Annotated in this window: 53 protein-coding genes (1 of these 53 running past the window's edge); 6 read left to right on the top strand and 47 right to left on the bottom strand. The window is 60.6% G+C overall.

The annotated features are described in order from the left end of the window. The 43 genes from J1D76_RS19960 to J1D76_RS19750 form a co-directional block, all read right to left on the bottom strand. Positions 1 to 148: the 5' portion of a flagellar hook-length control protein FliK gene (locus J1D76_RS19960; protein ID WP_421140054.1), read on the bottom strand. It extends 1,208 nt beyond the left edge of the window; 148 of the gene's 1,356 nt are visible here — the first part of the coding sequence; it begins with the start codon at positions 146 to 148; the stop codon falls past the left edge of the window. Positions 149 to 249: 101 nt separating this feature from the next. Then, complete coding sequence (locus J1D76_RS19955) at positions 250 to 600, bottom strand: Hpt domain-containing protein (RefSeq protein ID WP_421140052.1); 351 nt, start codon at positions 598 to 600, stop codon at positions 250 to 252. Between the two features lie 30 nt (positions 601 to 630). Further along, entirely contained in the window at positions 631 to 2,337 is a 1,707-nt protein-coding gene (locus J1D76_RS19950; protein ID WP_421140113.1) for a SpoIIE family protein phosphatase, read from the bottom strand. A gap of 5 nt (positions 2,338 to 2,342) precedes the next feature. Continuing rightward, positions 2,343 to 2,642 (bottom strand): STAS domain-containing protein, encoded by a 300-nt coding sequence (locus tag J1D76_RS19945; protein WP_421140051.1) that lies wholly within the window; start codon positions 2,640 to 2,642, stop codon positions 2,343 to 2,345. A gap of 126 nt (positions 2,643 to 2,768) precedes the next feature. Continuing rightward, on the bottom strand, positions 2,769 to 3,218 hold the full coding sequence (gene fliJ / locus J1D76_RS19940) for a flagellar export protein FliJ (RefSeq protein ID WP_046037707.1): 450 nt from the start codon (positions 3,216 to 3,218) through the stop codon (positions 2,769 to 2,771). Positions 3,219 to 3,224: 6 nt separating this feature from the next. Continuing rightward, a complete protein-coding gene (fliI, locus tag J1D76_RS19935) occupies positions 3,225 to 4,583 on the bottom strand; it encodes a flagellar protein export ATPase FliI (protein WP_008052871.1) in 1,359 nt (452 codons plus the stop codon). Then, positions 4,573 to 5,370, bottom strand: coding sequence for a flagellar assembly protein FliH (fliH, locus tag J1D76_RS19930; protein WP_421140050.1), 798 nt, complete (start codon positions 5,368 to 5,370; stop codon positions 4,573 to 4,575). Before fliH ends, fliI begins: the two co-directional genes overlap by 11 nt. Before the next feature lie 4 nt (positions 5,371 to 5,374). Further along, a complete protein-coding gene (gene fliG, locus J1D76_RS19925; RefSeq protein ID WP_007983391.1) occupies positions 5,375 to 6,394 on the bottom strand; it encodes a flagellar motor switch protein FliG in 1,020 nt (339 codons plus the stop codon). Further along, a complete protein-coding gene (gene fliF / locus J1D76_RS19920) occupies positions 6,387 to 8,174 on the bottom strand; it encodes a flagellar basal-body MS-ring/collar protein FliF (RefSeq protein ID WP_421140049.1) in 1,788 nt (595 codons plus the stop codon). Before fliF ends, fliG begins: the two co-directional genes overlap by 8 nt. A gap of 16 nt (positions 8,175 to 8,190) precedes the next feature. After that, complete coding sequence (gene fliE / locus J1D76_RS19915) at positions 8,191 to 8,517, bottom strand: flagellar hook-basal body complex protein FliE (protein WP_421140048.1); 327 nt, start codon at positions 8,515 to 8,517, stop codon at positions 8,191 to 8,193. Positions 8,518 to 8,725: 208 nt separating this feature from the next. Continuing rightward, positions 8,726 to 10,111 carry a sigma-54-dependent transcriptional regulator gene (locus J1D76_RS19910; RefSeq protein WP_421140046.1) on the bottom strand — a complete coding sequence of 462 codons (1,386 nt, stop codon included), beginning with the start codon at positions 10,109 to 10,111 and terminating at the stop codon, positions 8,726 to 8,728. Between the two features lie 5 nt (positions 10,112 to 10,116). Beyond that, positions 10,117 to 11,310, bottom strand: a complete 1,194-nt coding sequence (locus J1D76_RS19905) for a sensor histidine kinase (RefSeq protein WP_421140112.1) — start codon at positions 11,308 to 11,310, stop codon at positions 10,117 to 10,119. 128 nt (positions 11,311 to 11,438) lie between these two features. Further along, positions 11,439 to 12,917 carry a sigma-54 dependent transcriptional regulator gene (locus J1D76_RS19900; protein WP_421140045.1) on the bottom strand — a complete coding sequence of 493 codons (1,479 nt, stop codon included), beginning with the start codon at positions 12,915 to 12,917 and terminating at the stop codon, positions 11,439 to 11,441. Between the two features lie 172 nt (positions 12,918 to 13,089). Further along, the gene (locus J1D76_RS19895) at positions 13,090 to 13,386 is read right to left on the bottom strand and encodes a flagellar protein FliT (protein ID WP_421140044.1); all 297 of its coding nucleotides are present in this window, start codon (positions 13,384 to 13,386) and stop codon (positions 13,090 to 13,092) included. A 10-nt stretch (positions 13,387 to 13,396) separates the two neighbouring features. Continuing rightward, on the bottom strand, positions 13,397 to 13,792 hold the full coding sequence (gene fliS, locus J1D76_RS19890; protein ID WP_421140042.1) for a flagellar export chaperone FliS: 396 nt from the start codon (positions 13,790 to 13,792) through the stop codon (positions 13,397 to 13,399). Positions 13,793 to 13,921: 129 nt separating this feature from the next. After that, complete coding sequence (fliD, locus tag J1D76_RS19885) at positions 13,922 to 15,358, bottom strand: flagellar filament capping protein FliD (RefSeq protein WP_421140041.1); 1,437 nt, start codon at positions 15,356 to 15,358, stop codon at positions 13,922 to 13,924. A gap of 82 nt (positions 15,359 to 15,440) precedes the next feature. Further along, entirely contained in the window at positions 15,441 to 15,794 is a 354-nt protein-coding gene (locus tag J1D76_RS19880) for a flagellar protein FlaG (protein ID WP_421140040.1), read from the bottom strand. A gap of 72 nt (positions 15,795 to 15,866) precedes the next feature. Beyond that, positions 15,867 to 16,718: a flagellin domain-containing protein gene (locus J1D76_RS19875; protein ID WP_421140038.1), complete on the bottom strand. Its 852-nt coding sequence runs from the start codon at positions 16,716 to 16,718 to the stop codon at positions 15,867 to 15,869. Between the two features lie 244 nt (positions 16,719 to 16,962). After that, the gene (locus J1D76_RS19870) at positions 16,963 to 17,229 is read right to left on the bottom strand and encodes a hypothetical protein (protein ID WP_421140037.1); all 267 of its coding nucleotides are present in this window, start codon (positions 17,227 to 17,229) and stop codon (positions 16,963 to 16,965) included. Continuing rightward, positions 17,226 to 18,518, bottom strand: a complete 1,293-nt coding sequence (locus tag J1D76_RS19865; RefSeq protein ID WP_421140036.1) for a motility associated factor glycosyltransferase family protein — start codon at positions 18,516 to 18,518, stop codon at positions 17,226 to 17,228. The genes J1D76_RS19870 and J1D76_RS19865 overlap by 4 nt, the downstream gene beginning before the upstream one ends. A 91-nt stretch (positions 18,519 to 18,609) precedes the next feature. Then, a complete protein-coding gene (locus tag J1D76_RS19860) occupies positions 18,610 to 19,536 on the bottom strand; it encodes a ketoacyl-ACP synthase III (RefSeq protein ID WP_421140034.1) in 927 nt (308 codons plus the stop codon). A gap of 226 nt (positions 19,537 to 19,762) precedes the next feature. Then, complete coding sequence (gene pseI / locus J1D76_RS19855) at positions 19,763 to 20,815, bottom strand: pseudaminic acid synthase (RefSeq protein ID WP_421140033.1); 1,053 nt, start codon at positions 20,813 to 20,815, stop codon at positions 19,763 to 19,765. Further along, a complete protein-coding gene (pseG, locus tag J1D76_RS19850) occupies positions 20,793 to 22,313 on the bottom strand; it encodes a UDP-2,4-diacetamido-2,4,6-trideoxy-beta-L-altropyranose hydrolase (RefSeq protein WP_421140032.1) in 1,521 nt (506 codons plus the stop codon). Before pseG ends, pseI begins: the two co-directional genes overlap by 23 nt. Further along, complete coding sequence (gene pseF / locus J1D76_RS19845; protein ID WP_421140031.1) at positions 22,310 to 23,017, bottom strand: pseudaminic acid cytidylyltransferase; 708 nt, start codon at positions 23,015 to 23,017, stop codon at positions 22,310 to 22,312. The genes pseG and pseF overlap by 4 nt, the downstream gene beginning before the upstream one ends. After that, positions 23,014 to 23,634, bottom strand: a complete 621-nt coding sequence (locus J1D76_RS19840) for a pseudaminic acid biosynthesis-associated methylase (RefSeq protein ID WP_421140029.1) — start codon at positions 23,632 to 23,634, stop codon at positions 23,014 to 23,016. The genes pseF and J1D76_RS19840 overlap by 4 nt, the downstream gene beginning before the upstream one ends. Beyond that, positions 23,634 to 24,824: a UDP-4-amino-4,6-dideoxy-N-acetyl-beta-L-altrosamine transaminase gene (gene pseC / locus J1D76_RS19835; RefSeq protein ID WP_421140028.1), complete on the bottom strand. Its 1,191-nt coding sequence runs from the start codon at positions 24,822 to 24,824 to the stop codon at positions 23,634 to 23,636. Before pseC ends, J1D76_RS19840 begins: the two co-directional genes overlap by 1 nt. A 133-nt stretch (positions 24,825 to 24,957) precedes the next feature. Beyond that, positions 24,958 to 27,882, bottom strand: a complete 2,925-nt coding sequence (locus J1D76_RS19830) for a TIGR00180 family glycosyltransferase (RefSeq protein ID WP_421140027.1) — start codon at positions 27,880 to 27,882, stop codon at positions 24,958 to 24,960. Between the two features lie 52 nt (positions 27,883 to 27,934). Beyond that, on the bottom strand, positions 27,935 to 28,663 hold the full coding sequence (locus J1D76_RS19825) for a cephalosporin hydroxylase family protein (protein WP_421140026.1): 729 nt from the start codon (positions 28,661 to 28,663) through the stop codon (positions 27,935 to 27,937). 30 nt (positions 28,664 to 28,693) lie between these two features. After that, positions 28,694 to 29,359: a NeuD/PglB/VioB family sugar acetyltransferase gene (locus tag J1D76_RS19820; protein WP_421140025.1), complete on the bottom strand. Its 666-nt coding sequence runs from the start codon at positions 29,357 to 29,359 to the stop codon at positions 28,694 to 28,696. Further along, entirely contained in the window at positions 29,356 to 30,477 is a 1,122-nt protein-coding gene (locus tag J1D76_RS19815; RefSeq protein ID WP_421140024.1) for a DegT/DnrJ/EryC1/StrS family aminotransferase, read from the bottom strand. Before J1D76_RS19815 ends, J1D76_RS19820 begins: the two co-directional genes overlap by 4 nt. Beyond that, on the bottom strand, positions 30,474 to 31,700 hold the full coding sequence (locus tag J1D76_RS19810; RefSeq protein ID WP_421140023.1) for a methyltransferase domain-containing protein: 1,227 nt from the start codon (positions 31,698 to 31,700) through the stop codon (positions 30,474 to 30,476). The genes J1D76_RS19815 and J1D76_RS19810 overlap by 4 nt, the downstream gene beginning before the upstream one ends. Then, the gene (locus J1D76_RS19805; RefSeq protein WP_421140022.1) at positions 31,697 to 32,257 is read right to left on the bottom strand and encodes a dTDP-4-dehydrorhamnose 3,5-epimerase family protein; all 561 of its coding nucleotides are present in this window, start codon (positions 32,255 to 32,257) and stop codon (positions 31,697 to 31,699) included. Before J1D76_RS19805 ends, J1D76_RS19810 begins: the two co-directional genes overlap by 4 nt. Then, entirely contained in the window at positions 32,254 to 33,336 is a 1,083-nt protein-coding gene (gene rfbG, locus J1D76_RS19800) for a CDP-glucose 4,6-dehydratase (RefSeq protein WP_421140021.1), read from the bottom strand. Before rfbG ends, J1D76_RS19805 begins: the two co-directional genes overlap by 4 nt. Further along, the gene (gene rfbF, locus J1D76_RS19795; RefSeq protein WP_421140020.1) at positions 33,318 to 34,091 is read right to left on the bottom strand and encodes a glucose-1-phosphate cytidylyltransferase; all 774 of its coding nucleotides are present in this window, start codon (positions 34,089 to 34,091) and stop codon (positions 33,318 to 33,320) included. The genes rfbG and rfbF overlap by 19 nt, the downstream gene beginning before the upstream one ends. Before the next feature lie 385 nt (positions 34,092 to 34,476). Then, entirely contained in the window at positions 34,477 to 38,067 is a 3,591-nt protein-coding gene (locus J1D76_RS19790) for a glycosyltransferase (protein WP_421140019.1), read from the bottom strand. A 115-nt stretch (positions 38,068 to 38,182) separates the two neighbouring features. Next, positions 38,183 to 39,754, bottom strand: a complete 1,572-nt coding sequence (locus J1D76_RS19785; RefSeq protein WP_421140017.1) for a flagellar hook-associated protein 3 — start codon at positions 39,752 to 39,754, stop codon at positions 38,183 to 38,185. 13 nt (positions 39,755 to 39,767) lie between these two features. Continuing rightward, positions 39,768 to 41,813, bottom strand: coding sequence for a flagellar hook-associated protein FlgK (gene flgK / locus J1D76_RS19780; RefSeq protein ID WP_421140016.1), 2,046 nt, complete (start codon positions 41,811 to 41,813; stop codon positions 39,768 to 39,770). A gap of 23 nt (positions 41,814 to 41,836) precedes the next feature. Continuing rightward, complete coding sequence (flgJ, locus tag J1D76_RS19775; protein WP_421140015.1) at positions 41,837 to 43,123, bottom strand: flagellar assembly peptidoglycan hydrolase FlgJ; 1,287 nt, start codon at positions 43,121 to 43,123, stop codon at positions 41,837 to 41,839. An 11-nt stretch (positions 43,124 to 43,134) separates the two neighbouring features. Then, positions 43,135 to 44,244 (bottom strand): flagellar basal body P-ring protein FlgI, encoded by a 1,110-nt coding sequence (locus J1D76_RS19770; protein ID WP_421140013.1) that lies wholly within the window; start codon positions 44,242 to 44,244, stop codon positions 43,135 to 43,137. 6 nt (positions 44,245 to 44,250) lie between these two features. Continuing rightward, on the bottom strand, positions 44,251 to 44,946 hold the full coding sequence (gene flgH, locus J1D76_RS19765; RefSeq protein ID WP_421140011.1) for a flagellar basal body L-ring protein FlgH: 696 nt from the start codon (positions 44,944 to 44,946) through the stop codon (positions 44,251 to 44,253). Between the two features lie 52 nt (positions 44,947 to 44,998). Then, positions 44,999 to 45,784: a flagellar basal-body rod protein FlgG gene (flgG, locus tag J1D76_RS19760; protein WP_421140010.1), complete on the bottom strand. Its 786-nt coding sequence runs from the start codon at positions 45,782 to 45,784 to the stop codon at positions 44,999 to 45,001. A 45-nt stretch (positions 45,785 to 45,829) separates the two neighbouring features. Next, on the bottom strand, positions 45,830 to 46,570 hold the full coding sequence (locus J1D76_RS19755; protein WP_421140009.1) for a flagellar basal body rod protein FlgF: 741 nt from the start codon (positions 46,568 to 46,570) through the stop codon (positions 45,830 to 45,832). A 311-nt stretch (positions 46,571 to 46,881) separates the two neighbouring features. Next, positions 46,882 to 48,441 (bottom strand): sigma-54-dependent transcriptional regulator, encoded by a 1,560-nt coding sequence (locus J1D76_RS19750; RefSeq protein WP_421140008.1) that lies wholly within the window; start codon positions 48,439 to 48,441, stop codon positions 46,882 to 46,884. 315 nt (positions 48,442 to 48,756) lie between these two features. Between J1D76_RS19750 and phhA the strand changes: the two genes are divergently transcribed. The 6 genes from phhA (at position 48,757) to J1D76_RS19720 (ending at position 53,140) form a co-directional block, all read left to right on the top strand. Beyond that, positions 48,757 to 49,548, top strand: a complete 792-nt coding sequence (gene phhA / locus J1D76_RS19745) for a phenylalanine 4-monooxygenase (protein WP_108218607.1) — start codon at positions 48,757 to 48,759, stop codon at positions 49,546 to 49,548. A 104-nt stretch (positions 49,549 to 49,652) separates the two neighbouring features. Then, positions 49,653 to 50,009, top strand: coding sequence for a 4a-hydroxytetrahydrobiopterin dehydratase (locus tag J1D76_RS19740; RefSeq protein WP_095058993.1), 357 nt, complete (start codon positions 49,653 to 49,655; stop codon positions 50,007 to 50,009). Beyond that, complete coding sequence (locus J1D76_RS19735; protein WP_421140007.1) at positions 50,009 to 51,202, top strand: amino acid aminotransferase; 1,194 nt, start codon at positions 50,009 to 50,011, stop codon at positions 51,200 to 51,202. Before J1D76_RS19740 ends, J1D76_RS19735 begins: the two co-directional genes overlap by 1 nt. A gap of 274 nt (positions 51,203 to 51,476) precedes the next feature. Continuing rightward, positions 51,477 to 51,608 (top strand): hypothetical protein, encoded by a 132-nt coding sequence (locus tag J1D76_RS19730; RefSeq protein ID WP_421140006.1) that lies wholly within the window; start codon positions 51,477 to 51,479, stop codon positions 51,606 to 51,608. 70 nt (positions 51,609 to 51,678) lie between these two features. Continuing rightward, the gene (locus J1D76_RS19725; protein WP_421140005.1) at positions 51,679 to 51,858 is read left to right on the top strand and encodes a hypothetical protein; all 180 of its coding nucleotides are present in this window, start codon (positions 51,679 to 51,681) and stop codon (positions 51,856 to 51,858) included. A gap of 82 nt (positions 51,859 to 51,940) precedes the next feature. Beyond that, a complete protein-coding gene (locus J1D76_RS19720) occupies positions 51,941 to 53,140 on the top strand; it encodes an MFS transporter (protein ID WP_421140004.1) in 1,200 nt (399 codons plus the stop codon). Here the strand turns inward: J1D76_RS19720 and arfB are convergent. From arfB to J1D76_RS19700, 4 genes are all read right to left on the bottom strand, one after another. Further along, complete coding sequence (gene arfB, locus J1D76_RS19715; protein ID WP_421140003.1) at positions 53,137 to 53,550, bottom strand: alternative ribosome rescue aminoacyl-tRNA hydrolase ArfB; 414 nt, start codon at positions 53,548 to 53,550, stop codon at positions 53,137 to 53,139. The two genes, J1D76_RS19720 and arfB, sit on opposite strands and share 4 nt — an antisense overlap. Before the next feature lie 410 nt (positions 53,551 to 53,960). After that, positions 53,961 to 54,662, bottom strand: a complete 702-nt coding sequence (locus J1D76_RS19710) for a DUF4225 domain-containing protein (protein ID WP_421140002.1) — start codon at positions 54,660 to 54,662, stop codon at positions 53,961 to 53,963. Beyond that, a complete protein-coding gene (locus tag J1D76_RS19705) occupies positions 54,649 to 55,149 on the bottom strand; it encodes an Hcp family type VI secretion system effector (RefSeq protein ID WP_421140001.1) in 501 nt (166 codons plus the stop codon). The genes J1D76_RS19710 and J1D76_RS19705 overlap by 14 nt, the downstream gene beginning before the upstream one ends. A gap of 234 nt (positions 55,150 to 55,383) precedes the next feature. Next, positions 55,384 to 56,805: an amino acid permease gene (locus J1D76_RS19700; RefSeq protein WP_421139999.1), complete on the bottom strand. Its 1,422-nt coding sequence runs from the start codon at positions 56,803 to 56,805 to the stop codon at positions 55,384 to 55,386. Positions 56,806 to 57,671 lie beyond the last annotated feature (866 nt).

Raw genomic sequence — 57,671 nt, 5'->3', positions numbered from 1 at the left:
GCTTGTTCTGACCCTGGTTAGCGTAGACGTGAGCGAAGCTGGAGGCCTTGTCCCCGGGCTCAGCGGTCAGCGCCGGGGGATTGGCGCAGGCGGCTTGAGTCTTGGCCTGCCTGGCGGCCTGAAGAAGAATATTGGGGGTAACGGGCATGAAACAGTCTCCGCTGCACGAGGCTCATAGGTACAGTTGGCAGATATAGCTGCAAGGGTCGAGCCAGTTTCACTCACAACAGACGAAAAGCCGCCAATGCATCAGATTTTTGCCAGGCTACGCTGTCGTTCAGCTTCGTACAGCGGCCGGATCCGGGCGAACTCGCGATCGATTTCGCCGACCAGATCCTGAACGCCAGCGCTCGGCGAGACCTTGGCCTGCTGTTCCAGTTGATGGCACAGCTCGGTCAGCCTGACCGCGCCCATATTGCTGCCACTGCCCTTGAAGCTATGGGCGGTTTCAACGAGCAACGCGCAACTCGTGGCTTCTCTCAAAACCGTCAAGCGCGCTTCGGAGTCCGCCAGGAAGATATCCAGCAAATCCGCATAGCCGTCTTCCATCACTTCCTGCAACGCGCTCAGTACGTCGCGATCCACATGTGTGTCGTCCACTTGTTCACTCCTTGATCAAGAACGCACGGATTATGCCAGACCCTCCCAGAAAAACTCCACGCGTGCACTGCGACCATCGTCGCTCCAGCGGGCATTTCGCCCCAATTGGCGGATCAGGCTGACGCCACGTCCCGACAGGCGGACCTCATCCAGCGGTCTTTGCATGACCCGCTGGACGTCAAAACCCTTGCCGCTGTCTTCGACGTGTATGGTCAGGCAGCCACCGGTTCCGACCGGGGCCACCTGCAAATGCACGCGCACATGGCCCTCCAGCAATTCGTCGAGGCGAGCATTGCGCTGCTGGTAGTAACGTGCAAAACCGGCGGCATCGCGCTTGAGGCTTGAGTCGAGCCCCAGTACGCCATGCTCCAGCGCATTGGAATAAAGCTCCGCCAGCACACTGTAGAGCGCCCCGCTCTGAGCTCGCAGGCCATGCACCTCCAGCAGCAATTGCAACAGATAGGGCAACGGATTGAAGCGTTTGAGCGTGGCGGCGCGAAACTCGAAACTCACCGACCAGTCCAGCGGGCACGACTGGCCGCTGTCGGAATAGACCAGCGCCGGCGGCGAGATTTGCGTCGGCTTCAGCAGGCTGATTTCCACCATGCTGACATCATCACGCGCCTCACCGCCGAAATGCCGCAGCGCCTGCTCGATCTCTTCGAACAACGCGTCCGGGTGACGATTGGCCGCGAACACCTGCTGCAATCGCTGCACGCCAAACAGTTGCTCATTGGCATCGCAGGTGTCGATCACCCCATCGGACAACAGGAAGACCCGGTCCCCAAATGCCATGGGGAACACGTCGGTGCGATCATCGAAGGCTTCCGGGCTGAGCACGCCCAGTGGCAAGTGTCGTGCTGGCAGTGGCGTGCGCTCGTCCGTGGCCATGCGATGCAGGTAACCGTCGGGCATGCCGCCGTTCCAGACCTCCACCGAGCGGCGCTGAAAACTCAGGTTCAGCAACGTCGCGCAACAGAACATGTCCACCGGCAGGATACGCTTGAGCTTGGCATTCATTTCGCGCAGGGTTTCCGCCAGGCCATAGCCCTTGGCGGTCATCCCGTAGAAGACTTCGGCCAGCGGCATGGCGCCCACCGCCGCCGGCAGCCCGTGACCGGTGAAATCCCCCAACAGCACGTGCATGTCGCCGGACGGAGTGAACGCTGCCAGCAACAAATCGCCGTTGAACAGCGCATAAGGCGATTGCAGGTAGCGAATATTCGGCGCGGCATTCAGGCAGCCAGAGTGCGCCACCTTGTCGAAAACGGCCTTGGCCACGCGCTGCTCGTTGAGCAGGTAGTCGTGGTGCCGGGCGATCTGGTCGCGCTGTTGCAGCACGGTGTCCTGCAAGCGACGCAACCGATCCATCGCCTTGATCTTCGCCGCGAGGATCACCTGGTTGTAAGGCTTCGCCAGAAAGTCGTCACCACCGACTTCCAGGCAACGGGCCAGCGCTTCGCTTTCGGACAGGGACGTGAGGAAGATGATCGGCACCAGGGTTTCCCCGGCCAGCGCCTTGATCTGCCGGGCGGCCTCGAAGCCGTCCATCACTGGCATCATCGCGTCCATCAAGACCAAGTGCGGGGGTTGCCGGCGAAACACCTCGACCGCTTCGGCGCCGTTGGCCGCCGTCAGCACTTCATGCCCTTGGCGGCGCAGGATGCTCGACAACAGCAGGCGATCGGCGGCGCTGTCCTCGGCAATCAGGATCGTCAGTGGCTCCAGCGGCTGCATGGCGCTCAACGGATGTCGAACAGCTTGTCGAAATTGGAAATGGCGAGGATCTTGCGCACATCGTTGCTGCTGTTGACGACGCGGATGTCGGAGTCGTCGCCACCGGCGTGATCGCGCAGCAACAACAACATACCCAACGCCGAGCTATCGAGGTATGTGGTCTCTCTCAGGTCGAGGACGATCGCCGACAGTTCCTTGTCTTCGTAGGACTGACGAAATTCCTGATGCTTGGCGAAGTCGAAACGACCCTTGATCGAAATCGTCAGTTTTTTCCCGTCCTGGGAGATTTCGGTTAGCACTGACATGTCATGGCTTCCTTGTCATTGAGGAACCTGTTTGTACAAGGTTTAGCATCGTGTATAGGTTCGGGCAAGGTTGGCAAGTGTGGGAGCGGGCTCGCCCGCGAAGAACGGTAACGCCTGACGATTGACTCAATACGGATTCTCGCGTGGCAAGCGCTGGGACAATTCATCCAGCAGTTTCTGTTCGCGCCGATCCTCAAGCGCCCGCGCCTCATCGGCATAACGCTGCACCAGCTTGCGCAACCCTTCGACCCGGGCAAACGCCTGTTGCCAGGTCTCCCGCGCCTTGTTCAGGTTGTTTTGATGCCAGGCCAGGCTTTGCCGCTGCTGGTCGATGGCTGTGCCCAGTTGCGCCAGGAAGCCCTGATAACCCAGCAACCATTGGCCCGAGACGCCGCCGCTGCCGCGCACGATCCATTGTTCCTGATAGTCGAGGCGAAAGGCTTCCAGGTCGGCGAGCTTGCTTTCCGCCAGGCGCACCTGGCCTTGAAAGTGCCCGAGGCGCTGGACTGCGGTTTTCTCGGCCTTTTCGGCCATTTCCACCACCGGCGCCAACCGCCCTGCCCGACTCAGGGCCATGACCGCTTAACCGCCTGCCGCGGGCGCGAAGATCGAGGCGAGATACGCTTCGCTTTCGCCCAGGCTGATGCTGTCGTTGAGGCCCTGGCGCAGGTACTTGACCAATTGCGGTTGCAGGGAAATCGCCAGGTCGGTCTCGCGGTCGCCACCGGCGACATACGCACCGACGCTGATCAGGTCGCGGCTCTGCTGATAGCGCGACCACAGCTGCTTGAAATACTGCGCGCGGGCCATGTGTTCCGGCGAGACCACCGCCGGCATCACGCGACTGATGGACGCTTCGATGTCGATGGCCGGGTAATGCCCTTCCTCGGCCAGGCGCCGGGACAGCACGATGTGCCCGTCGAGCACACCCCGCGCCGAGTCGGCAATCGGGTCCTGCTGGTCATCGCCTTCAGACAGCACGGTGTAGAACGCCGTGATCGAACCACCGCCCTTCTCGGCATTACCGGCCCGCTCCACCAGTTTCGGCAGCTTGGCGAATACCGACGGCGGATAGCCCTTGGTCGCGGGCGGCTCGCCAATAGCCAAGGCGATTTCCCGCTGGGCCTGGGCGAAACGCGTGAGCGAATCCATCAGCAACAGGACGTTCTTGCCCTTGTCGCGAAAATATTCGGCGATGCGCGTGCAATACATCGCGGCGCGCAGTCGCATCAGCGGCGCATCGTCCGCCGGGGAAGCCACCACCACCGAACGCTTGAGCCCTTCTTCACCGAGGATGTGCTCGATGAATTCCTTGACTTCCCGACCCCGCTCACCGATCAGCCCGACGACGATGATGTCGGCCTCGGTGAAGCGCGTCATCATCCCCAGCAATACGGATTTACCGACACCGGTACCGGCGAACAAACCGAGACGCTGGCCGCGACCGACCGTCAGCATGCCGTTGATGCAACGGATGCCCACGTCCAGCGGTTCGCTGATCGGTTCACGCTTGAGCGGGTTGATGGTCGGGCCGTCCATCGGCACCCAATCTTCGGCCTTCATCCCGCCCTTGCCATCGAGTGCGCGACCGGCACCGTCCAGCACCCGGCCGAGCATGCTCATGCCCATGGGCAGGCGACCGGTATCGGCCAGGGGCACCACGCGGGCACCGGGGGCGATGCCGGCGACGCTGCCGACCGGCATCAGAAAGACCTTGCTGCCGGAGAAGCCCATCACCTCGGCTTCGACCTGCACCGGGTGATAGCTGTCGTCGTTGATCACCATGCAGCGGCTGCCCATGGCGGCGCGCAAGCCTTCGGCTTCGAGGGTCAGGCCGACCATGCGCAGCAGGCGACCTTCAAGGATCGGTGCGCCGGCCAATTCCGTGGCCTCGGCGTAGCTGCCCAGGCGCTTGGCGAAACTGGTGCGTTCAAGGCGCATCAGTAATGTCCGGTCCTGGTGCGACCGCAGGGTTGGTCTCGACGGGTAATTCCAGGCTCAGGTCCGGCGCGGCCGGGTGCAACGCTTGTTCGTGCAGTTGATCGAACAGTTTGTCCATCACTCGTGCCACACGGGTTTCGACCGTGGCGTCGATGCGGCTGTGTTCGGTCTCGACCCGGCAACCGCCGGGCAACAGCGCCTCGTCCTCGACGATGCGCCAGGTTTCTTCATGGCGCTCGCGCAGGGCTTTGACCTGTTCGAAATCTTGCGGATTGATGTACAGCCGCACATTGCCCACGCCCAGCGGCAACAGCTTGAGGGCGTCGCGCATCACGTGTTCGATCTGCGTCGAGTCGATGGCCAGTTCGCGCTGGATCACTTGTTTGGTGATGTGCTGAATGAGGTCGACCAGGGACTTTTCGATCTGCGTGTCCTGCTCGGCGATGGGTTCGAACAGGTGCGCCATCAGCGACTCCAGCGCCGCAATCTTGGCGGTCAGCGCCACTTCGGCTTCCTGACGCACCCTGAGCGTGGTGCTGTGAAAACCTTCTTTTTCGCCTACCGCGAAGCCTTCGTTGTAGGCTTCCTGGCGAATGCTTTCGAGTTCTTCGAGGGTCAGTGGCTGGACTTCCTCCAGCGGCACTTCCTCCATTTCCGGCGGCTCGGGTTCCGGCTCCGGTTCAGGCTCGGGTTTGGGCGGATCGAAACTGGGCAGCGCCCAGGTATCAAAACCACTGACATCCTTGGCGCGGATCAGGTCCGTGAGCGAATCATCATTCTGGACCATGGCGTTAGATCATTTCCTCGCCACCCTTGCCGCCGAGAACGATTTCTCCGGCTTCGGCCATACGGCGGGCGATGGTGAGGATTTCTTTCTGCGCGGTTTCCACGTCGCTGACGCGCACCGGGCCCTTGGCTTCCAGGTCGTCGCGCAACAGTTCCGCCGCACGCTTGGACATGTTTTTGAAGATCTTTTCCTTGACGCCTTCGTCCGAGCCCTTGAGCGCCAGCACCAGCACGTCGGAGGACACTTCGCGCAACAGCGCCTGGATGCCGCGGTCGTCGACATCGGCCAGGTTGTTGAACACGAACATGAGGTCTTCGATCTGACCGGACAGGTCTTCGTCGACTTCGCGGATCGAGTCCATGAGCTGGCCTTCGATCGAGCTGTCGAGGAAGTTCATGATGTCCGCCGCACGCTTGATGCCACCCAGGGTGGTACGCGAAGCATTCGAGTTGCCGGAGAACTGCTTCTCGAGAATCTGGTTGAGTTCTTTCAGGGCCGCCGGTTGTACGGTGTTCAGCGAGGACACCCGCAGGATGATGTCCAGCCGTACCTTGTGGTCGAAATTGCCCAGCACTTCACCGGCCTGGTCCGGGTCGAGATAGGCGACCACGATGGCTTGGATCTGCGGGTGCTCGTAGCGGATCACGTCGGCGACGGCGCGTGGCTCCATCCATTTGAGGCTGTCCAGGCCGCTGGTGTTGCCGCCGAGCAGGATGCGGTCGATCAGGCCGTTGGCCTTGTCTTCGCCCAGGGCCTGGGTAAGCATCTTGCGCACGTAGTCGTCGGAGCCAACGCCCAGGCTGGTCTGGTCGCCGACGATGTCGACGAACTCGCTCATCACCTGCTCGACCTGCTCGCGGTGCACATTGCCCATCTGCGCCATGGCCACGCCAACGCGCTGGACCTCTTTGGGCCCCATGTGCCGCAGCACCTGGGCAGCGTCGGTAGACCCCAGCGACAGCAGCAGGATCGCGGCTTTGTCGACCTTGGACAGTTTGGCGGCAACGGCTCGGTTATCACTCATCTGCGTTAATCCACTCTTTCACGACCTGGGCCACACGTCCCGGGTCTTCAGCCACCAGACTCTTGATTGCGTTCAACTGAGCGTCATAGCCTTCGCTCGGGCTCGGCAGCAGGATGCTTTGCGGACCACCGAGACTGACGCGGTCGTTGGCCAGTTCGCCATCCAGGCCGCCCATGCCACCGAGCTCGACATCGCTGCCGATACCAGCCAGTTGCTTGCCTTTGCCGCCGCCGGTGATGTTGTTGAGCACCGGACGCAGCACACCGAACACCAGCACCAGGATAAACAACACGCCGAGCACTTGCTTGACGATGTCCCAGAACCACGGCTGGGAATAGAACGGGATGTCGGCGATCACTTCACCGCGCTCGGCGGAGAACGGCATGTTGATCACGCTCACGCTGTCACCACGACTGGCATCGAAGCCGACCGCGTCCTGGACCAGGCGAGTGAATCGCGCCAATTCGTCGGCGCTCCACGGTGCGCGGGTGGTTTCGCCGTTGGCCGGGTTGATCTTGACCTGATCATCGACCACCACCGATACCGACAGGCGATTCAAACGACCCTGCTGCTGCTTGGTGTGGCTGATGGAGCGGTCGAGCTCGAAGTTCTTGGTCGATTGTTGACGCTTGTCCGCCGGGTACGGCGCAAGCATCGGCTGGCCGGTGGCCGGGTCCATGATTTGCTGGCCGTTGGCATCCACCAGTGGCTGGCCCGGCTGCACCATGCCTGCCGCACCTGGCGTGCCGCCGGTGGTTTGGGGTGCGGAGGCCGGCGACGGCGGCTGGTTGCTCAAGGCACCCGGCACACCTTGCGGGCCATTGCTGGCGGTGCGTTGTTCGTTGACCGATTGCTCGCTGCGCAACGCCGGTTGATCCGGGTTGAACTGCTCGGCAGTCGACTCGACGGCGCTGAAATCCACGTCGGCCGACACTTCAGCCTTGTAGCGGTCGTTACCCAGCACCGGTTGCAGGATGTTGTGCACACGCTGGGTCAGCATGCTTTCCATGCGGCGGCTGTAGTCGAACTGCTTGCCGGCCATGGTCATTTCGGAATTTTCCGCCTGGTCCGACAGCAGGTTGCCCTTCTGGTCGACGACGGTGATCTGCGACTTGCTGAGTTCGGGAACGCTGGTGGCCACCAGGTTGATGATCGCCACGACCTGGCCTGGCTCAAGGGAGCGACCGGAATAAAGTTCAACCAGCACCGATGCGCTCGGCTTGCGCTCATCGCGCACGAACACCGAACTCTTCGGGATCGCCAGGTGCACGCGGGCACCCTTGACGTTGTTCAAAGCAGAAATGGTGCGCGCCAGTTCGCCTTCGAGGCCGCGGCGATAACGGGTCGCTTCCATGAACTGGCTGGTACCCAGGCCTTGCTCCTTGTCGAGGATTTCAAAACCGATGTTGCCGTCGCTGGGAGTGACACCAGCGGCCGCGAGCTTGAGCCGCGCACGGGACAAGTCATCGGCCTTGACCAGCAAGGCACCGGAATTGGGTTCGACGGTGTAGGGAATATCGGCGGAGGCCAGGGTATCCATGACCTGCTTGGCATCCATGCCGGCAAGACTGCCGTACAGAGGCCGGTAGTCCGGTTGCTGGGACCACAACACCACGGCAAAACCAATCGCCACGCTCGCTGCCAGGCCGACCATCAGGCCCACCTGACGCAACATGGTCATCTCGGAGAGGTTTTCCAGGAAGGACAACCCGAACAGCGGCGGTTTGCCGTCTATTGGAGTGGCCTTGGCCGGAACGTTATCGGCGACTGCTTCTGCCATGACTCAATCTCGTCCTTTAAACCGGCATCTGCATGATGTCTTGGTAGGCCTGAACCAGCTTGTTACGCACCTGGGTCAATGCCTGGAACGACACGCTGGCCTTTTGCGAGGAAATCATTACGTCCGTGAGGTCGACGCCGCTTTTGCCGATTTCGAAGGCATTGGCCAGCTGAGTGGAAGCCTGTTGAGTGTCGTTCACTTTATTGACGGCCTGGCCGAGCATGTCGGAAAAGCTGCTGCCCGCCACTTCAGGGGCGGTCGTCGACTTCGGCGCAGACATGGCATCCATTTGCATGGCCCGCATATCCAGCATCAATCGATTGAATTCAATACCTTGGCTCATGATTTCTCTCTTAGACGACCCGCAATTTTTTGACACTCACTCGGCGGGTACTGAGGTGTTAGCAACAAGGGTGCCAGCTCTATGGCCACACTCAACAAAAGCCGCCTTCAATCCTGTAGGAGCTGGCTTGCCAGCGAAGGCGGCGTCACGGCCACCACCGATTCGCTGGCAAGCCAGCGCCTCCAGGATTGCGTCGTGGCGTGACGCATCAGGTGGCGAACAGAAACCCTTCCACGTCCATGCCGGCATCGCGCATTTGCGCCAGCTTGTAGCGCAGCGTCCGCGGGCTGATGCCCAGGCGTTCGGCCGCCTCCTTGCGGCGCCCGCGCTCGGTGCGCAAGGTATCGATGATCATCTGGAACTCACGGCGACGCAGGTCATCGCCCAATGCACCGGCCGATTCAGCCTCGACTTCGACGGTGCGCATCGGCGCCGCCGCCAGCACCGGCAATGGCGCGCACGCCACCGGCCCGGCCAGGCAGAAATCCTGCGGCTGGATCAACCCGCCCTGTTGCAGGATCAATGCCCGCTGAATCGCGTTGTCCAGCTCTCGCACGTTACCCGGCCACGGATAACCCACCAGGCACGCTTGGGCCTCGGGCGATAATCTGGCCGCCGAATGCTTCATTTTATTGACGTGCTTGGCCAGCAGACGCTCGGCCAACGGCAGGATATCGGCAGTGCGCTCACGCAACGGACGCCAGGCCAACGGAAACACCGACAGGCGATAATAGAGGTCCTCGCGGAAACGTCCCGCCGCCACTTCACCGGCCAGGTCGCGGTTGGTGGTCGCGACCACGCGAATGTCCAGGCTGATCGGCTTGCGTGCACCCACCCTTTCGACCTCGCGCTCTTGCAACACACGCAGCAACTTGGCCTGCAACCCCAGGGGCATTTCGGAAATTTCGTCGAGCAGGATAGTGCCACCGTCGGCCTGTTCGAACTTGCCGGCTTGCGCGGCAATGGCACCCGTAAAGGAACCCTTCTCGTGACCGAACAAGGTTGCTTCGAGCATGTTGTCGGGGATCGCGGCGCAGTTGATCGCAATGAACGGCTGGGTGGCGCGATGGGAATGCTGATGGATGTAACGCGCCAGCACTTCCTTGCCCGTGCCCGACTCACCCGAAATCAACACCGTGGAATCACTGCGCGCGACCCGCGCTGCCAGTTCGAGCAGTTGTGCACTCGCCGGCTCAAACGCGACCGGCCCTTCGCCCTCTGTCACGCCGAGACTACCAAGGGCATGACGCCCCACCAGATCGAGCAACGCCTTGGGCTCGAACGGCTTGACCAGATAATCCGCCGCGCCCTGGCGCATCGCATCCACAGCTCGTTCCACTGCACCGTGCGCGGTCATCAGCAATACCGGCAATTGCGGTTGCCGCGCCCGCAGCATACCCAGCAACTGGTGGCCGTCCATGCCCGGCATGTTGACGTCACTGATCACCAGACTGAAGGCTTCGCCGCCGACCGCAAGCAACGCCTCCTGCGCCGAGCCCACCGCTTTGTAGTCGTGCCCCGCGAGCAGCAGCGTATCGGCCAATGCCTCACGTAACGAACGATCATCCTCGACCAGTAGAACCTTGATACCCATCGGCGTCACTCCGCTCCCTGTGCACTGCTGAACAACGGCAGGATCACCTGCGCGCAAGTGCCACGACCGGGCCGCGAGCGCAGTTGCAACTCACCCTGATGCGCGCGCGCCACAGCCTTGACCACGGTCAGCCCCAGGCCTGTGCCGGTGGTCTTGGTGGTAAAAAAAGGTTCGCCCAAACGCGCCAGGACAGCGGCGTCGATACCACTGCCACTGTCACTGACGCACAGTCGCAGGCTGTTGCCGCGAGTGTAGAGATGGACCTTGAGGCGTGCTTCACCCGCGCTGGCCTGAATGGCGTTTTCGATCAGATTGAGGATCGCCCCGACGAGGGTGTCACGATTGCACAGCAACTCCCCCGAATGGCTATCGCACTGCCAGCGGATCGGCAGGTCCTGCACTTGGGTCAGCGCGGCGGCCTGCAACGACTGCAGCAATTGGGCAGGCGTCACGCGGTCGGTCAACGGCAACTCACCGCGAGCGAACACCAGCATGTCGCGCACCTGATGTTCCAGCTCGTGCAGGCGCTCCTTGAGCCGCCCGGCAAAACGCTGCTGGGTCGCGACCGGCAACTGCTGCTCGGTCAAATGACTGGCGTACAGCAATGCGGCGGACAGCGGCGTGCGTATTTGATGCGCCAGCGAGGCGACCATGCGCCCCAGCGACGACAACCGCTCATGACGCGCCAGTTGATCCTGCAGATGACGGGTTTCGGTCAGGTCGTTGAGCAATACCAATTGACCAGGCTCGGCATCCAGTGAGCGCGTGGCAATCGACAGGCGCCGACCATCCTTGAGTGAGATTTCATGACCATCGTCTTCGCGGGGCGCGAAGCAGCGAGCAATGACATGGCGCCACAATTCGCCTTCGAGGGGCAGCCCGAGCAATTCGCACGCCGCCGGATTGGCTTCGCGCACGATGCCCTGGGCATCAATGACAATGACGCCGCCGGGTAATAGATCAAGGAGGTTTTGCAGGCGATTGGCCAGGCGTTCTTTTTCCGCCAGTTCCTGCATACGCTGGGCGCTGACCACTGCCAACTCGCCCTTGAGCTCGGTGACCCGGGCTTCAAGCATGCTGTAGGAGTCGGTCAGTTGGCTCGACATCTGGTTGAACAGTGCGAAGGCCTGCTCAAGCCCGAGCCGGCTCGCCTGCTCTACGGACGACGGTTGCCCCGAAGCATCAGGGGCAGAAGACATCTGGGCGGCATGGGGCATCGTGCTCTCTCGCTTGGCTGACCGTCAGTGAAACGGAACGTTGCGAGGGACGTAGCAATACCCGTGCCTAAAAAAAACCACTTAAAAATGAAGCGCTTGAAAAACAGGCGTCAATCATCCGCCTGTTCATCACCATCGCGACGGCTCATGCCGTACTTGCGCATCTTTTCCACCAGCGTGGTACGCCGAATACGCAAGCGTTCGGCCGCACGCGCCACGATGCCATTGGCATCGTCCAGTGCCTGCTGGATCAAGCCTTGTTCCAGACCGCCGAGGTAGTCCTTCAGGTCCAGGCCCTCGGGCGGCAACAGCGCATTGGCCGTGAAGTCCGGCGTATGGCCGTTGATGGCCACGCGTTCTTCCAGGTCGGTGCGCAGGCTGTCGACCACCAGTTGCTCGTCTTCGTCGTCGACGTAGCGGAATTTTTTCGGCAACTCGACCACGCCAATCACGCCGTACGGATGCATGATCGCCATGCGCTCCACCAGGTTGGCCAATTCGCGGACGTTGCCCGGCCAGCCGTGACGGCACAGCGACATGATCGCCGCCGAGTTGAAGCGGATTGACCCGCGCTTCTCGTGCTCCATGCGCGAGATCAGTTCGTTCATCAGCAGCGGGATATCTTCGACGCGCTCGCGCAGGGGCGCCATTTCGATCGGGAATACATTCAGGCGGTAGTACAAGTCTTCGCGAAAGGTGCCGATCTCGATCATGCTTTCGAGATTCTTGTGCGTCGCGGCAATGATGCGCACGTCGACGCTCTGGGTCTTGTTGCTGCCCACGCGCTCGAAGGTGCGTTCCTGCAACACGCGCAGCAACTTGACCTGCATCGGCAGCGGCATGTCGCCGATTTCATCGAGGAACAGCGTGCCGCCGTTGGCCAGTTCGAAACGACCGGCACGGCTGGTGATGGCCCCGGTGAAGGCACCCTTCTCATGACCGAACAGTTCGCTTTCCAGCAACTCGGCCGGGATCGCGCCACAGTTAACGGGCACGAACGGCGCTTCACGGCGCTTGGAATGGTAATGCAGGTTGCGCGCGACCACTTCCTTGCCTGTGCCGGATTCACCGAGGATCAGCACGCTGGCATCGGTGTCGGCCACTTGCTGCATCATCTGGCGGACGTGTTGAATCGCCCGGCTGGTGCCGACAAGACTGCGAAAAAGATTGGGTTCGCGATGGCGACCACGCTCACGGGCCTGGTCGTACATCTCGCGATAGACCTGGGCACGGTGCAGCGAATCGAGCAACTTGCTGTAGCTGGGCGGCATTTCGAGGGTTGAAAGCACGCGGCGACGCTGGTCTTCGGGCAGGTCAATGGAAGAATTATCGCCCATCAACAAAACCGGAAGGAACTCATCCCAGGTCGAGAGTGTCTTTAGCAAGCCCAGAAGTGCACCAGGAGCATTGACTGTCCCGATAAGGACGCAGATTACTTCACGACTTGACGACAATGAGCCGACAGCCTGCTGCCAGTCATGGCTACCGCAGGGTAAATTTTCTTCACCGAGAAAATTTAAGATCACCGCCAAATCGCGGCGGCGGACGCTATCGTCATCAATCAGCAGAATTTTGGTTTCACGCCACATGCAATAGCAACTTCCCTAGTCAACTCAATGCCCAAAATGCTGGGGCAAGCTAAACGCTTGCAGGCCTGATATGCCTGAAGACGACTGAAATCTGGAACCAGCCACTAGTTAAGTCAAAAAACCGTGCACAGTCAAATTTATGGCGCAGATGTTTGGATTAACCGGAGATTAATTAACCAAACAGATGGTAAACCTTTGCAGCGTTCCGCGCTTGCTGGATCTGCGACATTTCATCGACTATCGCCTGCCTTTCACCCATCGCCACCTCAAGCAGCTGCTTATAGACATACAGCAGCTCCTCGAGATTGCTGCGCAGCATTTCCTCGTCCAGCGAAGCTTCACTCAAGACGTCTTCCATGCAGGAACGGCAAGCCAGGTCCAATTGACCGATAGCCTCCCAGTTGCGCTCGGCCAACGCCTCGACCAGCGCCTCACGAGTGTGTTCTATTCGCTGCAATACAAGACTCATGGCGACCTCCTTAGAACTGCGGGCCTGGCTCAGCAATGCCGTCCCAGCCTTCTTTGACCGTTCGTAGCAAGCCTGCGACCTCATCGAGAATCTTCGGATCGCTACTGATGTTTGCCTCGGCCAGACGCTTCATCATGTAGATGTAAAGACTGTCGAGCTCGCCCACGGTATCAGCGCAATTATCCAGGTCCAGGCCTTCGCGCAAGCCACCGATGATGGCAATCGCCTTGCTGATCGATACACACTTGCCCGGAATATCCTTGCGCTCCAGGGCGCCTTTGGCCTGGGCGATGCGGTCCAGACCACCTTCCATGAGCATTTGCACCAGACGATGTGGACTCGCTTCGGACGTTTGGGCGTGCGCGCCCACTTTCTGATATTGCCGAAGGGCTAACATTGGATTCATGTTCTACCTCATTACCACTATGACTCGTATGACCAGTGTATCGTCTGCGAGCCAGAAAACTTTAGACCAGAAGACAAAAACCCGGCACACGCCAAAATGCGTAGCCGGGTTTTTGTCGTCAGCACATGATTAGCTGCTGGACTTCTGGGCGTTCAGCGACGTGAAGAACGAAGTAATGCTTGATGCCGTCGCTTTCATTTGGCCGACCAACAGGTCCATGGCGTTGTACTTTGCGGTCAACGTCTTGGTCATGTTGGCGACGCGCAGATCCAGCGCAGACTGCTGAGTGGAGAGACTCTTGCTCACGCTCTGCAGGTTGGTATTGCGCTGATCGAGCAATCCACCCGTTTGTACATAAGGCTTGATCGCCGCGCCCATCCGCGATAGCAGGCCGTTGGTCGCGTCGGTACCACTGAACAACTGCTGCACCTGGCCGCTCATGCCGTTGGTGGACATCGTCTTGCTGAATGCAGTCGTGTCGAACGAGAGGTTGCCGGTGGTGCGGTCGGTCATCACGCCAATCTGCGACAGCACGGCCAACGGACCACCCGCCCCCGGGGCCGTCAGCACGCCACGGATATCGGAGATCAATGAGCGCGGCATCGAGTCACCGGTAAACGCCGCCTGTACCGTCAGGTTGCCATCGGCATCCGCTGTCGCCTTGGACAAGGAATTGATGGTGTTCATCAAGGTGTTGTAGGAGTCAACGAACGACTGGATCGACGTCTGCAAACCCGTGCTGTTGGTAGCAACAGTGACCGTCGCAGCAGCCGGTGGAGTACCTGGACTCACGGATGCCAGGTTCAGGGTCAAGCCACTCACCGCACCGGTCACCGTGTTGCTTTTGCTGGTCACAGCCAGGCCATCGATGGTCAGTGACGCATCCTCGGCAACCCCGTTGACAGCCCCGGAAGCTGTGGCAGCGGGGTTAGTACCCATGGGTTGGGTGCCATCGATCTCCAGGCCGGCAATGCCGCTGACGGTCAGGTCGGAACCTGCACCCGTCTTGGTGGAGCTGATCACCAGACGCGACGCACCGGTACTGTCGGTCACGATGTTGGCAGAAATACCGTTGCTCGCCTGTGCGGTGTTAATCGCATCCCGAGTGCTCTGCAAGGTTGCATTGGCTGGAATCGTGACATTGTAATCAGTGCCATTCTGACTGATTTTCAGGGTACCACTCGGAATGGCACTGGCGGCACCGCCGGCAAAAGAAGCACTGGCGATTTTCGAACTGGTGGCCAGTTTGTTCACGACAATACTGTAGGAACCTGCGACGGCGGTATTGTCGGAGGTCGCGCCGAGAATCGTTGGCGTACCGGATGTCGCCGTATAACCCGAAAACGCAGGATTGGTCGTGCTGCCCAGGTTGGTCAGCGAGGTCTGAAACGCCGTCAATGCGCTTTTCAGCGAGCCAATACCAGAAATTTTCAGGGTGTTGGTTTTGGTCTGATTATCGATCTGCGTCTGTTTGGCCGATTTGTCGGCGTTGACCAGCGCAGTGACGATCGCACCGATGTCCAGGCCAGATCCCAGGCCTGAACCCGGTAGAATTGGACTTGCCATGTTGTGTCTCCCTTCAGGTTGCTGCCACTCTTTTGACCAATACCTGCGTCCAAGAACGTACAAACACTATTCATGCCAGCTATCAGACCTTGGCGTCGAACAACACGTGACTCGCATTGCTCAGGCTTTCGGCCAGCTTGAGGGCTTCTGCGGAGGGGATCTGGCGCACGACTTCGCCTGTTTCGCTCGCAATCACCTTGACGACAACTTTTCCGGACTGCTCGTCTATCGAGAATTCCAGGTTGCGCTTGATCGACTGTACAAACTTCTCGATCTGCTGCACGGCTTGCTTCAGGCTGGTGTCGTCCGAATCCCGGGGCTTTTCTACCACTGACGCCGCCTCGGCGACCTTGGGCGTCTCTTTCGGTTTTTCCGAAACAGCGGTTGCTGGCTGGGAAGCCGGGTAAGACACGCCAAGCTTTACGCTCATATCCATGCCCATCACCTCTTAACGTAAAAAGCGAGAGAGCGTGACAAGCACACTCCCCCGCCTGAACTCATTCCGATATTACTGAAGCAGCTTCAGTACAGCGGAAGGCAGTTGGTTGGCCTGGGCCAGAACCGAGGTGGAAGCCTGTTGCAGAGTTTGCTGCTTGGTCAGGTTCGCGGTTTCTGCGGCGAAGTCGGTATCTTGTACGCGACCTTGTGCAGCAGTGGTGTTTTCCACGATGTTCTGCAGGTTGGCGATGGTGCTGGTCAGACGGTTCTGCGAAGCACCCAGGTTTGCGCGAGTGGCGTTGATCGATGCCAGAGCAGCGTCGATAGCGGTGATCGCGTTGTCGATGTTGGCCGACAGGGTAGCGGAGGTCGCACCGGTCAGAACAACGGTACCGCTGCCTACGGACAGGGATGCGGCGTCGAACTTGGAGCTCAGTACCAGGTCGATGCGGTTGGCCGAACCAGTGTTGGCGCCAACTTGCAGCTGCATGGTGCCAGCCGAACCGTCCAGCAGGTTTTTGCCGTTCAGGTTGGTGGAAGCCGAGATACGGGTGATTTCGTCAGACATCTGAGCGAATTCGGAGTTGGTAGCGGTCTGGTCAGCAGTGCTGTTGGTACCGTTACGTGCTTTAACAGCCAGTTCACGCATACGCTGCAGAATGTCGGTCGAAGCTTGCAGCGCGCCTTCAGCGGTCTGAGCAACGGAGATACCGTCGTTGGCGTTCTGAGCTGCCTGGTTACCACCACGAATCTGTGCAGCCATGCGAGTTGCGATCTGCAGGCCAGCGGCGTCGTCTTTGGCGCTGTTGATTTTCAGGCCGGAAGACAGGCGCTGCATCGAAGTCGACAGGGCGTCGGAGGCGCGGTTCAGGTTTTTCTGAACGTTCAACGACGTGGTGTTGGTGTTTACTGTTAAAGCCATGACGAATTCCTCGTTGGTTGGGTACTGCGGCTTCCGGCCCTGGCAACCGCCGGGTATGGCCTAGAGAACCTTCGTAATAGTTATCGTCGGGTTGGCAGGTTGCTTGAGGGCTTTTTAAAAAAAAATTGCCATCACCCTGCCACCCCCGAGAAAACAAGGGCTTAGCGCCCCTCAACCGCGAAAAAATGACGCCATAAATCTGTCTAGCCCACAAACGCCCGGGCCAAAGCCGTCGACGCGCCTTTCAGGCCGGCAGGCTTTCCAGCAAATCGACCAGTTCATATTCCATGAAGTCGGCAAGTCCAAGCCAATCCTGGCGCTCCTGACAGGCGAGCATTTGACCGAGCAACGCTGCCCATACCTGCTGCACGTCCCGTGGCGCTTGCAAGAACAGCCGCTGCGCCTCATCGAACAGATCGACCATGTTCAACGCCGCTTCGACATCACGCCCCAGGCGAAACAATACGGCGCATTGGCGGTATTGCTCGATGCTTTTACCTTGCGAGTTCATTGCACGAAATCCTGATTGAACTGCGTTCCGGCAATCAATGCCCCCGCCCGACTGCTATTGAGAAAAAGAACCTGGGGATGCCTGGCGATGTAGCGCTCCAGCTCGCACAGGTAGCCACGGAAATTCAACTGCGTCTTGACCTTCTGGCCATGTCCATCGTGCACCCAATACTTGGCCTGGCTGACCGGTGGCCCCAGGTCACCGTCGTTCCAGCCGGTGTGAGTCCGGTTCATGGGAAAGGCAAAGTCGGCACCGAACAGCGTAATACGTTGTGCGCCCATCTTCACCGCCAGGTCGGCGGCCGGGTGAATCACGCTACCCCCCACATTGAGCAACGCACGGGGGTGTTGTTCGCGCAACGCGGCGTAGATCGGGCTGGCGGAGTACCCCGCATAACGCTTGCCTTTCCAAGCGTTGAGCATGCGTGGATCGCTCAACGGCATATACACCAGCGCAATGTCCTCGGACGCCTCGCCGGGCAGGTGCAGCTCACTGATGCGCTGGTCGATGCTGACGACCAAGTCAGGCTTGATGCCATGCTCGCGAAGCGGCTTGTAGGCGGTGTCGACACAGATGAACAGCGGTCGCGGCGTTTGCTTGCGCATGGCGGCCAAACGCTCGAAATTGCTTTCAAGGCTCGGCCCGGTGGCAATCACGTAGACCTCACGCCCGGGACACGTAGCAAACAATTGCGCCACATCGTCATCGGCCAGCAGCAGGCCGAGGGTGTCCTGCAAGCGCTGCAGGATGATGGGCGACTGCGGGTCGAAATCACGATTGTTGAAACTCAGGTGCACTTCGCTGACCAGCCGATCACGAATCTTGGCGCTGTAGTCATCGGCCAGCAGCATTTCGGCGGGCAAGGCAAAAAACGGTGTGAAAATGTCGGACAGATCGCCGGCGTAGAGCAATTGCACACGCGGATCGCCGAGCCATCCGCGTTGATCGATCAGATCGAGCACCAACCGGAAAAGTGCGCCATTGAGAATATGGACGTAAAGCTTTTCAAGCCCGGCACGCTCCAGCAGCACCGCCGGCAAATCACCGAAGCCGGTGCCGTAGACATGCACCTGTGGCTTGTCGAGCGGAAGGCTGGCAGCCTGCACCCGGGCCTCGCGCAAGCGGTCATGACGACTGGTGAGCTGGATACCGCCCACACACAACGTCGAGTCCCGCCCCGAGATCAGGTTGACCTCAAGCGACAGGCAATCCTCCTGGTTCAATCGCGCATACAGCGACGGCCAGCGCCGCTGGATAACCTGAGCATTCTCTTCAAAGCATTCGCTCATGCTACCTCGCATTCCTTACAAGCAAAAAAGCGCTAAAGGTTAACCTTTGAGCGCTTTTTTGTACCGGCCTTTTTTATGAAAAGTCTTTTACTCAAGGACGATGAATGATCGCCGAACCCCATGACAGCCCAACGCCGAAACCGCTGAGCGCGACGCGCTTCCATTCAGAATCGAGAATGTGTTTTTCCAGCAGCAATGGAATGCTCGACGACACCGTATTACCGGTCTCGACCATGTCCTTGATGAACTTCTGCGGGCACTCTTCGAAACGCCGCGCGACCGCATCGACAATCGCCGCGCTGCCTTGGTGAATGCAGAACGCATCGATGTCGTCGGCGGTCAGTTGTGACTCGCCGAGCAGTTCGTGCAAATGCGCCGGAACCTTGAGCAAGGCGAAGTTGAACACCTGGCGGCCGTTCATGAAGAACACGCCATCCGTGACTTTCAAGTGCGGCGCGCCGGAACCGTCGGTGCCGAACTTGGCCTTGCCCAAGGCCCAGACCGGGTCTTCACCCATCCAGGTGGCCGTGGCTGCATCACCGAACAGCATGGTGGTGTTGCGGTCCTCCGGGTCGACGATCTTCGAATACGGGTCGGCCGTGATCAGTAGGCCATTCTTCAGGCCCGCGGCCTCCATGAAGCCCTTGATCGCATAGATACCGTAGACGTAACCGGAACAGCCCAGGGAGATATCGAACGCAGCGACGTTGGTCGACAGGCCGAGTTTGTCCTGCACGATGGCCGCGGTGTGCGGCAGGCCTTCTTCATCACCGTTCTGGGTGACGACGATCAGGGCATCGATGGATTCACGTTTCAGATCAGGGTTACTGGCAAACAGCGCATTGGCCGCTTCAACGCACAGATCGGAGGTTTCCTGATCAGCGCCTTTGCGCGGCAGGAAGGCCGAACCGATCTTGCCCAGGATGAACTCTTCATCCTTCTCGAATTTTGCACCTTGTGCGTAATTGTCCACGCCGGCTACAGGAACGTAGCTCGCAATGCTTTTTATGCCAATCATTACGGCTTCCCAATAATAAACAGCCCAATACCACCACTCGCAATGATTCGAGGGGCGCCGACAAACCTGGATATCCGACACCCGAAGGCGACAGACGGAAGCGTAATGGGCTATCACTGGACCTGATAAAGGGCCAGGCGCCATCTTCCCGGTCAATACAATACAGTGAAGATGCGCGTTATGACTCGCAGGTCACGCTATTTTGCCGATTCACACAGGTTATGGGTTATTCGACCAACGACCAGTCCAGCGCTGTGCCACGCTTGATCGCCAGGCGGGCACGGCGTCCCAGCAGGCTTTGGGCATGCTTGGGCGCGAGCCCGAGGCCCGGACGGATGGCTCGCAGGTTTGTCGTATCGAAGGTCTCGCCGGCCGCCATGTCGCGCGTCACATACAACGAGCGGCGGTACACCAGGGACTTTCGCTCAGCCTCGGTGACGCCGTAGCGCACCTGCCCCATGGCCTGCCAGGCGCGCTCGGTTTCGATGACCAGGCTGGCCAGTTCGGCAGGCTCCAGCGAGAAACTGGCATCGACGCCACCGGCCGCACGGTCAAGGGTGAAATGCTTTTCCACCACCGTTGCGCCCAGCGCCACCGCCGCCACCGAGACACCCACCCCCATGGAGTGATCGGACAGCCCCACCTGACACCCGAACAACTCGCGCAGGTGCGCGATCGTGTGCAGGTTGCTGTTGGCCGGGGATGCCGGATAGGTGCTGGTGCACTTGAGCAGGACCAGGTCCTTGCACCCGGCCTCGCGGGCGGCGCGTACGGTTTCGTCGAGCTCGGCGATGCTCGCCATGCCGGTGGAGATGATCAGCGGCTTGCCCGTCGCAGCCACCCGGCGAATCAGCGGCAGGTCGGTGTTTTCGAAACTGGCGATCTTGTAGGCTGGCACGTCGAGGCTCTCGAGGAAATCCACGGCGCTGTCATCGAACGGTGTAGAGAACGCCAGCATCCCCAATTCCCTGGCGCGGGCAAAAATCGGCGCGTGCCATTCCCACGGTGTGTGGGCCTTTTCATACAGGGCATACAGCGAAGTACCGGCCCACAGGCTGCCGGGGTCCTTGATGAAAAACTCGCCCTCGGCCAGGTCCAGGGTCATGGTTTCGGCAGTGTAGGTTTGCAGCTTCAACGCATGGGCACCGGCCTTGGCCGCGGCCTCCACGATTTGCAGGGCCACTTCCAGGGACTGGTTATGGTTGCCGCTCATCTCGGCAATGATGAACGGCGGTGCATCAGCACCGATCAGGCGCTCACCGATCTTGAAACGGGTCATCGGGGTGATCCTTCAAATCGCGCGTGAACGCGCAGGCACTCTGGGTAAATCCGGCGTCGGCAAAGACCTTCAGCGACGACTGGTTCGTAGGTAATACCTGGGCGGTGAGCGATGCCAGCGCTGGCCAATGGGCCTTGACGAACGATTCTCCGCGAGCCAGCACCGCCCTGCCCCAACCAAGGCCGAACCGGCCCTCGAACAGATAGATCGACACCTCGGCGGCGCAACCTTTCAGGTCATAACGCAACACCCCCACCGGACCGTCATCGGCCTCGGCAATCAACAACAGGCGCCTGCAATTGTTCAAACTCGCAGTCAGCCAGTGTCGATGGGCAGGCCATTCGATCGCATCCGTGTGCAGCGACCAGCGCCGCACGGCTTCGCTGTTGCGCCCCTCGAACAGCAATTGCGCGTCTTCCAGCGTCGCCGGGCGCACCTTCAGCACTGCACCGGCCAACGCTGCGGCCACGCGCAACGCGCCTCGCCCATCGACCAGTTGCCGCGACTGCTGCGCCATACTCTGGCGCAATCGCTGGTTGCCGGCGACAAAACCGATGGCCAGGCGCAACTGCTCGACACTGACCTGCTCGCGGGCGCCCATGAACACATGGGCGCCCACCGCCGCCATGACCTCGCCGTTGGCCTGTTGGTTGTTCGACACGGCAATGCTGATCGTCGGCAGCCCCATGGCCGCCCGCTCCCAACTGGTACCGCCCCCCGCCCCGACAAACAGGTCGGATTCGGTCATCAGGCGGTGGAAATCACTGACGAAACTGTGCAGGCGCCAATGCGGACGAGTCGCCGCCAACGCCTGCATCTGTGCCCAGGCCGGATTGTCCGCTCCCGCGACAAAATCGACCTCCAACTCGGGAAAATCCGCCAGCGCCAACATCGCGTGATGGGTCTGCATGGCCGCGTCGAACCCCCCAAAATTCACCAGCACACGCCGGGCCTGGGGCTTGATGTCGATGGGTGCACAGCAGAACTCATCACGCAGCATGGCAAAGCGTGGGCCGAACAATGTCCGGCAGCCCGGCGCGAGCAGAGATGCGTACGCCTGAGGTGTGCCCGAGAGATTCTGGTTCAGCAGCAAATCGGCACTGTAGGTGCGCGTGGCGAGATCATCCACGGCAGCGATCCGTGGCGCCCAGCGGCGGGCGGCCGTCTGCCAGTGATGGTCGAGGCCATAGTGGTCGACAATGATCCAGTCAAACGCCGGTAGCGGGTCCAGCAACGGCCCGAGGGCGGCAATGTCTGCCTGCCACGGCAGCATCGATTCGATGGCTTGCTCGGGGTCTTCATCGGGATAGCGTTCGGGCAGTGCAAAGGTTTCGAAGCCTTCGGCGCGCAGCGTATCCAACCGATGCCCCGGCAGCAGGCGACAGGCAAACGCCACGTGACTGCCCTGCCGACGTAGCACACGGGCCAGCGGCAAGCAACGTGCGATGTGGCCACTGCCGATGGTCGGCGAGGCGTCGGAGCGAATCAAGACTCTCATTGCAACTCGCCCCCGGCCTGCAACGCGGCGTACAGGTATTCCGCGCGCGTCCAGTCTTGCGGCGTGTCGATGTCCTGTACCAGATGACGCGGCAGGATCACCGGCAGGCTTTGCGGTGAATACAACACATCTTCGCGCAACCACGCCTCGCTACGCCCCCAATAGAATTGCCCGGCATCCTGATACGCACTCGGCAAATCCTGGGAGCGCGTCTGCCGATACTGCGGGTACAGCGCCGTCAGTGCACCCTGATCGTCCAGGGTCAGGGCCCGCTGTACCGGGAAAGCGAAGTCGCACACCGAGAACGCAAAAGACTTGTGCGGATGCTGCTCGAGCAGGCTCAGCCCCTGGACCAGAAATCGTGTTTGCAATAACGGCGCGGTCGCGTAGATGCAACAGGCATGATCAAACTCGTGGCCCTGCTCGCGCAGGGTTTGCAAGGCATGGGCGATCACCGCGGTAGTGCCTGTGAAGTCATCGGCCAGCGCGGCCGGGCGCATGAACGGCACGTCGGCGCCGCAGTCACGCGCCAGCCGGGCGATTTCTTCGTCGTCGGTGCTGACGACCACCCGCGCGAACAAACCGGACGCCAGCGCCGACTGGATCGAACGGGCGATCATCGGCACGCCGGCGAACGGTTTGAGATTCTTGCGCGGTATGCGTTTGCTGCCACCTCGCGCCGGGATGATGGCGATGTTATTCAACGACGTTTTTCCAGGACAAACCAAGTGATGTCATCCACCGGGAATTGCGGATCGCGGTGGTAGCCAAATCCGTAGTCGACCAGTTGCAGGTCGGCGTAACGGTCGAGCATTTCACCGGCAAAGTCACGCTTGAACAACTTGCCGCTGTTACCGCGATACGGGACCTCGACCGGCGCCGGATTGTAGTACTCGGCGATCAGGATATAGCGCTCGCTCAATTCATACAGCTGCGCGTACGCGGCCGGCAGCAACTCAGGTGCGAGGTGAATCAGCACACCTTTGCTCAGGGTCAGGTCGAAGGTGCGTTCGCGAGGGAAATCAAACAGCGAACCTTGCCAGACCTGCGCAATGCCCAGCGCCCGGACTGCGGCACACGCACTGGCGTTGATCTCCACACCGAACAATTCGCAGCGCGGCAACAGTTGATGCAAGGCCTGCAGGTTGTTGCCGGCATTGGTGCCCAGTTCGACCAGGCTGTCGATGCGCCCGACCCGTGTCAGCGCCTTGGCAAACAACGCCAGGTTGGCCGCCACCAGCGGCTGGCCGACATTGCGGTCGACGTACTGGTTACCGAACTCGCCCTGCCAAAACGTTTCCTGCTCGGTCAATTCACGCATCAGATACTTCCCACTCGCCGCAACGGTTGAATGATCTCGATCAGCTGTTGCATTTGCTCAACCACGTAATCCTGTTCTTCATCACTGAGCAGTGGATACAGTGGCAGGCTTATGGCTTCGGTGTAGTAGCGTTCGGCCTGCGGAAAATCGCCTTCGGCGAATCCGAGATCACGATAGTAAGGCTGCAAATGCACCGGGATGTAGTGCAGGTTCACGCCGACCCCGGCGGCCCGCAAGCCTTCGAACACCTCGCGATGGCTGAGGGTGATCTGATCCAGTTGCAGACGCACTACGTACAGGTGCCAAGAGGACTCGGCTTCCGCTTGTCCACTGGGCAATGTCAGCGGCAAATACGCGAGCAAGCGGTCATAACGCGCCGCCAGCTCACGTCGACGCTCGATGAACTCATCCAGCTTGTTCAACTGCGACAAGCCCAGGGCCGCTTGCAGGTCGGTAATGCGGTAATTGAAACCCAACTCGACTTGCTCGTAATACCATGGACCGTGACTGGGCCCGGTCATTTGCCGGGGATCCCGGGTCATGCCATGGCTGCGCAAGCGCTGCAAACGCTCGGCGAGTTCAGTGCTGTTGGTCATGACCATGCCGCCCTCGGCACTGGTGATGATCTTCACCGGGTGAAAGCTGAACACTGTCATCGCGGCGAACTCACCACACCCTACCGGGCGCCCGGCATAAGACGCGCCGGCAGCATGGGCGGCATCTTCGATCACCACAAAACCGTAACGCTTGGCCAAGGCGGCAATCCGGCGCATGTCGCAGCTCTGCCCGGAGAACGCCACGGCCACGAGCACTTTCGGCAGACGGCGTTCACGCTCGGCGCGCTCAAGCTTGACCGCCAGGGCCGCGGCGTCGAGATTCCAGGTCAGCGGGTCGATATCGACGAAGTCCACCTCGGCACCGCAGTAACGACCGCAGTTTGCCGAGGCGAGAAAAGTGTTCGGCGTCGTCCACAACCAATCACCCGGGCCGAGCCCGGCGGCCAGGCAAGCGATGTGCAGGGCCGCCGTGGCATTGCACACTGCCACCGCATACCCGGCCTCACAGCGCTCGGCCATTGCGCGCTCGAAGCGCTCGATAGTCGGCCCCTGGGTCAGCCAGTCGGACTGCAATACCTCGACCACGGCGTCGATGTCCGCCTGGTCAAGGCTTTGCCGAGCGTAGGGAATCATGCTGGCAGCCCGGCACGGGCGAACTTGCCCGGCAAACGAGGGGCGCAATGCCGCCCGAACGAGCCTGTACCGCCCGAGATGAAAATCGATTTACCGTTGAACATGCTTAAATCCTTCTACCTGATCGCCGGGCTTAGCCGAGCAACTGAGCCCAGTTCACCGGTGCACTTTCGCCCAGGGCAAAACCTTTGCCGCTCAAGGCCAGATTCGCGTTGTAGGCCTGGTCCTGCGCGAAGGCTGCTGGCCACTTGTCGCGCAGCGCGTCTAGGGCCTGCGGCGGCTGTGGCACTTCACCGCAGTGAATGACCTGGACCAGCGGCGTCCACACCGTGAGGTATCCAGCCTGTCCAGCCTTGAGGCACAGGTCGACGTCGCTCAGGCCGGCGGCGAAGGTCTCGCTGTCCAGTCCGCCAACGCTGTCGAACAACGCTTTGCGCACCATCAGGCACACCTTCGACACGGCTGAGTAGTTCTGCTCCAGCGCCAACCGGCGCAGGTAACCTTCGGCGTCCTGCTTTTCACCGACGAAGGCTGAGCCAACGCCGTCGTTCAGGCCAAGGATCAAGCCCGCCTGGGTGACCTTGCCGTTACGGTCGATCAGCTTCGGACCGACCACCCCGACTTCCGGACGCTGGGCGTGATTGAGCAGCGACTCCAGCCAGTTCGGATTGACCACTTCACTGTCGGCGGCCATCAGCACCAGGTACGCGCCCTTCGCCTGCTGGCTGGCGGCGTTGTACAGGGCGGCTTCGCCCAACGGCTGATCGGCGTGTAGCACGGTGACTTTCGGATGCTGGTAAGTGCCCAGCCAGTCATTGATCTCGGCCGACGAATGCGGGTTGAGCGCAATCAGCACTTCGTACGGGTTGTAGCGGGTGCGCAGCAGGACGCCCTGCAAGCACTGCTGCAAGGCCGACAGATCGCCGCCGGCCGGGAGAATGATCGACACCAGCGGGCGCTCGGTGTGGCGATAGTCGACTTGATAAGTGCCCGGCACGGTCGAGGTGACCTTGGCCTTGTAGCCACGATTGCCCAGGTGACGCAGCAGCGCCAGGCGCTCGTCGGCGTTTTCTTCGAGTACCGGCGCTCGGGCGATCAGCAGCGGCTCATCCAGGTGCGCCAGACCGTTGAGGCCATCCTGCTCGATGATGCGCAGCAGCAGGTCGAATTCCAGGGCCTTGCTGAAATCGGGCTGGTAGCCGCCGACTTCCATGAACACTTCCCGGCGGATCAACCAGTGACGCGCCATCAGGGCCGGCAGACTTTGCAGCAGGTCAAGATTGAAGCCCGGGCGGAACACATCCACCAGTGCACCCTCGGCAGTGCGCTGGATTTCGTCGGTGGAGACGGCGCGGCAGCCCTCGGCAGACAACAGCTCCAGGCCGGCGCGCAACAGGCCGCCGGCGGTGAACTCGTCGCCGGCTTCTGCCAGCAGCAACCAGTCGGCCGTCGACTGGCGAGCGCTCTGGTTGAGTTTTTCGACGTAGTTGCTCGGCGTGACCCGGACAAAGTGCAGGGTGTTCTGCGCCGTGGTCGCCGCCGGTGCCTCACCGCTGGTGAAGACCACAATCTTGAACGCCTTGCTGTGACCTTCGAGCAGGCTGTCGAGGGAGACTTGCAGCTTGTCGATGTCGTTATCCAGGTCGAGCAGGAAAATCCCGAACTGCGGGCCGCCGTCATTGGCTAGCAGGTGCTGATTGATCGCCTCAGCCTCGTGCACATCGGGCTGACGGGGCGCAAGCCACTTGAGCAGCCGACCGGACAGCGTCTTGTCGAATGTCGCGCGATTACCCTCGACTGAAACCGACTCAAGACGTTCGGCCCAGTCGCGCAGTTTATCGGCCTCTTCGTCTTCGCCCAGCAGCTCCAGCTGAGCCACCAGACGCTTGACCACTTCGCGGTTGAACACGTTGATGTCGTGAGCTTGCCACAGACGGTCGACGACGCTTTGCGGCGTGTCATTGTTACGCGCCAGCATCAGGTTCTCCTGGCGGGTCCAGACACCCTCCAGCCCCTGCAATTGAACGCGACCGGCCGGCATGGCGTGCAACAGGAATTCGAACTGGGTCAACTGATCGAAAAACGCCTGGTTGTAGAACGGCATTTCGACGTATTGCTTCGGGCCGAAACGGCGCATGGGGCCATTCTCGACGCTCGTCCAGCCGGAGTCGATAATCAGCTCGGTGGTCAGGGCGCGACCGGTACGCAAGCTATCGGCCAGGGCTTCGAAGCTATTGAGGGCGAACTGCCGGGCTTGATCCGCGTCTTCAGCTTGAATCTGAGTCGGCAGCCCGAAGAGAAAATCGGCAAAGGCTTCACGCTCGGCGACTGACTTGGCATCCGTGTGCGCCAGCGTGTGGTAGATCTCGGTGTTGTGGTCCGAATAGCCATAGTTCATTTCGCGCACCACATACGGGATTGGCAGGATCCGTGCCTTGCCCCGCGCCAGCATGTAGTAGGTGTGACCGATTTCCTGCCACTGGAAGGACGTGTCCTGAGGCATGGCCTCATACCAGTCACGGACCAGGTCGGTGCGCTGGACGGCATAGAACGGCGGCAGGTACTGGTGCATGTAGTCCAGCACACGCTCCTCGGCGTGCTCGGACGAATAGTCCTCGCAGACCTTCTTGTCACGCCGGAAGTAACTGACGTTATTGGGCTGCGACAGGTACATCATGCTGTAGCCGTGGCACAGGCCGTAGTCGGGGTTGGCGTCCATGAAGGCAACGGCGGCGCGCAGGGCATCGTGCACATGGAAGTCATCGTCGGCGGCAAACACCATGAACGGCGTGCGCACTTGCTCCACGCCATGGGCCAGCTTGGCACGCACACCCCAGTATCCAAACTGCGGGACGTGCTGGTAGTCCACATTTTCATACTGCGCGGCCAGGCCTGGCTGGCCTTCCTTCGAAGAGTCCAGCACCAGAATCCTGCAAGGCAAGCTGCTGTAGAAACGGGCCGCCCTGCGCAAGAACGCCGGCCGCTCGTGTGTCATCAGCACCACGGTCAACTGTTCGTTGAGTGCCAACCGGTGTTCAGAATTAGTCTTGCCTTGCATACATTTCCCCACAACGGCTTACCGCCGAAAAAACCCAACGATGTCTTGTCGATTACCGAACGCGACGCAGGTAGCCATCCGGCGCGACAGTGATCAGCAGCTTGCTGTGAATGGCCCGATCGATTTCAAAATCGCGATTTTCTTCCAGGTAGGCCCATACCGCGGTTTTCGGGTTATCGCCCTTGCCCCACGGACGGTCCGGGAACGCGTCCTCCGGCATGTCTTCAACCACGGTATCCATCACCACGCAGTAGCTGCCCACCGAGGTCATTGGCGCATAGGCGCGCAGTTCTTCCAGTACGTGCTCGTGGGTGTGGTTGGAGTCCAGGACCACCAGCACTTTCTTGCCTTCGACGCGTTGGCGAACCTGGTCGACGATGGCCGGGTCAATGCTCGAACCCTGGATCATCTGGATGCGCTTGCTCATCGGGTGCGCTTCAATCGCCTCTCGGTTGTGCTGGCGGATGTCGATATCGACACCCAGCACTTCGCCGTGGCCGATCAGCTCCAGCATCGAGGCGTAAAACACCAGGGAGCCGCCGTGGGCGATACCGGTCTCGACGATGATGTCCGGCCGCAGGGACCAGATGATCTCCTGCATGGCAACCATGTCCTGGGGAAACTGGATAATCGGGCGGCCCATCCAGCTGAAGTTGTAGGTGTACTTGTGTTTGGCGGTGGTGCCGACCCAGTCCAGCGAAGTCGCTTGCAGCGCTTTATCCTGTTGCAGGCCTTCGATGTTCTCTTTTACTTCTTCACGAAACTGCTCATGAGGATTCATTACAAACTCTCCGAAAATTAGCCGCGGCGGTTAACTGAAAACCCGACCGTCTTGAAAGGAAACCGGGTTGGTCTTGATGGTCCTGGCGGGATTGCCCACCACAACCGCGTAATCTGGAACGTCTTTGGTGACCACGGCGCCGGCACCGATGGTGGCCCAACGGCCGATCCGCAGACGCGGCAGTATCGTGGCGTTGGTGCCGATGAAAGCGCCGTCTCCGACCTCGACACACCCGGCGATGCTGACGCCGGGGGCCATGAAGACCGAATGGCCGATTTGCCCCTCGTGCCCGACCACGCTGCCGGCGCTGATACTGGTGTTGTCACCCAGGCTGACTTGCGCCTGCATGATCACGCCCTCTTGCAGATAGGTGCCGACGCCCATCGTGATCATCGTCAGGTCGACGCCCGGGTGGATGAAGTTGCCCAGCGTGCCGCCGGCCTCGACGATCTCGCAGGTGGTCTGGTAGCGAAGCTCCGTGCTGCCGGTAATCAAATTGACAAAGCGCGTGTCCGGGCCTTTCAGCTCGGCCACTTTGTCGGTGCCACCCACCACCGGCACGCCATAAAAGAGCGTGCCTTGCTTCGCCGGGGCGTTGTCGAGAAAAGCGAACTGCACATCCGGCTGGCGGCGTTGCAGGGTGAGGATCATCCGTACCGCTTCAGGATTGGCCGCCCCCAGCAGATAGACCTTCATGGCCGGGTCCCTTTGAGTACCAAGGTGCGCAGGACCTCAATGACCCGGCGCTGATCGTCATCGGTCATGTCGTGGTAACTCGGCAGATTGATCGCACGTTCCGGCAGCGAATGGGCCACGGGCGATTCAGGCACCATGTCACTGAACATCGGCAACGACGACAGCGGCCAGAAGAACACCCGAGCGTCGATATCGGCTGCCTGGAACGCGGCGATCAACAGGTCCCGCGTGATTCCCAGTTCGCGGTCGAAGACGACCGTGGGCATCCAGTAACCGTTGCGCGCGTGGACGGGTTCAGGGTTCATGGACAAACCCGGCAACGCCTCCAGCGCCTCGGCGTAATGCTTGAAGATCGCGCGTTTTCGGTCGATCAACTCGCCGATCCGCTCGACTTGCGCAACACCGACGGCGGCTTGCAAATTGCTCATCTTGTATTTGAAACCGAGGAAATCCGGCCAGAACTGCTTGCTGCTGCCGGCCACCCGGCCGTGGTTGGACAGCGTCAGTACCCGGTCATACAGGGCTTTGTCCGACGTGACGAACATACCGCCTTCACCGGTGGTCATCGTCTTGGTGCCATGAAAGGAAAACGCGCCGAATGCCCCCAGGGACCCGGCCGCCTGGCCGCGCCACTGCGAGCCGACCGCCTCGGCCGCATCTTCGATGACCGGCAGGCCAAACTCGCGCCCGATGGCCAGCAATGCATCCATATCGCAAAGGTTGCCGTAGAGGTGTACAGCCAGTATCGCCTTGGTTCGCGGGGTAATCGCGCGCCGTACCTGCTCCGGGTCGAGGCACCAGCTATCGGGCAATACATCCACGAACACCGGGGTCGCGCCCAGGTAGGTGATCGGTGCCGCCGAGGCAATCCAGTTGGTGTCGGCCAGGATCACTTCGTCGCCCGCGCCGATGCCCAGCGCCGCCATCCCCATGTGCAGTGCACCGGTACAGCTGGAAGTGGCGATCGCATAGGGCACGCCCATGTGTTGCGCGAAGTTTTTTTCAAAGCGCGTGATGTATTCGTAGCAACGCTCGCCCCAGCCGTTCTGCACGGCATCGAGGACGTAACGCGCTTCCAGCTCACCGACACTGGGTTTGGTGTAATGAATTCGGCTCATCGAATGATCAACTCGGGAATGGCAATGACAAAACGACCGTCCCATGCACGTATGCCGGCAAAGGCCTGGGTGATCTCATCCAGCAGGTTCCACGGCAGGACCAGCACGTAGTCCGGTTTTTCGAGATCGATCTGCGCCGGCGACACGATAGGGATGCGACTGCCCGGCAGGAACTTGCCTTGCTTGTGCGGGCTGGCATCGGCGACCCAGGCCAGCAGATCCGGCTTGACCCCGGCGTAGTTCAGCAAGGTGTTGCCCTTGGCTGCGGCGCCATAGCCGACCACGCGCTTGCCGTCAGCCTTGGCCTGCAACAGGAAGCGCAGCAGTTGATGCTTGATGCGTTCGGCGGCCGGCGCGAGGGTCGCGTAGTAACCAGGGGTTTTCACGCCTGCGGCGAGTTCGGCCTGCAACTGTTGTTGCACCGCCGGTTGCACGTCACGGTGCTCGCCGTCCAGGCGTTGCACGAACACCCGCAGCGAGCCGCCGTGGGTCGGCAACGGGCTGACGTCGAACACTTCAAGGCCGTTGCGCGCGCAGAGGGTTTGCACCGCGGTCAGCGACAAATAGGAATAATGCTCGTGGTACAGCGTGTCGAACTGCTGGCCGGCCATCAGCGTCAGCAATTGCGGGAATTCGAACGTTGCCACGCCGGTCGGCTTGAGCAGGGTCGCAAACCCGCCGAGGAAATCATTGATGTCCGGTACATGCGCCAACACGTTATTGGCGGCCATCAGGTCGGCGCCCCAGCCTTCGCTTTGCAACTGCGCGGCGGTGTCGCGACCGAAAAACAGTTCGCGGATCTCCAGGCCTTTATCCCGCGCCGCTTGCGCGGTGCTGCGGGTCGGCTCGACGCCCAGGCAAGGGATGCCACGCCTGGCCACGTACTGCAGCAGATAACCGTCGTTGGCGGCGATCTCCACCACACGGCTGTCAGCGGTCAAGCCAAAGCGCTCGACCATCTCGGCCACATAGCGCTCCGCATGCGCCAGCCATGTGCTGGAGAACGAACTGAAATAAGCGTACTCGGCGTCAAACAGGCTGTCGGCGCTGGTGTAGTCCTCGGTCTGCACCAGCCAGCACTGCTGGCACACGGCAACCTTCAACGGCACCCATTGTTCGGCCTGCTCCAACTGGTCGCCCCGCACGTAGGCGTTGGACGGCGGCGAGGTGCCCAGGTCGATCAGCGGCAGGGTCAGCGCAGTCGCGCAACCACGGCAGTTCATAGGCGCACTCCGGCGAAGTGTTCATCGAGCGGCGGGTGACTGGCATCGCGCACCGACAGATTATTGACAGGCAACGGCCAGGCGATGGCCAGCCGAGGATCGAGCACCGAGAGGCCGCCTTCGTGTTCCGGCGTGTAGTCGTTGCTGTGCAGGTAGAGCAGTTCGGCGTCGGCACTCAGGGTCTGGAAACCGTGGGCGAACCCGGCCGGAATCAGCAGGCTGCGACCGTCGCCGGCGCGCAGGTGTTCGGCGTGCCAATGCAGGAAGGTTTCGGAGTCGGGACGCAGATCCACCGCGACATCCCAGACTTCACCGCGCAGGCAGGTGATCAGTTTGGCTTCCGGTGCCTGGGTGTTCTGGTAATGCAGGCCACGCACACTGCCGCGTTCGCGGGTGCAGGAGTGGTTGATCTGGCGGATGTGAAACGCCTGGCCAAACGCATTGAGGCTGCCCTCGCAGAACAACCGGGAAAAGTGCCCGCGCTCGTCTTCGAAGCGCTTGTGCCGGACGCTGAACAACCCGTTCAACGGCAGCGCCTTCAACATAAATTCGCTCACAACACGCCTCGGTACAGGTTGAGCTGGTTCAGTGTTACGGCGCGCATGTCGTCGCCGTTTTGCCACGCCAGGTGCCAATCGAGGGTCTGGGTCAGGCACTGCTGCAACGACCAGCGCGGTGACCAGGCCAGTCGTTGACGCGCCTGGCTGCTGTCCAGACGCAGCAGGCCGGCTTCATGCAATTCACTGGGCTCGATGCGCAGGCCGCGGGCTTGTGGCCAACGGTGGGCGAGCATCTCGACCACTTCGCCGACGCTGCACATGTCCGCTTCACTCGGGCCGAAGTTCCACGCGCCGGCGAACTCGGGACCTTGCTCGTACAAGCCAGCAGCCAGTTGCAGATAACCAGCCAGCGGCTCCAGCGCGTGTTGCCAGGGGCGCACGGCTTGCGGGTAGCGCAGGGTCACCGGCTCGTCTGCCGACCAGGCCTTGAGCACATCCGGAATCAGGCGTTCAGGGGCAAAATCGCCGCCGCCCAGCACATTGCCGGCACGGGCCGTGGCCAGGGCCAGACCATGCTTGGCGTGCTTTTGTGGCGCGAAGAACGACGCGGCATACGACTGCGCCAGCAACTCGCAGCAGGCTTTGCTGCTGCTGTACGGATCGTGACCGCCGAGGGCTTCGTTCTCGCGGTACGGCCACAGCCATTCCTGATTGGCGTAGACCTTGTCGGTGGTCACCAGCACGCAGGCGCGCACACCGCCGACCTGGCGGATCGCTTCGAGCAGGTTGAGGGTGCCCATGACATTGCTGGAATAGGTGCCCAACGGATCGCGATAGCCTTCGCGCACCAGCGGTTGCGCCGCCAGGTGCAGGACGATTTCCGGCTGGGTTTCGGCGATCAGTTCCAGCAACGCGCCCAAGTCACGCAGGTCGCCACGCTGATCGTTGATGCCTTCGCACACCCGCGCCAGTTCGAACAGGCTCGGCTCGGTCGACGGGTCGAGGGAAAACCCGCTGACCTCGGCGCCGAGGCTTTGCAGCCACAACGTCAGCCAACTGCCCTTGAACCCGGTATGGCCGGTGACCAGCACCCGCTTGCCGCGCCAGAATGGCGGGCTCAGTCCCATTGCTTCCATGGGGCCTCCCCGCTCTGCCACAACGCTTCGAGATGATTCTTGTCGCGCAGGGTGTCCATCGGTTGCCAGAAACCGTCGTGCTGGAACGCCATGAGCTCGCCACGCTCGGCCAGGCCGTCCAGCGGGCCGGATTCCCACGAGGTGTCATCACCGTCGATCAGCGGCAGCACTTTGGGCGACAGGACGAAGAACCCGCCGTTGATCCAGCCACCGTCGCCGCGAGGCTTTTCAGTGAAGCCCAGGACCGTGTCGCCATTGCGATTGAGCGCGCCGTAGCGGCCAGGCGGTTGCACCGCGGTGACGGTCGCCAGCTTGCCGTGCGCGAGATGGAAGTCCACCAACGCCCCGATGTTGAGGTCCGATACGCCATCGCCGTAGGTAAAGCAGAAGGCTTTTTCGTCTTCAAGGTAGCGTCGGGCACGGCGTAGACGGCCGCCGGTCATGGTCTCTTCCCCAGTGTCGATCAGCGTGACACGCCATGGCTCGCTGTAGTTCTGGTGAACATCCATGCGATTGTTGCGCATGTCGAACGTGACGTCGGAGGTGTGCAGGAAGTAGTTGGCGAAGAAGTCCTTGATCGCATAGCCCTTGTAGCCAAGGCAAATCACGAAATCGTGGATTCCGTGAGCGGAGTACTGCTTCATGATGTGCCAGAGAATTGGCTTGCCGCCGACCTCGATCATCGGCTTGGGCTTGAGGTGCGACTCCTCGCTGATTCGCGTGCCCAGGCCACCCGCCAAAATAACTGCCTTCATCCCCTTCCCCCTCTTGTTCGTCACAGGGCTCAGCCAAGCTGTATCAAGCTTTTGCGGGCCTTCTGGGTTAAACCTTCCGCCGTTCAGGGCGCATCCGGGCTGACCGGAAGTGCTCGTTTTATGGCGATTTGAGGGGGACTTGCAGGAAACGCGCCAGCTCTTTGAATCCGCCGCCGGGCAAGCACAGCCTCGACACAGGCTCTGCAGGAGCTGGCTTGCCAGCGATGGTCGTTAGCGATAACGCGTGTGAACTGAATGAAGGCGGCGCACTTGAATCCATCGCCAGCAAGCTGGCTCCCCCAGGCTCCCGGGATCGCGTGAAGAACCCAAAAAAACAGGCGACTCGAGGTCGCCTGTTTTTTTGCGGGAGGGATGCGGCGAGCGATCAGTCCGCCAGCCAGCCGTTTTCCCAATACCGCAGGTTATCGCCGCGCAGCACGTAGTCGCGCAGGACGATCTCGCGCAACTCATCGCCCATGCGATAGCTGGCGTCAGGGTCAGACAGGTGCATGCGTATCGCCTGCAGCCATTCATCGGTAGTGTTGGTCTTGATCCGGGTGCACGGCAGGTAGCCGCGATAGGCCTCGGTGTCAGTGCAGATCACCGGGTAACCGCAGGCGCCGTACTCCAGCAGGCGCAGGTTGCTCTTGCAGTCGTTGAAGATGTGGAACTCCAGCGGCGCCAATGCCAGGTCAAGGTTCAGGCTGGCCAGTTTGGCCGGGTAGACATCCAGCCCGATCACCCCGTGGAACTCATGCATGTACGGACGCAAATCGTCCGGGCACATGCCGAAGAACACCCAGTCGACTTCGTTGGCCAACTCGCGGACCACCTCGGCGATCACCGCCAGGTCACCATGGTGGCTGGTGCCGCCGCCCCAGCCGACCCGAGGCTTTTTCGAGGTACGGCGATGACTGCGCAGGTCGGTCCACAAGTGCGACGCCAACATGTTGGGCACCACGCGAATGTCGTGATGCATGTCCGACAGGGCGTTGCCCAGCGATTCGGTCGACACCACAACGCGATCGCACATGCCGATGGCACGGCGTACCAGCCGCTCCATTTCGTCCTTGCCCGGCATATTGCGGATATGCGCATTGCGATGGGGAACGTTGATCACGAAGTCATCCAATTCATAGATGCGTCGCGCGCTGGAGTATTTCTGCAGGTTCGGGATTTCGTTGATCGGGCCTTCGGAATAGCGCCCCTGCAAGATGATCACGTCAGGCGAATGGCGCTCGATTTCGATGATGGTCGGCATGTTGTAGTGAATGCGTCCCTGCGCGCGGCCGGCGGCCTCCAGTTCGATCAGGGGCTGGGTGACCCGGTAATGACCGATGGCCGAGGCATTGACCGGCAAGGCGAGAATCTTCGGCAGGTGTGCATTGGAAAACGGGCTCCAACCGGTGCGCAACCCCGGATCGAGGCTGAAACTTGCCCCGCCCAGTCCCTGCAACGCCAGGTTGGTGTTGTAGGCCGGATCACGGGCCACGATCGGCAACCAGCGTTTGTAAAAAACCTCCAGCTCCTGCTCGCCGCGCGCCTGATCACCATCTTGCGCCGCCGACGGTTGAGCGCCCAAGGCCAACTGGGCGTGAGGCGTCCACACCACCAGGTACCCTTCCTGGCCGACGCGCAGGCACAAGTCCACTTCGTTCAGGGACTGCGCCAGGGCCTGCTCATCCAGTCCACCCACCGCCTCGAAAACCGCCTTGCGCACCATCAGGCAATCACCTGCGACGGCACTGAAATCATGAGCGACCTGCAACCGGTACATGTAACCCGCCGCCTGCAGCGACTCGCCATGGAACGGCACGCCAGCCGGCCCTTGCAAGCCGAGGATCAGGCCGGCATGCAGCACGCGACCATCGGGGTTGAACAGCTTGGCCCCGACCACGCCGACTTCTGGACGCTGCGCATGATTGAGCATCTCGTCCAGCCATTCGGCCTGGGTAATCACCGTGTAGGGATTGAGCATCAGCACGTATTCGCCCGCGGCCTGCTGCACGGCGACATTGCGCACCGCCGCCGCATTGCCCTGCAATGCGCAGTCCAGCACCCGAATCCGGTTGCTGCCCAGTTGCGCCATGCCGGCGAACCAGTCCAGCGCGTCGGAGCTCTCGCTGCCATTGTTCACCAACAGCAATTCGTATTCGCCGTAGGCGGTTTTCGCAAGCAAGCTCTCGACACAGCGTTGCAACGCCAGGGTCTGGTCCTTGCTGACGATAACGATCGACACCAGCGGGCGATGACTATGTCGATAGTCGACCCGGTTGAGCAAAATCGAACTGCCCTCGCGGATGTCATGGGCGATGCCCAGGCGATGCAAATGCGCCTCCAGCAAGCGTGGGTTGGTGTCCACGACTTCCGGCTGCGACAACCACTTGGCCATGTCGTGCGTCGACTCAAGCAGGACCTCCGCAATATGCCCGACCAGCTGCGTGCCGGCACTCTCAACCATTCGCCACAACACATCGTGTGGCGCCAGTTCGCCGTACACCGGATCGAAACCACCCAGCGCCAGGAACTGCTCGCGCTCAAACGCCAGCGCTCGCCCCACGTACGGATAGCTGCGCATGAGATCGAGGTTGAAATCCGGCTTGAACGCAGGCTCAGCCGACTCCCCTTGGTGCAATCCACCTTCGTCGCTGTACAGGCACTTCAGTGCGGGTGTCAGCGCGATACGCTCAGCCATGACCAGCAGGGCCGGCGCCACCAGACGATCACCGGCGCGCAGCAGATAGAACCAGTCAGCACCGTCCAGTTGCGGCAACAGGTCGTTGACCTGCAACTGCCAGTCGTCTTGCAACGGCAAGCGGAACACCCGTTCGTCCAGCGCGGCTTCCGTGCAGGAGGCCGACAGCACCAGCGTCAGTTCGGGTGGGTAATCCTGGGCGGCCAGCGATTGCAGCGTGAAGTCCAGCGCCGAACGACTGCCTTGCTCATCGAGGATGATCGGTACGATCTTCGGCGTGCCGGGCCAAGCTTGCAGCGTGTCCGGCAGCAACGCGCGCTGGCCGTCGGTGAGGTTGCGGCAGGACAGCCACTGGGCGTACAGCTGCGCGAAACTGACACTGGCGATGCCGACGTGCCAATCCTGGGTAGTCTGCTTGGTCCCCAGGGTCCGGCTCAGCGGCAACTCTTCCCAGACCCGCGGCGATTCGTCGACCTTGCCCATTGGCAGGTAGCGTGCCCAGCCCTGGGCAGGCGCCGACTCCCCCCCACGGGCCTTGAGCATCTGCGACAGCCATTGCCGTTCGATTTCAGTCGTATCCTTCATTGCCTGCTGGCTGCTCAGGCGCTCGGGGTACAGGCGCTCGACGCTGAGCACGTGATTGGATACCGCCAGATTGCCGCGTCGCATCAGGCAGACGTACAAGGCAAAATCGAGGGTCGCGACAAAGCAGTTGCCAGGCTGAGTCAGCGCCGGGAACAGTTCGAGCACGTCAGCCCGACGGAACATGGCGTTGCTGAAGCCACCGAGGATATTGACCGGGAAGTTTTCAAAAATCGCCAGCAGGTCCTCGCCCTTGAACACCCCGCCCACCGGCGACAGCGGCGTGTTTTCCAGGCGCGAAGGCAGCGGCATGTCGTCGGCATCCCAGAGCAGGCGCTGGGCCACGACCAGATTGACGTCGGCACAATCTGTCAGCACCTGGGCCTGGCGCTCGACGCAGGCGCAGAACAACTGGTCGTCATCGCACAGGAACTTGATGTACTCGCCCTGCGCCTGCTCCAGGCAAGCTTGCAGGTTGCCCACCAGTCCCAGGGTGCGTTCGTTGCGCACATAGCGCACGGACGCGCCCTGCTCGACCACCGATGCCACGATGTCCTCGATCTGCGGACCGCGACTGTCATCGCAAACGATGATCTCCAGGTTGTCGTAGCTCTGACTCACAGCCGTGTGCAACGCACGACTGAAAAAGCGTGGATTGAAGGCGGGAATGACCAGGCTGACAAGCGGGAGTGAATTCACGGCGGGCTCACAGGCGGCGCGAGCCCGCCCTGAAAAGCGAGCCCTTTGATACCGCAAAAAAGACGATAAATACTGAAGGGGCAAGGCCATCGGGCGCCTGCGCGCCCGACCACCATCAGATCTTGTTGAACAGGCCCAACTGGGAAATCTTGCTGAACGCCAGCTGCGCAGCCTGCAACATGGTTTGCTGCAAAGTCAGGCGCGTCATGACTTCGGCCGGGTCGGAATCGCGAATCGACGACTGGCTCGCGGTGTTCGCCAGGGTCAGGCTCTCGTTGGTCGCGGTCTGGTTGTCCAGCGCCTGGCCACGGGCACCGATGGTGGTGATGGCCGAGCCAATCTGGTTGGCCGCGCTGTCGATGTTGCCCATGCCCGACTCCATGGCTCCCAGGAATTTCTGCTTGGCCACTGCGTCGCCGTCGATGGGCGTGTTCAGCGCGGTGATCATCTGGCCCAGGGTGTCGAGCACGTTCTGAGTCTGATGGTTGTTGGACTGAATCACGAACTGGTCGCCGGATGCCGGGGTGCCACCACCCAGGGCAAAGGTCACGCCTGCGGCGGTAGCGTTACCACCCGCTACGGTGCCCGACGAAACCGGTTTGCTGTCGGCGGTGATCGGTGCTGCGTACAGGTCGAAATTGCTGGCGCTGGTGAACTTGAGGATCGCCCCGCCCGACGGGAAGGCATTGGTATAGGCCGTCGGGTTGGTCACGCTGGAACCGGTGATGACTGCGGTCGACGCGTTGCCGGCACCGCGGGACGTGTTGAAGGTGTCCGACGTGGAAGACAGGTTGAAACTGTGGCCGGCGATCACCGCATCCGGGTTGGTGTCACCGGACTTGAGGTTGATGTTCAGCTGCAGGTCGACGCCACGGAAACTGACGGTCTGGTTGGCTCCGTTGGCGTTGCTGATCAAGCCGTTCTGGGTAGCCTCGGCGGTCACGTCGTTGCCCAGTGCGTCGGTGATCTTCAACTGGGTGCTGCTGAGGAAGCTGACCGTGTATGGCTGGCCACCGGAGAACTTGGCGTTGTAGGTGGAACTGGTACCGACGGTACCGTTGGACAGCACCACGCGACCATCATCCACCGCCGGAGCGGTCATGGTGGTCTGTGTCCGGCCGGTGTTGATGGTCTGCTGGAAAGCATCCCAACCGGTGGTATTGGTGCCAACCGTCATGCCATCGCCAATGCCCAGGTCGATGGTGGTCTGGTCGCCGTTGTAGCTGTAGGAGCCGTCCGAATTCTGCGAGTAGGGCGCGGTGTCGGTCTTCGAACCGGAGAACACGTAGTTGCCGTTCGCGTCCTTGGAGTTCATCAGGCCCAGCACTTGTTGCTGGATCTGGCCCAGCTCGGAGGCATAGGCCTTGCGGTCCGCGTCGGTGGCAATGCCGTTGTTGGCGGCGAGCGCGAGTTCCTTGGCACGCTGCAGCGCCGTACCAATGGAGCTGAGTGTGGTTTCCTGCAGGCTCAACGCACTCTTGGTCGAATCGATGTTGGTGTTGTACTGATCAAGCATCGCGCTCTGCTGGCCCAGTTGCAGCAAACGCCCGGCACCGATCGGATCATCGGCGGCGGTGTTGATGCGTACCAGGCTGCTGGCTTCGTTGCTGGTCGCGATCGCCTTGTTGAAGTTGCGCTGATAATTGGCAGCGGTTTGCTCGTAATACTGGGCGGTAGAAATGCGCATGGATTACGACTCCTTAAAGGCTGTTGATCAGCGTGGTGAAAATTTCCTGCGCAGCCTTGATGATCTGCGAAGACGCGGTGTAGTACTGCTGGTACTTGACCAGGTTGCCGGTTTCTTCATCCAGGTCGACCCCGGAGTTCGAATCCCGCGCACCCTTGGCATTGGTCAGGATCGCCGTGGTCGCGTCGCTGTCGGACTTGCCCTGGGCGGCCTTGGCGCCGACGTTGGTCACCAGCTTGTTGTAGGCGTCGGTCAGGCTGATGCCCTTGCTCGCCGTACCGGTATCGACGGTCTGTTTGGTTTGCAGGCCAACCAGCGCTTGCGCGTTGCGGTTGTCCGAAGACGCCGCGCCGGTCATGTTGATGGTGAAGCTTTCGCCGCTGGCGGGGGTGGCACCCACAGTGGTCTGCACGGTGAAGGTTTTCTGCACGGCAGGCGTGACGCTGTTGTCCATGACCGGCGCACCGCTGGCATCGACCATGCCGACGTTCAGGTTCAGGGTGTTGCTCTGGCCTGGAACAATGGTACCGGTACCGATCGAGTTACCCTTGGCATCGACCATGTTGTAGCTCTGGCTACCGCCACTGGCCGCGCCGAACACCAGCTTGACCGGTGTCGAATACTTGAGCGCGGTCTGCATTTCTGCCTGGGCCGCCGGGTTGTAGATATCGATGGTGCTCGTCAGCGTCGGCTGGGTATAGGTGCCGGTGTTGTTGGCACTGGTGACACCGGTCAACGGCGCGGCGGCCGCGATTTTCTTCGGGTCGGTCAGCACGGTCTGAATGCTGGCCGCTGCACCGCGGGTCGGCGTCACCTTGAACGAATCGCCGGCGCTCAACGCCCCGCCGTTGAGGTTCAGGCTGAAACCATCGATCACCGGAGCTGGCGTGGTCGTGGTACTGAAGGCGCCCATGTCGGTGCCGTCCGAGCGCTTGACGGTGTAGTTGGTCGCGCTGGTGAAGGTCACCTGGTAATCGCTGGTGGTCAGCTTGCCGGTGTCCTTGATGGTCACATCCAGGTTACCGGAGCCGGCACTGTTGCCCGCGGCTGCAATGCTGCGCTGGCTGACCAGGGCGGCACTGTTGATGTTGTTGAAGATCGCCGCGCCGAAGTCACCGTTCTTGTCGATGCCTTGCGCCTGCTGGCTGTTCATCTGGTCGGCCACCACCAACGCCACGCGCCCCAGCTCATTGAGCGACGGGTCGAGCACGTCCTTGCGGTAGGTCAGCAGGCCGCCGATCTGGCCACCACTGACCACCGACGTCACATCGATGGTGCTGGAGCCACGGTTAAGCTGCAACGCCATGCGCGATGGATCATCCTGGCTCGGCACGGTTTGCAGGGTGTTGGTGGTGTTGCCCACCACCAACGGCTGGCCACTGCCGATGTAGATGTCGTAGCTGTTGCCGCGCTCGACCACTTGTGTGCCGACCAGCGCGGACAACTGGCGCACGGCTTCGGTGCGCGAATCCAGCAGGTCGTTGGGCTGGTTGTTGCCAGTGGAGAGTTCGGAAATCTTCTGGTTGAGCGTGGCAATCGTATTGGACAGCTTGTTCACCTGATCGGCCATGTCGCCCAGGCTGCCGTTCAGGTTGGTGTTCTGATCGTTCAACTGCTTGGCAATCGAATTGAACCGCGCGGACAGCGCCTGGGCACCGGTCAGCACCGACTGACGCGAGGTGTCATCGGTGGCCGAGGTCGACACGCCCTGCATCGAGGTGAAGAACTTTTGCAGCACGCCGGTCAGCCCGGTGTTGGTATCGGACAGCGTGGCGTCCAGCGGCGTGGCCTGAGCGTTGTAGGCCGACGCTTCGCTGTCGAGCGAGGTGGCGGTACGCAACTGTGCATCGAGGTAGGAGTTATACACGCGGCGTACATCGGCCAGTGTGGTGCCCGTACCGATGAACACGTTGCCGTATTGGATCGAGCCCTTGGTGCTCTGCACAGACTGTTGGCGCGAGTACCCGGCGGTGTCGACGTTGGCAATGTTGTTGCCGGTGGTCACCAACGAGCTTTGGCTGGAACTCAGCCCCGACATCCCGATATTGAGCAAACTCATGATTCAGACCTTAATCCTTGTGCCTATAAAGGCGAGGTGGAAACGCCCGCCGCAGCGTAGTTCTGGTAACTCGTCATCTGCTTGGCTATCTGCGAAATCTTGCTCGCGTAGTCCGGGTCGGTTGCGTAACCGGCCTTCTGCAACTCGCGTACAAACTGTTCTGGGTTATCGGCCGACTTCACAACATCTTGATAGCGATTATTGGTCTGCAGCAAAGTCACCAGGTCGTGGAAACTGTCTTTGTAGGAATCGTAGGAGCGGAACTCGGCCGTCTCCTTGACCATCTGCCCATTCCTGAATTCGCTGGTGATCGCCCGCGCCGAATTACCCTGCCAACTGGCACCAGCCTTGATGCCGAACAGGTTGTGGCTGCTGCTGCCATCCTGCTGGCGCATGACCGATTTGCCCCAACCGGTTTCCAGCGCCGCCTGGGCCACCAGATAGCGTGGATCGACGCCGATCCGCGCGGCTGCTTCCTTGGCCATCGGCAACATGGTGTTGACGAAATCGTCGGCGGAACTGAACGCCTTCTTCGGTGGCGCAAAGGGAATCTGGGCCATTGCGCGCCCGTAAATCTGCATGCCGGCACCGGAGGACTGCTGGGCGTTCGCCAGCCAGTCGCCGTTGTACAACGGCCCGGTCCCGGTGGTCGTCGTGCGTTCCGGCAATTGCGTTTTGTTGACGGTCGTTGCCGCGGCCGTGGCCGACGGCACCAACCCGGCCAACAGGCGATCGGCAAGCTTGGGCGGCAAGGCCAGGCGGCGCTGGTTGATCAGCGCCATGTCATTGCGATGGCTGCCCTCACCCGCCTCTTGCGGCGCATGGAGCGAACGCGACGCCCACAACGGACGTTGCCCGTTGACCCGCGACAGCGGCCCATTGAGGGCGACCGTGCCGGCGGCGATTGGCGTTTGCACGGCGGCCTTGGCAGCCTCTTGCTTGGCCAGCGACGCGGCGGCGGCCTCGCCTGGCGCCATGGGTTTGTTCTTCGACATCTGGCGCATCAGCACGTCCGCCAGGCCAATACCACCGCCCTCCCGGGACATGGAAACCGCCAGTTGCTGGTCATACATTTCCTGGTATTGCTTGGCTGCCGGCGTGTTCAGCGGATTGTCCTGGCCCAATGCCTCGGTGGCCGAACGCATCGACTTGAGCATCTCGCCGAGGAACAGCGATTCGAACTCCTGCGCCACTTTGCGCATGTTGCCGTCGCTGTTCTTGTCGCCGACCTTGAGCTGATTCAGGCGATTGAGGTCCGAGTAGGAACCCGAGTCGCTGCTGCTGACCAGACCGCTCTTGCGCATGTCCACGATGGCCGTCCTCAGATCACGATCAGGTCGGCTTGCAGGGCGCCGGCCTGCTTCAGCGCTTCGAGGATCGCCATCAAGTCACCCGGTGCCGCGCCGACCTGGTTCACCGCCCGCACGATCTCGTCGAGGGTGGTGCCCGGACCGAATTTGAACATCGGCTTGGCTTCCTGCTGGGCGTTGACTTTCGAACGCGGCACGACCGCGGTCGTGCCGTTGGACAGTGGGCCTGGCTGGCTGACGATCGGGTCTTCGGTGATGGTCACGGTCAGGCTGCCGTGGGTGACGGCGGCCGGGGAAACCTTGACGTTCTGGCCGATCACGATGGTGCCGGTACGCGAGTTGATGATGACTTTCGCCACCGCCTGGCCCGGGTCGACCTCGAGGTTTTCGAGGATCGACAGGTAGTCGACGCGCTGGCTCGGATCCAGCGGCGCGCTGACACGAATCGAGCCGCCATCGATGGCCTGGGCGACGCCCGGGCCGAGCATGTTGTTGATTTTGTCGACGATGCGCTTGGCGGTGGTGAAGTCGGAGCGATTAAGGTTCAGCGTCAGGCTGTTGCCCTGGTTGAAACCGCTCGGAACCGAACGCTCCACTGATGCACCACCCGGAATGCGACCGGCCGACGGAACGTTGACGGTGATCTTCGAGCCGTCACGACCTTCGGCGTCGAAACCGCCCACCACCAGATTGCCCTGAGCCACGGCATACACGTTACCGTCGATACCCTTGAGCGGCGTCAGCAGCAAGGTACCGCCGCGCAAGCTCTTGGAGTTACCGATGGACGAAACGGTGATGTCGACCTGCTGACCCGGCTTGGCGAACGCTGGCAGATCGGCACTGATCGACACGGCCGCGACGTTCTTCAACTGCACGTTGCCCGAACCCGGCGGTACCTTGATGCCGAACTGCGAAAGCATGTTGTTGAAGGTCTGCAGGGTGAACGGGGTCTGCGTTGTCTGGTCACCGGTGCCGTTAAGCCCGACCACTAGGCCGTAGCCGATCAATTGGTTGGAGCGCACGCCGGAAATGCTGGCGATATCCTTCAGGCGCTCGGCTTGAGCGTTGAAGGCTGCCGTCAGCAAGAGCCCGGCCACCATGAGATTTCTGAGATTCAACATGGCCACCTAGAAAGGGAACAGCGGGCTGAGGAAGAAACGGTCGAACCAGCCTGGCTGACTCACATCGGCAAACGAGCCAGTGCCCGAGTAGGTGATGCGCGCATCGGCGACACGGGTCGACGACACAGTGTTGTCGGTGGCGATGTCATCAGCACGAACCAGGCCGGCAATGCGCACCAGTTCGTCGCCGGTGTTGAGGGTCATCCACTTCTCGCCGCGAACCGCGATGATGCCGTTGGGCAGCACGTCGGCCACGGTCACGGTGATCGAGCCGGTCAGGGTATTGCCCTGGGCTGCCTTGCTGTCGCCCTTGGTCGCGCGGTCGCCAGAGTAGGCGGCGTCCAGACTCAGATCACCACTGCCAAACGGGTTATTGGTGTTGGGCGTTGAGCCAAACAACGAAGTCAGACCGAGGCTGGTCTTGCTGGTCTTCGCCAATTGCGAGTTGGCGTTTTTGCTGGCCTGGGTCTTTTCGTTCAGGGTGATGGTGATGATGTCACCGATCCTGAACGCCTTGCGGTCGCTGTAGAGGTTCTGCTCGAAACCGGCCTGGTAGATCGAACCGTTGTTCGCGGCCGCCGGCAACGGCGTGCGCGGCAACACCGGAGCGTAGTAAGGGTCATTAGGCTTGGGCGTCGAAGGCACACAGCCTGCGAGCGCGGTGATCCCACTCAGTGCCAGAACAGATACATAGCGATTCATGACCCTACCTCACGGTGTTGCAGGCAGCCTCATGGCCGCCTCATAGACTTGATTACAGATTCTGCGTTACGAACGAGAGCATCTGGTCGGCGGTGGAGATCACCTTGGAGTTCATCTCGTAGGCGCGCTGGGTGGTGATCATGTTGACCATTTCCTCAACGGTGCTGACGTTGGACGTTTCCAGGGTGTTCTGCAGCGTGGTGCCGAAACCGTTCAGGCCCGGGGTGCCGACTTGCGGCGCGCCGCTGGCAGCGGTTTCCAGGAACAGGTTGTTGCCCACTGCTTGCAGGCCGGCCGGGTTGATGAAGTCGGCGGTTTGCAGGTTGCCGATCACCTGGGAAGCCGGGTTGCCGGCAATGGTGATGGACACGGTGCCGTCGCGACCGACGGTGAAGGTCTGCGCGTCGTTCGGAATGACGATGGCCGGCTCCAGGGCAAAGCCGCTGGCGTTGACGATCTGGCCGTTGGAGTCCAGGTGGAATGTACCGTCACGGGTGTAGGACGTGGTGCCGTCCGGCTGCAGGATCTGGAAGAAACCGCGACCGTCGATGGCCATGTCCAACGGCTGCTCGGTGGTTTGCAGGCTGCCGGCGGTGAAGTTTTTCTGGGTGCCGACGATGCGTACACCGGTACCCAGTTGCAGGCCCGACGGCAGCTCGCTGTCCTGGGTCGACTGGGCGCCTGGCTGGCGCTTGATCTGGTAGAGCAAATCCTGGAACTCGGCGCGGTCACGTTTGAAACCCGTGGTCGACACGTTCGCCAGGTTGTTGGAAATGGTGGTCAGGTTGGTGTCCTGGGCGGACAGACCTGTTTTGGCAACCCATAGAGCCGGAAGCATTCGATTCTCCTCGTGCGCCTGTTTTACGGCGCGACGTTCTGATAATTAGCTGATCTGCAAGACCCGAGCCATGGCCTGGTCATCGTCTTTGGCGGTGTTCATCATCTTGATGTGCAGTTCGAACTGTTTGGACAAGGCCAGCACCGAGGTCATCTCTTCCACGGCATTGACGTTGCTCGACTCGAGGAACCCGGACACCAGCTTGACGTTGGCATCGGCTTGCGCCGGCTGGCCGTCCTTGGTGTGGATCGAACCATCCAGGCCTTTGGTCATGTTCTTGATATCGGGATTGACCAGCTTGATGCGGTCGACTTCCGCCATCACCCGTGGGCCTTCGCCCATGGCGCGGATGCTGATGGTGCCGTCCTCACCGACTTCAATCTGCTGCTCGGGCGGCACGGCAATCGGCCCGCCATTGCCCATCACCGGCATCCCGTTGCCGGCACGCAGCACGCCCAGCGCGTCGACGTTCAGGCTGCCGGTGCGCACGTAGCTTTCACCGCCGCTGGGATCCTGCACGGCAATCCAGCCACTGCCTTGTACGGCAACGTCGAGGTCGCGCCCGGTTTCCACCATCGAGCCCGGGGAGAAATCCGTGGCCGGGCGTTCGCTCATGGCAAACGCGCGCGCCGGAAAGCTGTCACCGAACACCGGCATCGAACGGGCCTGCTCCAGGTCTTTCTGGAAGCCGTTGGTGGAGATGTTCGCGAGGTTGTTGGCATGGGCCTTCTGCGCCAGAGCATTCTGGCTGGCGCCGGTCATTGCCACATAAAGGTACTTGTCCACACTCTTTCCTCTGCCTGCCGGACGTTTGCCGCCCACTGCTGTGTTGCTGAGCGATAAGCAATTTGCAGACCAACTTGTTTTTGGCGGCGCGCGGCCCGGCAAACAGGGGACTTGGGGGATTCAGTGGGGATGGGTGATTTGTATCAGAGACGAAAAACCGGCGGTGTTTTGCCGGTGGGGTGGCAAGGATTGAACTGATTGTGTGTGGGCAACCGTCTTCGCTGGCAAGCCAGCTCCTACATTGGCATACGCTCCCCCTTTAGGAGCTGGCTTGCCAGCGAAGAGGCCGGCGATCTGGCCGCAAGTGTCAGTCAAGACGCTGTCTTGCCCACCTCATAATCACGCAACTTGTTGGCAATAGTCGTATGCGAAACCCCCAACCGCTTGCCCAATTGCCGACTGCTTGGATGCTCGGAATACAGCCGCTCCAGCACCGCTTTCTCGAACCGCCCGACGATTTCGTCCAGCCCACCCTCCAGCGAAAAATCGCCAAGCGGCTGACGCACGCCATAGTCCGGCAAACGAATGTGCTCAGCCTTGACTGTGCCGCCCTCGCACAGGGAAACCGCCTGAAACAACACGTTCTCCAGCTGCCGCACGTTACCCGGCCAATGGTAATGACTGAGCCGCTCCATGGCCGCCGACGCCAGTTTCGGCAGAGGGCAACCGATCTGCCGGCTGGCCTGGTCGAGGAAGTGCTCCACCAGCGGCGTCAAACCGTCGAGGCATTCGCGCAGTGGCGGGATGTGCAGCGACAACACATTCAAGCGGTGAAAAAGGTCCTGGCGAAACTCGCCGCGTGCACACAACTCCGACAGGTCGACCTGGGTCGCGCAGATCACCCGCACATCGAGGTAAACCTCCTCATCACTGCCGACACGACGGAAGCAACCGTCCTGCAAGAACCGCAGCAGTTTTACCTGCAAGCGCGGGCTCATTTCCCCGACGCCATCGAGAAACAGCGTACCGCCCGCCGTCAGTTCCAGCAGCCCGAGCTTGCCTTCGGCCCTGGCCCCTTCAAAAGCACCGGGGCCATAGCCGAACAGTTCCGTCTCGGCCATGGATTCCGGCAGGCCGGCGCAATTGAGCGCCATCAACGGCGACTGGCCGCGAGGGCTGGCCAAGTGGCAGGCTCGCGCCAGCAGTTCCTTGCCGGTGCCGGTTTCCCCTTCTATCAATAGCGGAGCATCCAGCGGCGCCATGCGTCGTGCTTCACGCACCACCGCCGCCATCACTTTCGAGCTTTGGAAGATGCTGTCGAAGCCACGCAACTCCTGCTTGCGCACGTTGTAGATGCGCTCGCCCACCCGATCAGCGCGGTGCAGCGTCAACACGGCACCCGCCATGGCCTCGCTGTCGTCGTGCTCCGATTGCAACGGCGCGATGTCGGCCAGGAACACATCGCCCTTGACCTTGACCCGCAGCCCGTTGATCCGCGATTTGTTGGCGCGCACCAGTTCCGGCAAATCGAAGTCTTCGGCGTAACGCGACAGCGGGATCCCCGGCACCTCGTCGACGCGCACACCGAGCAACTGCGCCGCAGCGCGGTTGGCCGCCACGATCGAGCCGCCCATGTCGATCGACAGCACCGGAAACTCCAGCGCACCGAGCAGCGCATTGAGTTCCATGTGCCGACGCTCGCTGGGCATCAGCCCTACACGCTTGACGCCAAACACCCCGGCAATCGCCTCGAATTTCGGACGCAAGGCCTGGAACTGAATGTTGATCAGGTTCGGGCAATGCAGATAGATCGCATTGCCATGCTCGCCGCCCACTTCACCGCGGGCCACGTTGATCCCGTACTCCACCAGCAGATTGAGAATGTCGCGCAGGATGCCGATGCGGTTCTGGCAGTGGACTTTGATACGCATATGAAAGACCCGAAAAAACGGTGATTGAGGACGATGCTGGGGACTCAAATTGTGGGAGCGGTGAGCGCTCGATCGCATTTTTCTGTCGAGCCGCTCAGATAGTCGTCAAGATTATGTGACACACGAAGGGCTTTTCCCACCCGCCAATCTCAATATTTGCGCAGCGACACCTAACACGTAACGAAAACTTTACGAAATTCGCGGATTTTTCCTACGCGGGACGCCGCTCACCTGCTGCAACGCTGCAATCCTTGAGGTATTTCTAAGTCCATAGCAGTGCATAACAAGAACGAAATCCCTTAGCAGGAGAGCAGCATGAAGCAGACGCAATACGTGGCTCGCGAGCCCGATGCGCAAGGTTTTATCGACTACCCCGCCGAAGAACACGCGGTGTGGAACACGCTGATCACGCGCCAACTGAAAGTGATCGAAGGGCGTGCGTGCCAGGAGTACCTGGACGGTATCGAAAAACTCGGTCTGCCCCACGACCGCATTCCTCAACTCGGCGAAATCAACAAAGTCCTCGGTGAAACCACCGGCTGGCAGGTTGCCCGGGTTCCAGCACTGATTCCCTTCCAAACCTTTTTCGAATTGCTGGCCAGCAAGCAGTTTCCGGTAGCGACCTTCATTCGTACCCGCGAAGAGCTGGACTACCTGCAAGAACCGGACATTTTTCACGAGATCTTTGGTCACTGCCCGCTGCTGACCAACCCGTGGTTTGCCGAATTCACCCACACCTACGGCAAGCTTGGCCTCAAGGCGTCGAAGGAAGAACGCGTGTACCTGGCGCGCCTCTACTGGATGACCATCGAGTTCGGCCTGGTCGATACCCCGCAAGGCCAGCGCATCTACGGCGGCGGCATTCTGTCTTCACCGAAAGAAACCGTGTATTGCCTGTCGGACGAGCCTGAGCATCAGGCGTTCGATCCGCTGGAATGTATGCGTACGCCGTACCGCATCGACATCCTGCAGCCACTGTATTTCGCGTTGCCAAATCTCAAGCGTCTGTTCGACCTCGCTCACGAAGACATCATGGGCATGGTCAAGCAAGCGATGCAGATGGGTCTGCACGCACCGAAATTTCCGCCAAAACCAAAAGCCGCGTGATCCGCCGCTTTTAGAATCAAGTGAGCCTGTCAGAAACCATCGCTTTGGATTAGCGTGGTAGCACTGAGGGCCGATTTCCCAACATTCGATTTCAGGAACACATCATGACCGCATTAACTCAAGCCCATTGCGAAGCCTGCCGCGCCGATGCTCCACAAGTCAGCGACGAAGAACTGCCGATCCTGATCAAGCAGATCCCGGACTGGAACATCGAAGTACGCGACGGCATCATGCAGCTGGAAAAGGTCTTCCTGTTCAAGAACTTCAAGCACGCACTGGCCTTCACCAACGCTGTCGGTGAAATTTCCGAAGCCGAAGGCCATCACCCAGGCCTGCTGACCGAGTGGGGCAAAGTGACCGTGACCTGGTGGAGCCACTCGATCAAGGGCCTGCACCGCAACGACTTCATCATGGCCGCACGCACCGACATCGTTGCCAAGGACGCTGAGGGGCGCAAGTAATGCATTTCGACGCCATTGGTCGAGTGCCTGGCGATCCGATCCTCGGCCTGATGGAGGCCTACGCGCAGGACCCGAACCCGCGCAAGTTCGACCTGGGTGTGGGCGTCTACAAGGACGCTCAGGGCCTGACGCCGATTCCGCAGTCGGTGAAACTGGCCGAGCAGCGCCTGGTGGAGGGTCAATCCACCAAGACCTACATCGGTGGTCACGGTGAGCCGGCGTTCGGCAAGGCCATCAATGAGCTGGTTTTGGGCACCGACTCGAAGTTGATTGCCGAACAACGCGCTGGCGCCACCCAGACTCCGGGCGGCACAGGCGCACTGCGTCTGAGCGCGGACTTCATCGCCCAGTGCCTGCCGGGCCGTGGCGTGTGGTTGAGCAACCCGACCTGGCCGATCCACGAAAGCATTTTCGCGGCGGCCAAGGTCAAGGTCAGTCACTACCCTTACGTCGGCAGCGATAACCGCCTCGATGTGGAGGGGATGCTCGCCGTGCTCAGCGAAGCGCCCAAAGGTGATGTGGTGTTGCTGCATGCCTGTTGCCACAACCCGACCGGTTTCGACCTGTCCCATGACGACTGGCGCCGGTTGCTCGACGTGGTGCGCCAGCGCGAACTGCTGCCGCTGATCGACTTCGCCTACCAGGGTTTTGGCGATGGGCTTGAGCAGGATGCGTGGTCGACCCGGTTGTTCGCCGCCGAGCTGCCGGAAGTGCTGATCACCAGCTCCTGCTCGAAGAACTTCGGCCTGTACCGCGATCGCACCGGCGCGCTGATCGTCTGCGCAAAAAGCGCCGAGAAGCTCATCGACATCCGCAGCCAACTGGCCAACCTCGCCCGCAACCTGTGGTCGACGCCGCCGGATCACGGTGCCGCCGTGGTCGCGACCATCCTCGGCGACCCGCAGCTGAAAAACCTCTGGGCTGACGAAGTGGAAACCATGCGCCTGCGCATCGCGCAACTGCGCAGCGGCCTGGTGGAAGCACTGGAGCCCCACGGTTTGCGCGAACGCTTTGCGCACATCGGCGTGCAACGCGGGATGTTCTCCTACACCGGCCTGTCGCCGGAGCAGGTCAGGCAACTGCGTGAGCAACACAGCGTGTACATGGTCAACTCCGGTCGCGCCAACGTCGCCGGTATCGACGCGACTCGCCTGGACTTGCTGGCCGAGGCTATCGCCAACGTCTGCAAGTAACCTTCAAACACTGCAAATCCCCTGTAGGAGCGAGCCTGCTCGCGATAGCGGAGTGTCATTCAACATTGATGTTGACTGATATACCGCTATCGCGAGCAGGCTCACTCCTACAATTATTTCTGCGCCAGTGTTACTGATCTGTCTATACAAGCCCATCCGTCGAAACAAATGGATATAAAAGTCTGTTTGTCATTTTCAGTGCTGTATCCTGCCCAAGCTTTTTCAAAGCGCGGATCTACCAGATCTATCAACAGACTTAGCGAGGAGCGCACCCATGCACGAGATTCCCAATCTCCCCTTCCCAAGCCTGCACGTACCTGAGCAGACGACCACGCAGCAAGCCGGCGCCCAACAGCCCGAGCCGCAAGAAGCCACTGACAGCCGCCAGGCCGACAGAGAAGACTGAAACACCCGCCGTACAGACCGTGTGGAAAGCGCTACCATGCGCTTTCCACACCGCCTGAAATGAGCCACCCATGACCGACGAATTCAGCGAGACGCAAGCCAGCGTCCTGATCGGCACCGCCGAGAAGATGATCGAGATCTGGAATCGCCTCTCCCCCGAGAAACAAGCCGCTTTGCTCGCCCGCTTCGGTACCGAAGAAAATGCGCTGGCCGCCCTGGTCACCGCGCAGCTGGTGGCACCCGGCAAATAGTTTTACTTTTTCACAGCCGACACGCGTTCACGCCGTTATCATAAGCAGCCTATCTATCCTGCTGTCCCGTGGACCTTTACCCATGTCAGAAACCCGGCGCCCCCTGGCGGTCACGCTGCAAGTCGTCTCCATCGTCCTGTTCACCTTCATCGGCTACCTGAATATCGGCATTCCCCTGGCCGTGTTGCCCGGTTACGTCCACAGCGACCTGGGCTTCGGCGCGGTAATCGCCGGGCTGGTGATCAGCGTGCAATACCTGGCCACCCTGCTCAGCCGCCCGTATGCCGGGAAAATCATCGACAACAAGGGCAGCAAACTGGCGGTAATGTACGGCTTGGCCGGTTGCGGCTTGAGCGGCGTGTTCATGCTGATTTCGGCCTGGACCCAAAGCCTGCCGGCCCTGAGCCTGATCAGCCTGTTAATCGGCCGCCTGGTGCTGGGCAGCGCGGAAAGCCTGGTGGGCTCGGGTTCCATTGGTTGGGGCATCGGCCGCGTCGGCGCGGCGAACACCGCGAAAGTCATCTCGTGGAACGGCATCGCCAGCTACGGCGCGCTGGCCGTTGGCGCACCGCTGGGTGTACTGCTCGTCCGGCAATTAGGCTTGTGGAGCATGGGCGTGAGCATTGTGTCGCTGGCCATTATCGGCCTGCTGCTGGCCTGGCCGAAAACCGCCGCGCCCATCGTCGCCGGTGAACGCCTGCCGTTCATGCACGTGCTCGGGCGAGTCTTCCCTCACGGTTGCGGCCTGGCCTTGGGCTCCATCGGTTTTGGCACCATCGCTACGTTCATCACGCTGTATTACGCCACGCAACACTGGGACAACGCCGTGTTGTGCCTGAGTCTGTTCGGCGCCACTTTCATCGGCGCACGCTTGCTGTTCGGCAACTTGATCAACCGCCTCGGCGGCTTTCGCGTGGCGATTGCCTGCCTGTCGGTAGAAACCTTGGGATTGCTATTGCTGTGGCTCGCACCGGACGCCCATTGGGCACTCGCCGGTGCGGCACTGAGTGGCTTCGGCTTTTCGCTGGTATTCCCGGCGCTGGGCGTGGAAGCGGTCAATCTGGTACCGGCCTCCAGCCGTGGCGCGGCCGTCGGCGCCTACTCCCTGTTCATCGATTTGTCGCTGGGGATTACCGGACCGCTGGCCGGTGCCATTGCCGCCGGGTTCGGTTTCGCCTCGATCTTCCTGTTCGCCGCCCTCGCCGCCCTCAGCGGCTTGCTGCTCAGCCTTTACCTGTACCGTCAGGCGCCGAAGCAACGCGAAGCGCGAGACGCCCGCTAGAAGTCGACCTTGCCGCGCCCGGCCTTGATATTGCCGCGCTTGCTCTTGGATTCGAGACGACGGGTCTTCGAGCCCAAGGTCGGCTTGGTCGGGCGACGCTTCTTCTCGACCTTGGTGGCGCTCTGGATCAACTCGGTCAGCCGCAACAACGCATCGGCGCGGTTCTGCTCCTGGGTCCGGTACTGCTGGGCCTTGATGATCAACACGCCGTCGCTGGTGATGCGGCTGTCCTGCAACGCCAGCAGCCGCTCCTTGTAGAACTCGGGCAAGGACGACGCCGGAATGTCGAAACGCAGGTGCACCGCACTGGAAACCTTGTTGACGTTTTGCCCACCGGCGCCTTGGGCACGAATGGCCGTCAACTCGATCTCGGAATCTGGCAGATGCACGTTGTTGGAAATCACCAGCATGGAAAAGCGTCCGGGTTCTTGAGCGTGCAGGATACCGCGAATGACGGCCTGGAATGCAGGCGATCACGGGCCTAGGCGAACCTTCGAAAGCCCCCCGACTTTTCTTACAGTGTTTTCGGATTTACATAATGGGCGTTGCGTTGTTTCTGATGGCAATATTAGTCTTAGGTTTCGCGCCGATGGATCAGGCTGAATAATGAATTTTGAGAATATTCGATATCACATTGCGGTCACTTTGTTGGTTTTAGGTGGCGCCGGATTACCTGCAGCGCTTGCTGCTTGGGGGGTAACGGAGCTTCTCCATACCAGTGAAAAATATTTAGACGCAACTTACTTAACTATATACATACTTTTTGTCTTTTTTGGATTGCGGCTCTACATTCCGAGAATGCGTGGCAAGACATAAAAAGTTAGTTACCCCGAAGAGAAACACCTTTTTCAGCCATCGCGTCCAATGTAAAAAAATCAACCATTGCTTCAAAAGTCAAAGCCAGCTTACCCGACTGCTGATAGGCCATTTCATAATTGACTGGATCATGTCTAAACAATTCGAACGCCCTAGGTTTCTGCACGTACCTGAATATTCCGTAACCGGATAAAAACAAGTCCATAGAGTAATACGCTACATCCCCGCGCGCCTCATCCCTTAACGCAGCCTGGTAAAGGTATCTGAAGGGTCCAACAACGCCTGGCGCATCAGGGCCACGATAGATATTCCCCAAGCCTTCATAAATATTATTCGCCCCATGGCCGACCAACAGTCCACCCGGGACCGCGCCTAGCCCTACCGAACCACCAATCACCGAAACTCCCGTCCCGACCTGCATCGCCCCCGCCACCACACCAATACCGTTCTGCAGGTAATACCGAGCCTTCGACAACAGCTCTTCGTGTTCTGCCCTCAGCTCCTGAAGCCCCTGCCACGCGCTGATAAGCCCCTCATCAACCGCTTGAACGACTTCATTGGCATACGATGAAACTACCGAACCAAAGCGCAATCGCGTAACGCCATCGGCAAAATACATCAGGCCAACGTTGCATCCTGCGGCAACCAGATCGGAAGCCGCTCTCGTTACGTCATGAATATCGCAAGCATCCTCATTCACCTTCATTCCCCCACGAACTATATGCGCTCGTCGCGCCGGGAACGTGCGCCCAGGCAATATCCCTATAACGAATGGACACCAATTCCTGCGGCTCTGCATCGTTCATACGAATAGCGTGAGGAACTTGCTGGCTGATATGTGCAATACGCGCGCCGGTTAGATGAATTGAATAATACCGTTCCACCCCACCACCTGAAGCGGTACGGTAGAGATTGAGAATACATTCCACCTCCTCACCTTCATGCAGTGCGCTGGCCAGTAAGGGGGATGATTTATCAATACTCTTGGTAATGACCACGGGCAGATGCTTGCCACGACCACCCGCAACGCTGCCGTCATTGCCCGTCACCATATCGTGGGTATAAGCCAGCACCATGATCTCGTCCTGATGGCCCACCTGGCATTTGTTACCGATCGAACTGTGGCTCGAGCATCCGGCGGAAATCAAACCTTGGCGTTTACCGGTAATACTCATGTAGCTATGACTTGCCATTAGTGCTACTCCCTGTATGCGGTGCGGCAGACTATGGCAAAAAAATCACAAGTACGTGTGTAGGCCGTTTCTGAATCAACCAGCATCGGCGTGCGCTTTTAAAAACTTCCGAAACGACTGTAGTCAATAGTCTCCAGCAAGGTAGGAACGAGATGTCGGTGAAGTCGAAACGTCAGCCAATCACGCACAAAAAACCCGGCACATGGCCAGGTTCGTTGTTACTGCATTCTGCGTTTACTTCACCGCAGAGCCGGCAGCGTGCAAGGCATGTTGTGCACGGCGCTTGTTCTTGATGCCGTAGCAGACCCACATGAACACCAGCCACACTGGAATCGCGTACACCGATGTCTGGATCCCCGGGATCAACAACATCACGCCCAGGATGAACACCACAAATGCCAGGCAGATATAGTTGCCGTACGGGTACCACAAGGCCTTGAACAGCGGCGTCTGCTTGGTCGCATTCATGTGTTGGCGGAACTTGAAGTGCGAGTAGCTGATCATCGCCCAGTTGATCACCAGGGTGGCCACCACCAACGACATCAGCAGTTCGAGCGCGTTTTGCGGGATCAGGTAGTTCAGCAGCACCGCAATCAGCGTCACGGCCGCCGAGGCCAGGATCGAACGCACCGGTACGCCGCGCTTGTCGATCTTCGCCAGGCCTTTCGGCGCGTCGCCCTGCTCGGCCATGCCCAGCAGCATGCGGCTGTTGCAGTAGGTGCCGCTGTTGTACACCGACAGCGCCGCAGTCAGGACCACGAAGTTGAGGATGTGCGCAGCGGTGTTGCTGCCCAGCATCGAGAACACTTGCACGAACGGGCTACCGCTGTAGGAATCACCCGACGCGTTAAGGGTGGCCAGCAAGCTGTCCCACGGAGTCAACGACAGCAGGATCACCAGGGCGCCGATGTAGAAAATCAGGATCCGGTAAATCACCTGGTTGATCGCTTTCGGGATGACGGTTTTTGGCTTGTCGGCTTCGGCCGCAGTGAAACCGAGCATTTCCAGGCCGCCGAAGGAAAACATGATAAACGCCATGGCCATCACCAGGCCGCTGACGCCGTTCGGGAAGAAGCCGCCGTGGGACCACAGGTTGCTCACCGACGCTTGCGGGCCGCCATGGCCGCTGACCAGCAGGTAGCTGCCCAAGGCAATCATGCCGACGATCGCCACGACCTTGATGATCGCGAACCAGAACTCAGCCTCGCCGAAGACCTTGACGTTGGCCAGGTTGATCGCGTTGATCAGCACAAAAAAAGCGGCCGCGGAGACCCAGGTCGGGATGTCCGGCGCCCAGTAGTGGATGTATTTGCCGACCGCCGTCAGCTCGGACATGCCCACCAGAATGTACAGAATCCAGCAGTTCCAGCCTGACAGGAAGCCGGCAAAGCCGCCCCAGTACTTGTGCGCAAAATGGCTGAAGGAACCGGCTACCGGATCTTCGACGATCATTTCGCCCAGTTGGCGCATGATCATGAAGGCGATGAAGCCGCAGATGGCGTAGCCAAGGATCATCGATGGGCCGGCGGATTTCAGCACCCCGGCCGAACCTAGGAACAGGCCGGTACCGATCGCGCCACCGAGGGCGATCAATTGAATGTGGCGATTTTTCAGGCCGCGTTTCAGCTCGCCTGATGGCGGGTTTTGTCCACTCATGAAAAGGGTCTCACGCAAGGTTTGATGATGTTCAGTAAACGTTGCTGCTCAAGAAAAGCGTTAAGCGGCACCGATCAAACCCCAGCGCAAGCACCAGGAGTTCAGCGTATTTACAACGGTCATGCGTCACCTGTTTGTTTTTATCTGTGACGAAATCGAACCCGACACGCTTGTGACGCGACGGAGTGAACAAGGCGGATAGCCTTGAGGTTTGCGCTGATGCGCAGGAGGTCACAGGTAAAACGCGGCGCATTGTACACCGCTAACCCCCTGCTGCCAGACCCGCTGGACAAGCGTGTCTATGGCCGGGATTGCGTGTGTCCGCCTCGAAAGGCTCGGGCGGCTGCAAAAAAGAGTTCGGATCCTTGCGGATCATCGACGGGAAAGGCAGGAAAACCGCCCCTCGCATAGAGGTGGAGATGGATTGCGGCGTTCATTGCGCCTCCTTTTTGTTATGCACTTGCACGACAGGCATGGCGCGCATAACACCCTGACTGGTGGGGTGAAACAAGCGGGATAGAGGGGCTGTGGAGGGATAAACGGCAATCGGGCGTAAGGATTTTCTTACGGAAATTGAGGCGAGGCGAATCCGCAGGGTTATTCCGTGGATATTGTCAGGATTTCTTTACAACGCGTAAATTCAGGTTTCCACACTGGAACAATGGGTGCAGCGACTGCCGCCTTCGCGGGCAAGCCTGTTGTGGCTCAATATTTATGGACCATGATGTAGGAGTATCAGCCTAAGGAAGCATCATGGGATTTCGGATCGTTACTGCCGAAGAGAAGGCGGAAGCTGTGCGCTTGGTCGTGGAAATGAAGTACTCAATTCCCAAGGCATGCCAACAGACAGGTGTGGGACCTACGGC

The organism is Pseudomonas sp. NFX15, from assembly GCF_049132105.1.
GTDB lineage: Bacteria > Pseudomonadota > Gammaproteobacteria > Pseudomonadales > Pseudomonadaceae > Aquipseudomonas.
This window is presented reverse-complemented; position numbering and strand designations above follow the sequence as displayed.

Excerpts from the sequence above, each read along its gene's own strand:
- J1D76_RS19720 (WP_421140004.1), top strand. The coding sequence starts at position 51,941 with ATGTCAGAAACCCGGCGCCCCCTGGCGGTCACGCTGCAAGTCGTCTCC.
- arfB (WP_421140003.1), bottom strand. The coding sequence starts at position 53,550 with ATGCTGGTGATTTCCAACAACGTGCATCTGCCAGATTCCGAGATCGAG.
- J1D76_RS19880 (WP_421140040.1), bottom strand. The coding sequence starts at position 15,794 with ATGGATATGAGCGTAAAGCTTGGCGTGTCTTACCCGGCTTCCCAGCCA.
- fliE (WP_421140048.1), bottom strand. The coding sequence starts at position 8,517 with ATGAGCCAAGGTATTGAATTCAATCGATTGATGCTGGATATGCGGGCC.
- pseG (WP_421140032.1), bottom strand. The coding sequence starts at position 22,313 with ATGAGAGTCTTGATTCGCTCCGACGCCTCGCCGACCATCGGCAGTGGC.
- J1D76_RS19725 (WP_421140005.1), top strand. The coding sequence starts at position 51,679 with ATGACCGACGAATTCAGCGAGACGCAAGCCAGCGTCCTGATCGGCACC.
- J1D76_RS19950 (WP_421140113.1), bottom strand. The coding sequence starts at position 2,337 with ATGCAGCCGCTGGAGCCACTGACGATCCTGATTGCCGAGGACAGCGCC.
- J1D76_RS19875 (WP_421140038.1), bottom strand. The coding sequence starts at position 16,718 with ATGGCTTTAACAGTAAACACCAACACCACGTCGTTGAACGTTCAGAAA.
- rfbG (WP_421140021.1), bottom strand. The coding sequence starts at position 33,336 with ATGGAAGCAATGGGACTGAGCCCGCCATTCTGGCGCGGCAAGCGGGTG.
- rfbF (WP_421140020.1), bottom strand. The coding sequence starts at position 34,091 with ATGAAGGCAGTTATTTTGGCGGGTGGCCTGGGCACGCGAATCAGCGAG.
- fliH (WP_421140050.1), bottom strand. The coding sequence starts at position 5,370 with ATGGTCCAGAATGATGATTCGCTCACGGACCTGATCCGCGCCAAGGAT.
- J1D76_RS19750 (WP_421140008.1), bottom strand. The coding sequence starts at position 48,441 with ATGCGTATCAAAGTCCACTGCCAGAACCGCATCGGCATCCTGCGCGAC.
- J1D76_RS19770 (WP_421140013.1), bottom strand. The coding sequence starts at position 44,244 with ATGTTGAATCTCAGAAATCTCATGGTGGCCGGGCTCTTGCTGACGGCA.
- fliI (WP_008052871.1), bottom strand. The coding sequence starts at position 4,583 with ATGCGCCTTGAACGCACCAGTTTCGCCAAGCGCCTGGGCAGCTACGCC.
- fliJ (WP_046037707.1), bottom strand. The coding sequence starts at position 3,218 with ATGGCCCTGAGTCGGGCAGGGCGGTTGGCGCCGGTGGTGGAAATGGCC.
- J1D76_RS19830 (WP_421140027.1), bottom strand. The coding sequence starts at position 27,882 with ATGCAAGGCAAGACTAATTCTGAACACCGGTTGGCACTCAACGAACAG.
- J1D76_RS19905 (WP_421140112.1), bottom strand. The coding sequence starts at position 11,310 with ATGTCTTCTGCCCCTGATGCTTCGGGGCAACCGTCGTCCGTAGAGCAG.
- J1D76_RS19820 (WP_421140025.1), bottom strand. The coding sequence starts at position 29,359 with ATGAAGGTCTATCTGCTGGGGGCGGCCAATCCTGAAGCGGTACGGATG.
- J1D76_RS19825 (WP_421140026.1), bottom strand. The coding sequence starts at position 28,663 with ATGAATCCTCATGAGCAGTTTCGTGAAGAAGTAAAAGAGAACATCGAA.
- fliD (WP_421140041.1), bottom strand. The coding sequence starts at position 15,358 with ATGGCAAGTCCAATTCTACCGGGTTCAGGCCTGGGATCTGGCCTGGAC.
- J1D76_RS19900 (WP_421140045.1), bottom strand. The coding sequence starts at position 12,917 with ATGTGGCGTGAAACCAAAATTCTGCTGATTGATGACGATAGCGTCCGC.
- J1D76_RS19895 (WP_421140044.1), bottom strand. The coding sequence starts at position 13,386 with ATGAGTCTTGTATTGCAGCGAATAGAACACACTCGTGAGGCGCTGGTC.
- J1D76_RS19785 (WP_421140017.1), bottom strand. The coding sequence starts at position 39,754 with ATGCGCATTTCTACCGCCCAGTATTACGAGCAAACCGCTGCCAATTAT.
- J1D76_RS19815 (WP_421140024.1), bottom strand. The coding sequence starts at position 30,477 with ATGAGCCGAATTCATTACACCAAACCCAGTGTCGGTGAGCTGGAAGCG.
- J1D76_RS19810 (WP_421140023.1), bottom strand. The coding sequence starts at position 31,700 with ATGAACTGCCGTGGTTGCGCGACTGCGCTGACCCTGCCGCTGATCGAC.
- pseC (WP_421140028.1), bottom strand. The coding sequence starts at position 24,824 with ATGATTCCCTACGCTCGGCAAAGCCTTGACCAGGCGGACATCGACGCC.
- fliF (WP_421140049.1), bottom strand. The coding sequence starts at position 8,174 with ATGGCAGAAGCAGTCGCCGATAACGTTCCGGCCAAGGCCACTCCAATA.
- J1D76_RS19700 (WP_421139999.1), bottom strand. The coding sequence starts at position 56,805 with ATGAGTGGACAAAACCCGCCATCAGGCGAGCTGAAACGCGGCCTGAAA.
- J1D76_RS19910 (WP_421140046.1), bottom strand. The coding sequence starts at position 10,111 with ATGGGTATCAAGGTTCTACTGGTCGAGGATGATCGTTCGTTACGTGAG.
- J1D76_RS19860 (WP_421140034.1), bottom strand. The coding sequence starts at position 19,536 with ATGATTGGCATAAAAAGCATTGCGAGCTACGTTCCTGTAGCCGGCGTG.
- J1D76_RS19705 (WP_421140001.1), bottom strand. The coding sequence starts at position 55,149 with ATGGCAAGTCATAGCTACATGAGTATTACCGGTAAACGCCAAGGTTTG.
- J1D76_RS19865 (WP_421140036.1), bottom strand. The coding sequence starts at position 18,518 with ATGAGCGAATGCTTTGAAGAGAATGCTCAGGTTATCCAGCGGCGCTGG.
- J1D76_RS19735 (WP_421140007.1), top strand. The coding sequence starts at position 50,009 with ATGCATTTCGACGCCATTGGTCGAGTGCCTGGCGATCCGATCCTCGGC.
- J1D76_RS19945 (WP_421140051.1), bottom strand. The coding sequence starts at position 2,642 with ATGTCAGTGCTAACCGAAATCTCCCAGGACGGGAAAAAACTGACGATT.
- J1D76_RS19740 (WP_095058993.1), top strand. The coding sequence starts at position 49,653 with ATGACCGCATTAACTCAAGCCCATTGCGAAGCCTGCCGCGCCGATGCT.
- phhA (WP_108218607.1), top strand. The coding sequence starts at position 48,757 with ATGAAGCAGACGCAATACGTGGCTCGCGAGCCCGATGCGCAAGGTTTT.
- J1D76_RS19870 (WP_421140037.1), bottom strand. The coding sequence starts at position 17,229 with ATGAACTCGCAAGGTAAAAGCATCGAGCAATACCGCCAATGCGCCGTA.
- flgG (WP_421140010.1), bottom strand. The coding sequence starts at position 45,784 with ATGCTTCCGGCTCTATGGGTTGCCAAAACAGGTCTGTCCGCCCAGGAC.
- fliG (WP_007983391.1), bottom strand. The coding sequence starts at position 6,394 with ATGAGTGATAACCGAGCCGTTGCCGCCAAACTGTCCAAGGTCGACAAA.
- fliS (WP_421140042.1), bottom strand. The coding sequence starts at position 13,792 with ATGAATCCAATGTTAGCCCTTCGGCAATATCAGAAAGTGGGCGCGCAC.
- pseI (WP_421140033.1), bottom strand. The coding sequence starts at position 20,815 with ATGACCCGTTTCAAGATCGGTGAGCGCCTGATCGGTGCTGATGCACCG.
- J1D76_RS19840 (WP_421140029.1), bottom strand. The coding sequence starts at position 23,634 with ATGCGTGAATTGACCGAGCAGGAAACGTTTTGGCAGGGCGAGTTCGGT.
- flgH (WP_421140011.1), bottom strand. The coding sequence starts at position 44,946 with ATGAATCGCTATGTATCTGTTCTGGCACTGAGTGGGATCACCGCGCTC.
- flgK (WP_421140016.1), bottom strand. The coding sequence starts at position 41,813 with ATGAGTTTGCTCAATATCGGGATGTCGGGGCTGAGTTCCAGCCAAAGC.
- J1D76_RS19710 (WP_421140002.1), bottom strand. The coding sequence starts at position 54,662 with ATGAAGGTGAATGAGGATGCTTGCGATATTCATGACGTAACGAGAGCG.
- J1D76_RS19730 (WP_421140006.1), top strand. The coding sequence starts at position 51,477 with ATGCACGAGATTCCCAATCTCCCCTTCCCAAGCCTGCACGTACCTGAG.